Raw genomic sequence first — 55,614 nt, forward strand, 5'->3', positions numbered from 1 at the left:
GGTGTGGCAAGGGCACGCTTCTACTTATGGGTCCACATGGCGGTGTTATTTGCCCATAACCGCTGTTGCGTCTACTGCGGCCGGGAGTCACAGGTAATGGATCATGTGATCCCGCTCGCAGCCGGAGGGGAGGACAACTCGAAGAATCTCGTTCCAGCCTGTGATGAGTGCAACCTCAGCAAAAGCGACAACCCGCTTCCTCAGTGGATCATGCGCAGAGAGTTCCGGCGCCTCTCTGTAAAACTTGGGAGTCCTCTGGGGGAAGTAACCCTCCTCGATCAGTATCAAGATGCCCATCAGGAGTGCGTTCGCACAATCCGCCGCGTCCAGGCTGTCTGCCAGGAGATAGCCAACCCCGCGCGGCGCAGGTGGTTTCGGTGCCGTTTCCCTGAAAAGCGCACCCCTCGTGACAGGGAAGAAGTTGACCACCTGCGCTTCGCGAATATTGGCCAAGTCGACGAGGGTCGCCTATCTGGTTACTCAGAAACCCCGAGAGCGTACGTCTCCGACCCCGACTCAATCGGCAGCATATTGGACGCCTTCTTCGGTAAATAGCGCACAGGGCAAGCGGGGGGCGGTTCACCAACTAAGGCGATTCGCCCCCTGGCGCGTATATCTTGATTGGCAAAACTGGTCCGAGAGAGGCACCCCCGGTGGGTCCATTCTCTTTCTTTCTAGGTATTACCCCCGGGTGTACGCACGTGTCCTGACCTGCGAAAACATGGTTTTCGGAGGAGGCTAGAAGGAGGTTGGGGATTAGGCGCCTATTCGCATATTGTGGTGCAGGTCACGCGTGATCCGGGTTGAATTAATTCGCCGGTGAGGCAGGATGTTGATCAGTTCCGCATGAATGAATGCGGCGGCCGTAGAGCAGCGCTCCGGCCCATTGCTGACTTCTTCGCCTTGTCGAATCAATCAAAGGAATCCGCGCGATGCGTAAGACTGTCCTGGTGCCCGTCGAGAAGCGCCTGTGTGACGCTCACATTGCCCGAGACGGCTCGGAGGTAGAGGCATCGTCGACCTTGGCCCTGGGGCGGCACACATGGGATCTGTGCATGGAACACGACGTGGTGTTCGGCCGCTATCTCTGCGATGCCTTGGGTGTTCCTGCTGAAGCCGACGATGACGCCCTTGATGAGGGCGAGGGCCAGGCCAAGGGTGCGGATAGTGTCCGCACCCTCATCGAGCCGGACGGGGGCGCAACTTTTCACACTATGAAAAGTTCGCAGGTCAATGGGGTAAGCAATGCTTACACCGTTGAGCCTGAGGGTGCCCGGGGCAGGGGTGTGCATCGGATGCACACCCCTGAGCCCGAGGCCGTGCAGACGTCACAGGGCTCGGGGGCTGAAGCAGGTGCAACCCTAGATCCGAACGAGGGTTCACAGGCCAGCGAGCCTGGGCAGCCGACTCTCGGTACCACCGAATGTTCGCAGGTCAGCGCAACCCTCATTACAAATGAGGGTCAGGCAGGCAGCGCCCCCGTGCCGTCGGTCATGCTGGCCGGGGAGGTACCCGGCTACTCGTGGGATGAGGCGCGGCAGGCGCTGCGTAACTGCGGCTATGAGGTGGTGGGCAGGGCTGACGGATCCACGGTGCTTCTCATCCTCGGGGAGGGCGGGGAGCGCAACGCCACGAAGCTTCGTGACGCTCGTGAGGCCCACGTACCGTGCATGGACGTGCGTGCTCCGGGGCGCTTCAAGGCGGCCGTACGCACCGGTGAGTTCGTCGGGAGCGACCCGCTCCCGGAACCGGTCAAGGCCGACCGCTCGGGGATGAGCGAGCGGGAGCGGAACAAGGCTGTGCGGTCGTGGGCCAGGGCCAACGGTTTCACGGTGCCGGACAAGGGGCGTATCCCGATGAACGTCCGGCACGCGTGGAAACTGGCCCACCAGACCGAAGCAGTCGCGGCGTGAGCGCCCCTGACTTCCGCACGATGTGCACCGGCCGCCTCCGGGCGGCCGTCGCCTCCCTCACCCCGCACATGGAGTGGTCCCCGGTCGGTCTGCTCGGTGGCCTGCTGTGCGCCTTCTCCGCGATGCTGCCGGACACCCGCGTACAGCGTGGCTCCGGCTCCATGCCCCTCATGCTCCATGTCCTCCTGTGCGGCGGCACCGGAGAGGGCAAGGGCCAGTCCTGGGGCCTCGCCTCGGCCGTGGCCAGGGACGCGAACGCCACCTTCATGGCCCACCACGTCATCAACGGCGTGGTCGGCGGCGCCGGGCTCATCCAGGCCGTTGCCGACCGCGACGGGCACGCGCTGATCGTGGACACCGAATACGCCCGAGTCCTGCGCGCCGGGCGTCGCCAGGCCAACCTCTCCCAGACCCTCCGTGACCTGTGGGACGGCGCGACAGTCGCCACCTCCAGAGCCAAGGAACCCGTCCAGGTCGACGAACCCCGGGTTTCGGTCATGGGGCACATCACCCCGGAAGAGTTCCGGGCCAGCATGAGCACGACCGAGCGCGATGGCGGCTCGTACAACCGGCTGCTGATTCTCCCCGTGACCCAGGTCCGCTGGCTCAGCGAACGAGACCAGATGCCCGCCTACCTGATCCCCGAGGCCGGAGAGGCCATGGCCCGCGCCGTCCGGTTCGGCACACGGGCCGGGCTGGTCACCCTCGCAGACGACGCCTACGACACCGCCGACATCATCCGCCGCGACCTGCTCACCAAGGCCCGCGAGTCCGAGGGACTGAAGGCGTTCGCCGCCCGCTGCAACGAACAGGTACGGCGTATCGCCGCCCTCTACGCGCTCTTCGACCTGCGGTCGCAGATCACGACAGCGGACCTGGAAGCGGCGGCGGTCCTGGTTACCTACGCCATGGAATCAGTCGAGGACATCACCAGCGGCGCGGATGCCCCGAAGGGGAAGCGCCAGCCGCTCAGCCTTGCGGAGAAGGTCCGGGCCCGGATCGAGATGCACGGCGGCCGGGCGACGTCCTCTCAGATCCTCCCCTTCGTGGGAGCGACCGCCGCTGAGGTCAAGGCCCTGCCGGGAATCGTCGTCACCGTGGAACGGTCGGGGAAGACCGGGCGACCTGCCACTGTCTTCACGCTCCCCAGTGACAGTCCTGTTCACGCAGAGCAGCCGAACGAGGCCTCCAGACCGCAGCCGGCGACTCCGGAGCGCGACATGAAGCGCGCCACGGTCGTCCGCCTGGACGCCTACCGGCCGCCCAAGGCCGCAACCGCCGGTCGGCTGGTCGAGCATAGGGAGCCTCTGGACCACAATCCGTTCCGCACTCTGCTCTGAGCTCCAGAAACAGCGAAGCGTAGCCTCGGGAACTTCCCTGGAGGCTACGCTTCATTGCCATGGTCGAGGCCTTCGTCACCAGCGACGAACACCCCGCTTGCGGCATCTGCCCATCACGCCGCTTCCCGCTCGGAGGCTTCGATGTGGCCGAACGCCTCTCACGCGAGTTTCCATTCGACCCAGTGGATGGTCACAGATACACGGCCGCTGGCGTTCCGGTCTGCGTACACCCGGAGAAGGTCGGCGTGCCGCCCGGCAAGTACGCCACCGATGGTGTGGCGTGGTCCCCCGAGCTCCAGTTGCCCGACAACATCGCCGACCTTGACCTGTACCTGCATGAAGTGATGCACAGCGCGGCACCCGGAGTGCTCGAACAAATCATTGAGCAGGTCACCCAGCAGATTCCTCGGGCATTCCCCGATGTGGATGTCGTCCAGGTGCTGCGCCGCGCACTTGGTTAGCCAGCCGGAGCGATCAGCTAGCTCGCCATGACAAAGCCGGGAGCGAACGAGCGTCCGCCGTCCCTGATGCCCAGGGGCTCGTACTTGGCGATCACGGCTGACCGGCGCTTGGCCGTTTCGTCCTTGCCGAACCAGAACCGTTCGTTCACCGGCCCCCACGCGGCCCGGTAGACCTGGTGCGTGTAGTCGCCGTAGTCCCAGCCGCCGATCTCCTCGCGATCGGTGGCGTGCACGAACTTGATCCCCGTCCGTTCCTGGACACGGCTCAGTACCGTGAACTGAGCCGCGAGAGCGTGGATCATCTCGTCCACAGGGACGGGAACGGGTACCTCGGCCGCGTACTCGTCGCCGTCCGTCATTTCGTAGACGGCGCTCTTGATGGCCATGGCCCGGAGAGCTTCGGGGAAGAGGGGGACGGTGTCCTTCTCCACGTCGAAGCCGTCCACCAGGGCGTAGCCGGTGAAGCACTGCCAGTCCTTGTCGTACTTCGCGCACCCGGTCCGCAGTCGCTCGAACTCGGGGTCGGCCTCAATGGCCGACAAGATCTCGCGGGCCCGCGCCGCCGCCTTTTCAGGGGCGGGGCGAACGAGTGTTGCGATCATCGTTTCGTTCTCCTTGTCGGTTGCTGGTCTCTGCTGACCCGTGACTGGTCCTCGGCCAGCCCGACGGGTGTTGGTGCCTGCCACCTCGCTGGGGAGTCGGAGCAGCATGTCAGCGGGGTGACAGGAGCTCATCTGTGGTACGGGCTGCTGATGATCGCGAGCGGTACCACGAGGACGACGGAAGCAATCACCGTCGCGGCCCACAGGGGCCCGGCCCACCGGAAGATCGCGCGTCGGATCACGGCTACCTCATCCACGCGCGGAACGGGCGCTTGACGATCTGCATGTAGGAGTGGTGCGACGGATTGGCCCTGACGTGCTCCAAGATCCAGAGCGTCCCGACCTCCTGGTCGGTGCTCCGGGTGGAGCCCTCGCCGCACACGTCGCACTCCTGGGTGTAGGTATGCGATCTAGCGTCCGGCTCGTGATCGGGCTGGACGGTCCAGTCAGCGTGTGTGATCACGGCACGTGTGCTCATGCAGGTTCATCCCTTCGGCCGCTGCCCCCGTCAGTGCCATAGGTGTACCGACGCACCCCAAGCTCGCGCGGCGACCGTCAAGGCGTCATTCCGGCGTCATTCATTGGTCAAAAGCACTGACCAACTGACGCCCTGCGCCCTACTGTCGAAGGCGTGGCCGAACCCAACACGATTCTTCGCGCCGTCAGAATCAGCCTGCGCATGTCACAAGACGATCTGGCTCTCGCCATACGCGAGGATGGGAAGGAGCGTGGCGAGCCGAACGACTGTGCCAAGCGCAACGTGCAGCGGTGGGAGTCCGGAAAGGTCGGCATGCCCCGGCCGGTCTACGTCAGGTCCTTGGAGCGTGTCACGGGGTTACCGATCGAGGCTCTAGGGTTCGCCGTCCCGGTGCCGAACGCCCGGACGACGGATGCGGCCGTGGTCAATGGTCACGGCCCGGTGCAAGGAGAGGCGGTAAAGGTGGGAGCCATCACAGCCCCAGGAGGTGCTGTCCCCATGACCAAGCACAGCGATCACGGCACCCTGTCGGGCATCTGGCTGTCCCGGTACGAGTACCACTCGTCAGGGCGGGGGTCCGACTTCACCGGCGAACACTTCGTCGTGATCATCCAGCACGGCAACAAACTCACCGCGCGGTCCCTGCCGGAAGGTTCCTCCAACCCCGACTCGCCGCTCACCCTCGACCTGACGGTGGACGGCAACGTGGTCACGGGAACGTGGCGGGAGGGGACCGCCCAGGACGGCTACTACGCCGGGGCCGTCTATCACGGGGCGATTCAGCTACTGGTCGAACCAACCGGTCGGAAGATGACCGGGAAGTGGGTCGGCTTCGGCAAGGACTTCGACGTGAACACGGGCCCTTGGGAACTGGTGTTCAAGGACGCGTCTACCTCAAAGGCCACGATGGCCGAGTACAACCACCGTCCCTGACCAGGCCGGATGGTGGTTGGTCACGTGACCAACGCATGACCAACAGGGGCCCGAAAGGGACTGAAACAGCAGGAAAGAATAGGAGAAGCGCCCGCCGAATTCGAGCCTATCGACGGGCGTTTCCCCAGGTCAGAGACCGTGCAGGCTGGTGCCCGAGGCGAGAGTTCAAGTCCCCCCTCGGACACCAGCGGGAACACGGGAAGCCCCGGTCGGAAGACCGGGGCTTTTCGCTGTCCTGGCCCGTGCGTATCATCGCCCGATGATCACCAAGAAGGCCGCTCGGCCCGCCTCCGCCGCCCCCTGCCGGATCACGGTCTGCCGCGGCTGCTGCTGCGGCGACCCGGCGAAGGTGCCCGGGGTCGATCACGCCGGGCAGATAGCCCGGCTGCGGGAGTCGCTGGACGGGGCCGGGCAGGTGCGGGCGTCGGAGTGCCTGGACGTGTGCGACCAGGCGAACGTGGTCGTGGTGCAGCCGTCGGCGGCGGGCCGGGCGGCCGGGGGACGGCCCGTGTGGCTGGGGCTGGTCAACGACGACGAGGCGCTGGCGGACATCGCCGCGTGGGTACGGGCCGGCGGGCCGGGGCTCGTGGAGCCGCCGGGGGTGCTGGACCTCTACGAGTTCACGGTCTCCCGTCGGGTGGGGAAGTCGCTCGAGGGCTGATCGCGCCCTCCCCACGCGCGGGCTCAGGCCGGGCGGTGGCCGCCGCCCGTCTCCTCCGGCAGGTCCAGCGCCGGGTTCCGGTCGAAGAAACCGGTGGGCTTGAGGCTGAAACCGGTGATGTCGACGGGCATCACGGGCCATTCCTCCAGCCGTGGCAGATGGGTGGGCCCGAAGGTGTGCCAGACGGTGAGTCCGGTGTTCTCCAGGGACTCGCCGCCCGTCGTCCACTCCGGCAGACCCGCCCCGCCGGGGTGCTGGTTGGGGTGGTCGCCCGCCGGGTAGCGACGGTCGGGGCGATGGCGGGTGACCCACAGGTGCTTGGTGCCGTAGGCCACGCGCCCGGCGAGCGGTGAGCCCGGCCGGGCGAGGAGCACCGGCCCCGGCTGGGGGACGAGGGTGTAGGCGACCGGCTGCCCCATGCGGTTGTACGAGCCGGGGTTGGTGATCCGCCAGCGCCTGCCCACCGTCGTGTCGGCGGTGCGCCCACCCTCCGCACTGTCGGAGAGGACGGTCGTCCGGGCGGTGAAGGCGTTGCCGGCCGGGTTCGCGAGGCCGGCGGGCCCCGGGACGACGTCGACTTCCTCGACCGTGTTGGCGGGGCCGTCCACCGCCACGTCCAGCCGGACGCAGAACAGGTGCTGGTGGTACGGGGCGAGGAGGCCCGGGGCGATCTCGGTGCCGTGGGGCGAGCCGGCGCCCGGCGGGACGGCCGAGGTCTGCACGATGCCCGTGGACCTGACCTCGAAGGCGATCGTGCCGTCCTGGTGGAAGTGCCAGTAGAAGCCGTAGTCGTAGTTGCCGACGGTGGCGATGTACGAGATCACCAGACGGCGGGAGCGGCGGCTCTCGACGGCGTTGTCGTGGAAGACGTCGGTGTGCTTCCAGAGCAGGCCGTGGTCCTCCTCGTGGACGCAGACGGCGTTGGGCAGCGTCCGCGGACGGCCGTGGTCGTCGGCGAGGACGGCGTCGAGGTAGTGGATCTCGCCGAGGCAGTCGCAGCCCAGCCGCAGCGGGTTGGCGTTGTGGCCGAGGGAGTACTCCCCCGCGTCGAGGAAGGCCACCCAGTTGCGGGTCTCCGCCGCCTCGCCGTAGGCCACGGCCATCTCGGCGAGGGAGGCGCGGTGGAGCACGGACCGTTCCCGGTCGCCGTCACGGTGGGTGATCCGGTGGAGGACCAGGCCCTCCCGGGCGTTGAAGTCGACGCGGAGGCTCCAGTTCTGCCAGGTCAGCAGGGGCCCGTCGAGGTGGAAGGAGGGGCCTTCGGGCTGCCGGATCTCCAGCGGGCGCAGGTCGGTACGGGCCGGGCCGGTGAACTCCGGCTCGTAGCGGCCGCATTCGGCGGGTACGGGCACGGGCCCGGTGTCGGTGATCCGGACGACGCGCCGCTCGATGACGTCGACGTCGGCGACCAGTCCGCCCACGGGGTGGGCCCAGGGGCTGTCGCCGTACTCGCAGCGCATCCAGGTCAGGCAGCGCAGCAGCCGGCGGCCCGGCCGGTCGATGATCACGCTGCCGGCGGCGAGCGGGGCGCAGACGGCGAGCGCCGGGTCGTCGACGCCGCGGTCGGCCATCGCCTTGCGCCAGCCGGGGTCGGCCTTCACGATCGCCTCGACGAGGAGGTACTCCTCGGACATCACCCGCGGCTGGCCCTCGGTGGCGACGTCCAGTGCGCGGTGGGCGAGCAGCAGGCCGCCGGTGACGTCGACGAGGGCCTCGGCGGCGGCGCCGGTCTCCTGGTCGAGGAGGGTGACGCGCAGCCTGCGGACGACGGGATCGCCGGGCCGGTGGGCGGCGGCGGTGTGGCGGTCGGGCTCGTCGAGCAGGACGAGCGGGAAGCGGGTGGCGGGGGTGACCTTGCCCGCCTCCGTGAGGACGCGGCGGGCCGTGGTGATCTCGTCGGCGGTCAGCGGGTCGAGCGGGTGCGGGTACGCGGACCTTTGTGGCGTCGGTGGGGACGTCGGCACCGGGGGCTCGGTGGGGTGGCGGCTCATGAGGAAACCTTCCCGGTCATGAGGAACTCCTTCCGGGGCGCGTCGGATCGCCGGGACGCGCCGGGGCGGCGGCCGCGGCCGAGGCGGCCGCCTTCTCCAGCTGGAACGCCTCGTTGCCGAGCCCGATCCGGGCGTGCAGCTCGGGCCGCACCGCCCTCAGCACCAGTCCGTGGATCACGCCGAGGACGACGGCCGCGCCGATGATGCCCGGCAGGATCCAGCCGAGGGCCGAGCCCGCGGTGGCGCCGACGAGGACGTGGAAGTCCTTGACCGCGTAGCCGACGATGCCGAGCAGGGCCGCGCAGGCCGCGCCGGAGGCGACCAGCCGGGGGGCCTGGGCCCGGCCGGCGCCGCGCCGGACGAAGAAGACGATGACGGCGGCGCTGGCGGTGGCCATGAGGAGGATGACGCCGAGCGCCCCGACGTTGCCCATCCAGGTGAAGAGCCGGATGACGGGCGTGGTGGGATCGCCCCGCGGGCGGTCGTCGGTGACGGCGAAGACGGCCACGGCCAGCAGTGATACGCCGCTCTGGAGCAGCGATCCGTAGGCGGGCGCGCCGCTGCCGCCGGAGGTGCGGCCGAGGGAGGCGGGGAGGAGGCCGTCGCGTCCCATGGCGAAGGCGTAGCGGGCGACGACGTTGTGGAAGCTCAGCATCGCGGCGAACATGCCGGTCACGTAGAAGAGGTGCGTCAGGTCGGTGAAGGTGGTGCCGAGGCGGTCCTCGGTGAGGGCGAAGAGGAGGCCGGTTCCTTTCTCGCGGGAGACGGCGACGACGCGCGAGGGGCCGGCGGCGATGCTCAGGGCCCAGGAGCCGAGGGCGAAGAAGAGGGCGACGAAGCCGACGGCGAGGAAGGTCACGCGGGCGACGACGACCTGGGGGCGGTTGGCCTCCTCGGCGTAGACGGCGGCCTGTTCGAAGCCGACGAAGGCGGCGATGGTGAAGCAGAGCGCGGTGCCGAGGCCGGCGCCGGCGAGGGTGGTGGGGTCGAAGGCGCGGAAGGAGATCCCGTCGGGGCCGGGGCGGCCGAGGCAGGCGATGTCGAAGACGACGACCATGGCGCACTCGACGAGCAGCAGGGTGCCGAGGACCTTGACGTTGAGGTCTGTCTTGAGCCAGCCGAGGACGCCGACGACGGTCACGGCGGCGAGGGCGGGGACCCACCAGTCGAGGGTGAGGCCGAGGTGCCGGCGCAGGAGGCCGGAGAACTCGTGGCCGAAGATGCCGTAGATGGCGAACTGCATGGCGCTGTAGGCGACGAGGGCGACGACGGAGGCGGCGGCGCCGGCCGTGCCGCCGAGGCCGCGGGCGATGTAGGCGTAGAAGGCGCCGGCGTTGTGGACGTGGCGGCTCATCTCGGCGTAGCCGACGCTGAAGAGGGTCAGGACGACGCCGAGGAGGACGAAGAGCAGGGGTTGTCCGACGACGCCCATCGTGCCGTAGGTCGTGGGCATGACGCCGGCGGTGACCATCAGCGGGGCGCTGGCGGCGACGACCGACAGCAGCAGGCCCGCGACTCCGATGCGGCCGGCGCGCAGGCGTCTCTCCCGGCCCTTGAAGGTGCTGATCTCGCGCGTGGTGCCGGTCGACATGCGGGGGTGGTCCTTCCGGTGGGGAGCGCGGGGGGACGCGGGGGTGCGGGGGCTGGGTGCGGGACGCGGGGGTACGGGGTCCCTGCGCCCCGGGGTCGGGTCGCGCCGGGGCCGGGTCGCGCCGGGGTCATGTCGCGCCGAGCGCGGTGCGGCGGGCGGCCCGGAAGGCCGCGCCGGGGTCCCGGTCGGGGTAGACCCAGGGGGCCCGGGTGGCGTGGGGGCCGATGCGGGTGAGGAGGGCGGCGGCCTCGGCGAGGCGGCCCTCGTGGAGCTTGGCGTGGGCGAGGTAGTTCAGGTCGACCTTGCGCCGGGGGTGGGCGGTGGCGGCGGTCGTGGTGTCCGTGCCGTCCGCGGTGTCCTCGTCGATGTCCCATTCCAGCCACCAGTCGAAGGCGGCCTTCATCACCTGGCGGGCCCGGCGCGTGGTCCAGTGCGCGGAGCGGGCGGGGTCGGCGGGCTCCAGCCCGGCGCGGGCGAGGGCGCGGTAGCGCTCGGCGTGGGCGACGACGGGCAGGACGGCCAGGGGCGAGTCGGCGGGCGCCTGTTCGGCGGCCCAGGCGGCGAAGTCGTAGACCTCGTGCAGGGGGTCGTCGCGGTCGCCCTCCTGGCGCTCGGCCAGGCAGGCGGCCATGAGGTGGTGGGCGTGGTGGTGGTCGCGGTGGCGGGCGCGGACCTGGTCGAAGGCGCGGACGCGTTCGTCGGCGGTGCCGGTGCGGCGGGCGAGGATGAGGACGGCCAGCCAGGGGGTGGGGTCGCGGGGGGCCATCCGGGCGGCGGTCAGGCAGAGCGCGTGGGCGGTTTCCGGGGTCTCCTTGCCGCCGAGGCAGCGGAAGACGCCGGCGCAGGCGAGGAGGACGGCGGCGTCGGGGCTGTCGGGCTCGGCGAGCAGCCAGTCGCGGGCCCAGGCCGCGCTGGCGGGGCCCTCGGCGAGGACGACGAGGCGGTGGCCGCGACGGTCCCAGTCGTCGCCGGTGCGGGCGAGGAGCTGCCGGGCGTCGGCCCAGCGGCCCCGGGCCAGGGCGTCGCGGACGGTGGTGAGCTCGGTGTCGTCCAGGGCGGGGTCGAAGGTCAGCCCGTCCTTGTTCCGGTGGCGGCCCAAGGGGGGTGGGGGCGTCATCAGCGGGCTTCCTCCACGGCGTACGTCCCCTCCGGGCGCCGGGTCAGGGGCGTCCGCGCACTGTGTCTTGTTCCTTCTTCCCGATCACGCACAGCAAACCGGTAGTCACTGCTCCGCGTCAAGGCCGGTCGACCCGTGCTGACATGACGTCAAATAACGCACCGTCAGCTCCAGTTGCGGTACGGGGTGGGGCGCACGGATGCGCGATGGATCACCGCACGGGTTCCGTGACGCCACCCCCACCACTCCCGCATCGCACACCAGTGCTAGGCATGCCCGTTCGACGCTCGATCTCCTCCCCGGCCCCGACCCGGATGAACGGCCGAAAGGGGGGTACTCGACCGTCGCACCGCCCCCGAGGCGGCTATCGTTTTGCTGTCAAGTCTCCTACGACCGCAAGGTCTTGAGGTGCGCGACGTGATGGTCTTCGCCTTCGCCCTGGGTGCGGCGTGCTGTCTGGGCGTGGGGTTCGTGCTCCAGCAGAACGCCGCGCAGCGGGCACCCATGAGCGACTTCCTCTCCCTCCGGCTGCTGCTGGACCTCGCCCGGATGCCGCGCTGGCTGGCGGGCATCGCGCTGATGGTCTGCGGCATGGCCCTGGGCGCCATCGCGCTCAGCTGGGGCGAGGTGTCGCTGGTCGACCCGCTGATGGCGACGAACCTGCTGTTCGCCATGGCCCTCTCCCGCTGGCAGACCAAACAGCCGCTGGGCCGCAGCGGCTGGTGCGGGCTGTGGCTGCTGGCGGGCGGGGTGGCGGCCTTCGTCGTCGCCGGGCGCCCGCACGGCGGGCGGACGGTCACCGATCCGCTGCGGCACTGGCTGATCGTCGGGGTCATGGTGGGCACCGCGCTGCTGCTGGCGGCGGTCTCCAAGCGGGTGCGGATGAGCACGGAGGCGGCCCTGCTGGCCGTCGCGGCCGGGCTGCTCTACGGCGTACAGGACGCGCTGACGCGGGTGAGCGGCACCCGGTTCGCGCACGGCGGCTGGCGGGAGCTGGTCACCGGCTGGCAGCCCTACGCGGTGCTGGCGCTCGGGGTGACGGCGCTGGTGCTGGTGCAGAGCGCCTTCGAGACGGCCCCGCTGCGGATGTCGCTGCCCGCGCTGACGGCGGCGCAGCCGCTGGCGGGGATCGCGTGCGGGGTGGGTTTCATGGGCGACCAGTTGCGGACGACGCCCGCGGCGCTGGCCGGGCAGGCGGCGGGGCTGGTCGCGATCGTGTGCGGCATCGTGCTGATCGGCCGGCATCCGGCGATGCCGTCGGGCATGGCGGAGCCGGGCCAGGTCCGGGACCTCCAGCCGCACTGACCGCTGCTCATCACCGCCCCGGGCCCCTGTGGGCCACTGCTGGTTGGATGGGCCCATGACCGATCAGCTGCCGCCGCTCGGGGCGGATGAGGTGCTGGACATCGTCGACGAACACGACCGGGTCGTGGGGCGGGCACCGCGCGGCACGGTGTACGCCGACGGACTGCTCCACCGGTGTGTGTTCGTCCAGGCGCGCGACGCGCGGGGGCGGATCTTCGTTCACCGCCGGACCGACCGGAAGCTGGTCTTCCCCTCGCGGTACGACATGTTCGTCGGCGGGGTGGTCGGGGCGGGCGAGTCGTACGACGAGGCCGCGCTGCGGGAGGCGGAGGAGGAGCTGGGGGTCAGCGGCCTCCCGGCGCCCACGCCGCTGTTCCGCTTCCTCTACCGGGGCCCGGGAGGCGGGTGGTGGTCGGCGGTGTACGAGGTCCGCTGCGACCTTCCGGTCTCGCCCCAGGAGGAGGAAGTGGCCTGGTGGGACTTCCTCCCCGAGGAGGAGGTGGCGGCCCGGCTGGGCGAGTGGGACTGGGTGCCGGACGGGCTGGAGGCCTACGTCCGGCTGCGCGAGCGCCGGACGGGCGCGGGCCCGTCCGGCGGCTGACTGCGCGGGGTCCGGTCAGGACACCGTCACCACGATCTTTCCCCGGGTGTGGCCCTCGGCGCTGCGCCGGTGCGCGTCCGCCGTCTTCTCCAGCGGGAAGACCTCGGCCACCTCGACCTTGAGGGCGCCCTCCGCCGCCAGCCGGCCCAGCTCCGCCAGGTCGGCCGTGTCGGGGCGGACCCACAGCACCCGGCCGCCGAGCTCGGTGACGGCCGGGTCGGCGATGGAGACCAGGCGGGCGCCGTGGGCCGTGACGGCGGGCGAGGTCGTGACGGCACCGCCGCCGACGAGGTCGAGCACGACGTCCACGCCCTGGGGCGCCAGGGCCCGGACGCGCTCGACGAGGCCGTCGCCATAGGTGACGGGCTCGGCGCCCAGGGCGCGCAGATAGTCGTGGTTGCGCTCGCCGGCCGTGCCGATGACGCGGGCGCCGATCCGGCGGGCGAGCTGGACTGCCATGGAGCCCACCCCGCCGGAGGCGCCGTGGATCAGCACGGTGTCGCCCTCGCCGGCCCGTACCGCGCGCAGGGACTGGAGGGCGGTGAGGCCGGCCAGCGGGATGGCCGCGGCCTCCTCGAAGGTGAGCCCGGCGGGCTTGGGGGCCAGGGTGCGCACGGGCGCGGCCACGTACTCGGCGAAGGTGCCCCGGGAGAGGAGGTCCTCGCGGACGTAGCCGATGACCTCGTCGCCCTCCTGGTACTCGGGGGTGTCCGCACCCAGCCCGACGACCACGCCCGAGACGTCCCAGCCGGGCACGACCGGGAAGACCGGCTGGAGCATCCCGTCGAGGTAGCCCTCGCGCGCCTTCCAGTCGACGGGGTTGACGGCCGCCGCCCTGACCTTGATCAGGACGGAGTCGGGGCCGACCTTGGGCAGGGGGAGGTCGCCGTACTCGAGGACCTCGGGGCCGCCGTAGGCCCGGTAGCTGACAGCCTTCATGGTGCTGGCTCCTTCGGTGTCGGGGTGTCCGGCGGGATGTTCCGGCGGAGGGTCCGTCGGGGGTCAGCGGGTGACGGGTGCGGTCCCAGCCTCGGCCGCCGGGGCCACCTCCGCCACCGCGGTCTCACCCAGGGTGCGGATCCTCCGCAGACCCAGCGCGGCCACGGCCGCGACCAGGGCGAAGGCGATGCCCGCGATCACGAAGGTGAGGGTGAACTGGCTCTCGGCGGGCAGCTTGGGCGCGCCCGGCGGCAGGTGTTCGATGCTCTTGGAGGCGAGGACCGTGGTGATCATCGCGCTGCCGATGGCGCTGCCGGTGGAACGGGAGATGGAGTTGATGCCGTTGGCTATGCCGGTCTGGCGGTGGGGCACGCTGGCGACGATCACGGCGGGCATGGCCGCGTAACCGAAGCTGATGGCCGCGCCGACGCACATGCCGGCGGCGATCACGGAGTAGGTGTGCTCGTGGTCGAGCGCGATCCACACGAAGCCGACGGTGCCGATGAGCGAGGCCAGCAGCAGGACCAGGCGGGGGCCCTTGTGCCGGACGAGCTGGCCGCCGACGGGCGCGGCGAGCAGCGAGACGACGGTGCTGGGCAGCAGGTACTCGACGGAGGCGCGCAGGACGGTCGCGTCGAAGCCGTAGCCGGTGATCTTCGAGGGCATCTGCACCAGGTAGGAGACGCCGATGAAGAGGGCGAAGGAGCCGAAGCCGACGAGGAGGCCGGCGATGTTGGCGAAGAGCACCGGCGGGTGGGCGAACATCCGCATGTCGACCAGCGGCTCGCGCACCTTGCGCTCGACCAGCGTCCATATCGCGGCCATCACCGCGGCGCCGGCGAAGCAGCCGATCGTCCGGGCGGAGGACCAGCCCCACTCGTGGCCCTGGGTGATGGGCAGCAGGAGCAGCACGAGGGTCGCGGCCAGGGTCAGGGCGCCGAGGGCGTCGGTGCGGCCGCCGGTGGTCTCCCGGGTGGCGGGCACGAGGGTGGCGACGGCGATGAGGGCGAGCGCGGCGAGGCCGGTGGCCAGCCAGAAGGCGCTGCGGTAGTCGGGGTCGTCACCGGAGGTGAGCAGGCCGGTGGCGACGAGCGCCAGGCCGCTGCCGAAGGCGAGGGTGCCGCTGACCATGGCCATCGCGCCGGGCAGCCGGGCCGGGCGGACCTCCTCGCGGAGCACGGAGAGCGCCAGCGGGAAGATCGCGGTGGCGGCGCCCTGGAGCACCCGGCCGACGATCAGCCAGAGCAGGGAGTGGGTGACGGCCGCGAGGACGGAGCCCGCGACCATGACGACCAGAACGGCCACCAGGGTCTTCTTCTTGCCGTGCTGGTCGCCGAAGCGGCCGAGCAGCGGGGTGAAGACGGCGGCGGAGAGGAGGGTCGCGGTGGTGACCCAGCTGACGTTCGCGGACGAGGTGCCGAGGTCCTTCTGGATGAGGCCGAGGATCGGCACCACCAGGGTCTGCATCATCGAGACGACCATGGCGGCCAGGCTCAGGGCGAAGACGATCACCGTCTCGTTCCGCTGCGTGGCGGGGGCGGTGGACGCTGGGGAGGTCATGGGCGGGAGAGGTTCCTTCGGAATGCTGCGCGTTCGGAATGCCGCGCGTTACTTCACGACGTTGATGCTTGAGATCCTCAAGCAACCCGGAGCACGCTAGACCCAATACTTCAGGTAGTCAAGTTAATGATTTAAGACTTCAAGCTGTTTGAGTACACTTGAGCCATGACCGGTACGACCCCCCAGCCCCCGTCCAAGGCCCAGCTCCTGGAGCTGGTGGCGGCACTCGGCACCGCCCAGTGGCAGGACTTCGCGGCCACCGCCGCCCGCCACGGCCTCACCTCCGTCCAGGCCAAGCTGCTCGCCCAGCTCAAGGGCCCGGTCCCGATGCGCGGCCTGGCCACCCTGCTGGTCTGCGACGCCTCCAACGTCACCGGCATCGTCGACCGGCTGGAGGCGCGCGGTCTCGTCCGCCGCGAGCCCGACCCGTCCGACCGCCGGGTGAAGAACGTGGTGGCCACCGACGAGGGCCGCGAGACCATCCGCCGGGTACGGGCCGAGATGCAGGCCACCCACAGCGCGCTCGACGCGCTGGACGAGGCGGAGCGCACCACGCTCTACGGGCTGCTGGACCGGCTGCGGCCGGGACTCGAGCACCGCGCCTGACCGGCGAACGCCGGGCCCACGGCCCCCGCCCGCCCGTATTCTGACGGGTGGTCCGATCCGCCCACCCCCGCGGCGGACGGCGAGGGAGGCCAGCGAATGACCAGCGCGAACACGAGACCGACGACCATCGAGGCGGAGGGCGCCGAGCCGTACACGGTCCCGCTCGCCCCGGGCGTGAGCGCCTACATCCAGCCCGACGGCGGCTGGTGCCTGAACAACGCGGGGTTCGTGACCGACGGCGAGCGGACCCTCCTCGTCGACACGGCCGCCACCGAGCGCCGGGCGAAGCTGCTGCGCGAGGCCGTCGTCGCGAGCGGGGCGCCGCTGCCGACCACCGTCGTCAACACCCACCACCACGGCGACCACACCTACGGCAACTGCGTCTTCACGCCGCAGGCCACGGTCATCGGCCACGCCGACTGCCGCCGCGAGACCCTCGCGGCGGGCCTCCAGCTCCACCTCGCCTGGCCCGAGGTCGACTACGGGCACGTCGAGGTCACCCCGCCCACCGTCACCTACACCGACGAGCTGACCGTCCACATCGGCGACACCGAGGTCCGCCTCCTCCACCCGGGCCCGGCCCACACCATCGGTGACACCATCGTCCATCTCCCCGGCCAGGGCGTCGTCTTCACCGGCGACCTGATCTTCAACGGCGGGACGCCCTTCATCATGATGGGCTCCCTCAGCGGCTCCCTGCGGGCCCTTACGACCCTGCGCGGGCTGGACGCGAGCGTGGTCGTACCGGGCCACGGCCGGGTCACCGACGTTGGCGTCTACGACACCGTCGAGCGCTACCTCCGCTACGTCGAGGACCTCGCCCGCACCTCCCACGCCGCCGGACGCACCCCCCTGGAGGCCGCCCGCGAGGCCGACCTCGGCGAGTTCGCCACCCTGCGCGAGAGCGAGCGCCTGGTCGCCAACCTCCACCGCGCCTACGCCGAACTGGACGGGCTCCCGCTGGGGACGCCGCTGGACCTGCTGACGGTGCTGGGCGACATGATGACGATGAACGGCGGCCGGCCGATCGCCTGCCACGCGTAACCCCGGGCGATGCCCTTGCCCCGGCCCCCGCTCACCGAATGGGGGCCGGGTGCCCTCTGGACGGCATACCGACCGGTCGGCATCATGATCGGCGTCAGCAGGTCGCCGGATGTCCGCCGAGCGCGGCCCGACTCCCTTTGGAGGAGCACGCGATGAGCAAGGCCAGTCCCCCGCCGGGGCTCGATCCACAGCGGTTGCGCGGGTATCTGGAGCGGGAACGCCCGGGGCTGACAGCCGGGCCGTTGGAGGCCGGGCTGATCGAAGGGGGGCGGTCCAACCTCACGTACGTGGTGCGCGACGGCTCCGGCGGGAGCTGGGTGGTGCGCAGGCCGCCGCTGGGGCATGTGCTCGCCACCGCCCACGACATGGCCCGTGAGCACCGGGTGATCAGCGCGCTGCGCGACACGCCCGTGCCGGTGCCGGAGGCGCTGCTGCTGTGCGAGGACGAGGAGGTGCTCGGGGCGCCGTTCTACGTGATGGAGTTCGTCCCCGGCACGCCCTACCGCTCGGTGGAGCAGCTCGCCGCGATCGGGCCGGGCCGGACGCGGGAGGTGGTGCTGGGGCTCGTCGACACGCTCGTGGAGCTCCATGCCGTGGACCCGGCGGCGGTGGGGCTGGGGGACTTCGGGCGCCCGGAGGGGTTCCTGGAGCGGCAGTTGAGAAGGTGGGGCACCCAGCTGGAGGCGTCCCACAGCCGTGAGCTGCCGGGGATCGACGAGCTGCGTGCCACGCTGACGAAGGCCCTGCCCCGCTCCCCCGCGCCCGCCGTGGTGCACGGCGACTACCGGCTCGACAACGTCCTGGTCGGCGCCGACGACACCGTACGGGCCGTCCTGGACTGGGAGATGTCCACGCTCGGCGATCCGCTCACCGACCTCGGGCTGCTGGTGATGTACGGCGAGCAGCGGTCCGTCCCCGGCTCGCCCGTGGCCGCCACCGGAAGCGCCCCGGGGCACCCGGATCCGGCCGAACTCGTGGAGCGCTACGCCGCCCGCTCCGGCCGTGACGTCTCCGCCCTGCCCTGGTACACGGCCTTCGCCTACTTCAAGCTCGCCGTGATCCTGGAGGGCATCCACTACCGCCACACCCTCGGGCGGACGGTCGGCGCGGGCTTCGACCGCATCGGCGAGCTCGTCCCGCTCTTCATCGACAACGGCCTCACCACCCTCCGGAAGGGCTGAGCGGCATGGACTTCGCATTCGACGCCCGCACCGAGGAACTGCGGTCCCGGCTGCTCGCTTTCATGGACGAGCACGTGTACCCGGCGGAGGCCGTCGCCGAGGAGCAGCGTGCCGCGCTCGCCTCGCCGTGGGACGTACCGCCGGTCGTCGGGGAGCTGAAGGCGGAGGCTCGGCGGCGGGGGCTGTGGAATCTATTCTTCGTAGACCAGCACAGCCTGCCCGACGAGGAGTACGGGGCCGGGCTCACCAATCTCCAGTACGCCCCCCTCGCCGAGATCACCGGCCGCAGTCCCCAGCTCGCCCCCACCGCCCTCAACTGCGCCGCCCCCGACACCGGGAACATGGAGCTGCTCGCCCAGTTCGGCACCGAGGAGCAGAAGAAGCGCTGGCTGGAGCCGCTGCTGGCGGGGGAGATCCGCTCGGCGTTCGCGATGACCGAGCCGGACGTGGCCTCCTCCGACGCGACGAACATCGAGACGCGGATCGAGCGGGACGGCGACGCGTACGTCGTCACCGGCCGCAAGTGGTACATCTCCGGCGCGTTGCACCCCGATTGCCGGGTCTTCGTCGTCATGGGCAAGACGGACCCCCAGGGCGCCGACATCCGCCGGCAGCAGTCGATGATCCTGGTCCCCCGTGACACCCCTGGTGTCGAGGTCCGCCGCGCCATGCGGGTCTACGGCTACGAGGACCACTACCACGGCGGCCACGCGGAGGTCCTCTTCGACAGGGTGCGCGTCCCGGCGGACCATCTGGTCGGCGAGGAGGGCGGCGGCTTCGCCATCGCCCAGGCCCGGCTGGGCCCGGGCCGTATCCACCACTGCATGCGGCTGATCGGCATGGCCGAGCGGGCGATCGAGCTGATGTGCCGGCGCGCCCTGGACCGTACGGCCTTCGGCAAGCCGCTCGCGGCGCAGGGCGTGGTCCAGGAGTGGATCGCGGACGCGCGCGTGGCGGTGGAGCAGTTGCGGCTGCTGGTCCTCAAGACGGCCTGGCTGATGGACACGGTGGGCAACCGGGGCGCCCACACCGAGATCCAGGCCATCAAGATCGCGACGCCGCGCACGGTGACGGACATCCTCGACAAGGCGGTCCAGCTCCATGGCGCGGGCGGGGTGGGGCAGGACTTCCCGCTGGCGGAGCTGTGGGCCGCGGCGCGGACGCTGCGGCTGGCCGACGGGCCGGACGAGGTGCATCAGCGGTCACTGGCCCGGCGGGAGCTCAAGCGCTACGCGTAGCGCCCCCCTGCTCGTTCCGCCCGGAGGGGACCCCGGGCGGAACAGTCCGGTCCGGTCCGTAAAGCTACGGCCGCAGGGCCCGTAGCAGCAGGTCCGCGAGGTGGTCGGCGACCGCCCGCGCGCTGAGCGCGCCGTCCGGGCGGTACCAGCTGCCCAGGTGGTGGACGGAGCCGAAGTGGTAGTCCACCACGAGGTCGGCGGGCGTGGCCCGGCTGAAGACGCCCGTGCGCTGTCCCTCCTCCACCAGGGCCCGGAACCGCTCGTGGTAGCGGCGCCGTTCGGCGCGCACCTGCTTGAGCTTGTCGGGCGAGAGGTGGTGCATCGAGCGGAAGAAGATCGTGGTGTCGTCGAGGTTCTCCAGGGTCGTCACCACCACGTCGGCCGCCGCGTCCCTCAGCCGGCGCTCGACGGGCGCGTCGGTGCCGGCGAGGGCGTCCAGCCGTTCCTGCTGGAGCCGCAGGACCCGTCCGTAGACCTCGTGGAGCAGGTCGTCCTTCGAGCCGAAGTAGTGGTACAGCGCGCCCTTGGTGACGCCCGCGGCCACGACGATCTCCTGGACGGACGTGCGGTCGTAGCCCTGCTCGGCGAAGAGCCGGGTGGCGGCGGCGAGCAGGCGCTGCGGTACCGGTCTGGCGCAGCTCTCCGTCGCTCCCGCCGTCGCCGTCCTGATGTGCATGAGCCACCACCCCTTCCGCCGCGGTGCGGTGCCGCGCCGCGTGCGCGGCCCCCCTTTCGAGGATCTTGCCACCAGGCGGCGGGGGCGCGCGGGGAGTTGCCCGGGTTCGCTCACCTGCGCGTGCCGCAAGGGCTCGAATCGTGGCTCACGAACGGGTGAAGAGGCCCTGGGAAGGCTGGACACACTCTCTTGACGGCAGGACGATGCGCGCGAACTGACCTGGCAGGGGGACGCCATGGCGACCATAGGTGTGCAGCCGTACTGGGAGCTGATGTTCGACGCCGAGGGGGACATGGCTCCCGGCGAACGAGAGGCGCTGGTAAGGGGGGTGGCGGAGAAGGAGATCACCGATCTGGTGGTCTTCGCCCACGGCTGGAACAACACCCGCTCGATGGCCACCGGTCTCTACGACCGCTTCTTCGCCCCCTTCCCCACCGTGCTCGCCGACGCCCCCGCCCACTCCGCCACCGGTGGCCCCGTGCGTCTCGGCTACGGGGGCGTGATCTGGCCTTCCATGCGGTTCACGGACGAGCCCATCCCCGACTTCCCCTCCGAGCGGCCCCCGGCGGCGGCCGCCGGGCCGCTGCTGGACCCGGGCACCCTGGCGGGGCTGGCCGTGGTCTTCCCCGGCAGCGAGGCCGTGCTGGACCGGCTGGCCGAGCTGCTGGAGCGGCGGCCGGCGGACCCGGCGCGGCTGGCGGAGTTCGCGGCGCTGACGCGCGGTCTGGTCGCCCGGGGCCGGGGCGGCCGGGCGACGGGGTCCGCCGCCGATCCGTACGTCCACGACCTGGACCCGGGGGCGGGTGAGCCGGAGGAGCCCACGATGTTCTCCGGGAGCCCCGAGCGGGTGTGCGCGCGCTTCGCGGACGCCCTGGCGCTCGCGGGTCTGGCGCGCTCCGAGTTGTCCGGCGCGCTGGAGCGGCTGTGGGGCGGTGCGCTGGAGATGCTGCGCCAGGGGACCTACTGGGAGATGAAGCGACGGGCGGGGACCGTGGGAGAGGCGGGGCTCGGACGGCTCCTCGGGGAGCTCGCCGGCGCCTCCCCCGGCCTGCGAATACATCTGGCGGGGCACAGCTTCGGGGGACGGCTCGTCGCGTTCGCCCTGCGTGGCCTTCCGGAGCGCGCGCGATGTGTGCGCTCCGTCACTCTGCTCCAAGGCGCCTTCTCGCACTACGCGTTCGCGCCCCGGCTGCCGTTCGCCCCCGGTCTCGCGGGGGCGCTCAAGGAGCTCCAGCACCGGGTCGACGGCCCGGTGGTCTGCTGCCATTCGAGCCACGACCAGGCGCTGGGGGTGCTCTATCCGCTGGCCTCCCGGATCACCGGGGACATGGACTCGCTGCTCGGCCTGGACCCGCTGGGCCTTTCCGACCCCCGCTGGGGCGCCATGGGCCACGACGGCGTCCAGGCCGTGCCCGGCACCGCGGCCCTCGTTCTCGACCGGGCCCTGACCGGCCCGTTCCCGGCCGACGGCTGTGTGAACGTCGACGCCTCGGCGGTCGTACGGCGCGGCGGCCCGCCGTCCGGCGCGCACAGTGACATCTGCCACCGGGAGCTGGCCCGGCTGGTCCTGCTGGCCGGGCGCCTGGTGCGCTGAGCACGGCACCGGGTTCCGCCACCTTCGTGATGGCCCACATCTGTCCGCCCGATGGGGGTAGCAGAGCGGAGTCGGCGCCGTGACGCGGGCCGGGATCCGAAAATCCGATGGATCCGATCGGCCGTGCGTTACGTCCCTTCCATGTCGATCCGAGTCCGCGCCGCCGGAGGTGGGATGCAGTGGCAGGTTTCAGAGCACTAGCCCGAGAAGTGCGCAATCCACGGAACACCATCGCGCTCCGCAGGACCTCCCTGCGCAAATGCCTGGAACGCTTCGCCCCCTACGGGCACCGGGCGACATGGCGCCACCTGTGCGCCCGGGCCGGCCTCGTCCCCGACGACCGCGCCCCCGACCCCGCGTTGCTGATCGCCGCGCTGGCCGAGCTGGAGGAGGCCCGCGAGGTCTGGCTGGCGTACGAGGCCCGGTTCGCGGGCCGGCGCCGCCGGGAGAAGCACCACGGGATCCGTCAGCCGAGCGCGATCGACGACTGGTACCGCAACACCTGGGGCGGCTGTGACATCGTGCCCTGCGCGTCCCCCGACGTCACCCCCGACGCCCGGCTCGCGGACGTGCTGCGCCGGGTGATCGCGGCGATGGAGTCCGCCCCCGGCGACGCCTGCCCGGTGTGCGGGCAGGAGCGCGTCGAATGGCGCGCGGACCTGGAGCGCTATCCGCTGGAAGGTCCCGTCTGCGCCGACTGCGGCATCGTGGTGCCCGTTTCGGTGCTCACGCCCGCCGCTCTGACCGCGGCGCGCAGGAGGACCTTCGCCGGGCGGTACGCGGGGGTGTGAGCGCGCTCCCCGGACCCCTCCGGGGAGCATCGGCCGCCCTCGGTCTCGCGGGGGCGCGTGATCAGCCGGCGTCGCGCTGGCCGTAGAGGATCGAGCCGTTGCCGAAGCCGCCGAAGCGGTCGTCGGGGTTGGACAGCGCGCACCGGTCGAGGGAGAGGCAGCCGCAGCCGATGCAGTCCTCGAGGCTGTCGCGCAATTTGCCCAGCTGCGCTATCCGGTTGTCCAGTTCGACCCGCCACGCCTCCGACAGCCGGGCCCAGTCGGCCCGGTTGGGCGTGCGGCCGTCGGGCAGTTCGGCCAGCGCCTCGCGGATCGTGGCGAGCGGGATGCCGACGCGCTGGGCCGCGCGGATGAAGGCGACGCGGCGCAGCGCGTCACGGTCGTAGCGGCGCTGGTTCCCCGAGGTGCGCCTGCTGCTGATCAAGCCCTTGGTCTCGTAGAAGTGAAGGGCGGAGACGGCCGCGCCACTGCGCGCCGAGAGCTGACCAACAGTCAGCTCGCAAACCTTCTTCGTAATCTGCGGCACGGCTCAGACTGTACGTGACGGCAATGTCAGGCCGGTCGTGGCGAGGGCTCCGGGTGGCCGACCATGCGCAGGACCAGGCCGGCGTAGAGGTCGCCGACCTCGGCGGGCGTGCGGCGGCCCGCGGCGTCGAACCAGCGGGCGACGTCGACGCACAGGGAGATCGCGGCGAGGGCGGTGCCGCGGACGTCGGGGACGTCGAAGTCGCCCGAGGCGACGCCGTCCTCGATGATCGCGCGGACGGCGGCGTCGGTGTCCCGGCGCAGCGCGACGATCTCGGCGTAGTGCTCCTCGCCGAGCGCGCCGAGCTCGTACTGGACGACGCGCGCGGTGGTGTGGTGCTCGGCGTGCCAGCGGACGAAGCGGCGGACGGCCTCGGCGAGGCGCTCGGCCGGGGTGCCGGCGCCGTCGCGGGCCCGGCGCAGGATGTCGAGGGCGAGCCGGTGCCCGACGCCGCTGATGCGGTAGAGCAGCTCTTCCTTGGTCCGGTAGTGGATGTAGAGCGCGGCGGGGCTCATTCCGGCGCGGCCGGCGATGTCGCGGGTGGTGGTGGCGTGGTAGCCGCGCTCGGCGAAGGCCTCCACACCGGCGGCCAGCAGGCGGCGCGCCGCGTCGGGCGTGACGTCGGCCCACTCCTCGGTCCGTGGCGTCTGCGCGCCCATCTCGGTGCCCCGCTCTCCGGGCCCGCCCGGGCCCCTCGCCGACAGAAGGACGAACACCATACCCCGGGCCTGAGCAAGCGCTTAGGGCGCATGGTCCGGGGCCTCGGCGCGTAGCGGCCCGGCCGGACGGGCATGCATGACCCATGACCGCCGAGCGCACCCTGCCGGTGGCGGCCACGGCGCTGACCGCCACGATCGCGGTCTACATCACGCTCGTCGCCTTCGGCAATGTCACCGACTTCGGTACCAACCAGGAATTCGTCCGGCACGTCCTGGCCATGGACACCACGTTCCAGGACCGCGATGTGATGTGGCGGGCCATAACCGACGCCACGCTCCAGAACGCCGCCTACGTGACCATCATCGCCTGGGAGACGCTGGCGGCGCTCGTGCTGCTCGCGGCCACAGGGCTGTGGGTGCGGGGGCTGCGGCGCGGCGGTGCCGGCCAGGGCTTCGGGCCCGCCCGGCGGGCCACCACGCTGGGGCTGCTGATGCTCATGCTGCTCTTCGGGCTGGGCTTCATCGCCATCGGCGGGGAGTGGTTCGCGATGTGGCAGTCCACGAAGTGGAACGGGCTCCAGGCCGCGACCCGCATGTTCACGCTGACCGGGATCGTCCTGCTGCTGATCCATCTGCCGTCACCGCAGTGGCGGGCGGACCGGGCCGGCTGATCGCGGCCCGCGCCACGTGATCGCCTGGGGCTCCCGGCGGGCCCGGGCACCGGCGCCCGGCGGCCGGGTTCCCATGCCCACCCGACGACCGGTTCTTCCGTACGCCCGGAACCGGTCCATTGACGCGCCCGGTCCGGGAATCCTACGGTCTTCCATAGGAATCCATCGGCAGTGGGAGCACGCGATGAGCGGTACGGGCAATGAGCGGGCGCGAAAGACCGCGGAGGCGCTGGTCTACTCCCCCGGCTTCGGCAACGAGCACAGCAGCGAGGCCCTCCCCGGCGCCCTGCCCCTGGGGCGCAACGCACCGCAGCGGGCTCCCCTCGGGCTCTACGCGGAGCAGCTCAGCGGCAGCGCCTTCACCGAGCCCCGCGCGCGCAACCGCCGGTCCTGGCTGTACCGGATCCGGCCCTCCGCCGCCCACCCGCCCTTCACGCGCGTCGGGAACGGCGCCCTGCGCACGGCCCCCTTCGCCGAGACCGTCCCCGACCCCAACCGGCTGCGCTGGAACCCGCTGCCCGAGCCCGCCGAGGGCACGGACTTCCTCGCCGGCCTGTGGACCCTGGGCGGCAACGGGGACGTCACCCAGCGCGCCGGCATGGCCGTCCACCTGTACGCGGCGAACGCCTCCATGACGGACCGCGTGTTCAGCGACGCCGACGGGGAGCTGCTGATCGTCCCCGAGCGGGGCGGGCTGCTGCTGCGCACCGAGCTCGGGCTGCTGCGCGCCGAGCCCGGCCACGTGGCGCTGATCCCGCGAGGGGTGCGCTTCCGGGTGGAGCTCCTCGACGCATCCGCGCGCGGCTACGTCTGCGAGAACTACGGGCAGCCCTTCGTCCTCCCCGACCTCGGCCCGATCGGCGCCAACGGGCTCGCGAACGCCCGTGACTTCCTGGCCCCGGTCGCCGCCTACGAGGACGTCGAGGGCCCCGTGGAGGTGATCAACAAGTTCTGCGGCAACCTCTGGTCGGCGACGTACGACCACTCCCCGCTGGACGTCGTCGCCTGGCACGGCAACCATGTGCCGTACGTCTACGACCTGCGCCGATTCAATGTGCTGGGGTCCATAAGCTACGACCACCCGGACCCGTCCGTCTTCACGGTGCTCACCTCGCCGTCCGACACCCCGGGGCTGGCCGGCGTGGACTTCGTCGTCTTCGCGCCGCGCTGGCTGGTCGGTGAGGACACCTTCCGGCCGCCCTACTTCCACCGGAACGTGATGAGCGAGTACATGGGCCTGATCGAGGGCGCCTACGACGCGAAGGCGGAGGGCTTCGTCCCCGGCGGCGGCTCGCTGCACAACATGATGTCCGCGCACGGACCGGACCGGGACACCTTCGAGCGGGCGAGCGCGGCCGAGCTCCGGCCCCAGAAGATCGACGACGGCCTCGCCTTCATGTTCGAGTCCCGCTGGCCGCTGACGCTCACGGCACAGGCGGCGGAGGCCGACCACCTGCAGACGGGATACGACCAGGTGTGGCAGGGTCTGGAACGCCATTTCCGTCGGTGACACCCCCCGTTCGCAGAGCCGGAGCCCCCGTGACCTTCGCCCCCGACTCCCTCGCGCTCAACCGCAAGCTGCCGCTCTGGTACCAGGTGTCGCAGTCGTTGCGCGCCTCGATACTGGGCCGGCGCCCGGACGACCCGCTGCGCCTGCCCACCGAGGACGCCCTCGCGGCGCACTACGGCGTCAGCGTGCTGACCATGCGGCAGGCGCTCAAGGAGCTGGAGACGGAGGGGCTGATCACCCGGCACCGCCGGCGGGGCACGTTCATCGAGCCGAGCGCCCGGCGCGGCTCGCCCGTACGGCTGCTGGGCTCGGTGGACACCATCGTCGCCCAGCAGTCCGGCGAGCACACGGCCGTTCTCGGCCACGGCCCGGCCCCGGTCCCGGCCGAGCTGGCCGAGCACTTCCCCGGCCTGGACGAGGCGGTCGCCTACCGGCGGCTGCGCCATGACGAGGCGTCGGGCGAGCCGACGAACTGGGCGGAGAACCTGGTCCGCCCGGAGCTGGCCGAGCACATCGACGTCACGGACCTCACCCGCTGGCCCATGACCAAGGTGCTGCGCGATGTGGTGGGGGTGCGCATCAGCCGGATCACGGACACCGTCGAGGCACGGCTGGCCGACCCGGAGACGGCCCGGCTGCTCCAGGTGCCGCTGCTCAGCCCGATCCTCCACTACACGGGCATCACCTACGACGAGAACGGACGGGCCGTCGACATCGCCCGCATCCACTACCGGGGGGACCGTTTCTCCTTCACCGTCACCCTCGACGCGCACTGAGCCGGGCGCGGGACGGGCACCGGGGGCGTGCCGGGGACATGCCGCGGGCGTGCCCGGCGGCTCTCCCCCGGATCTCCACGATCTGCGCACGCCCGGGGATTTCCTCCTCGGCGCGCCCCTGACTCACCGCGCACCGGGAGACGGCGCGAACGTCCGGAGACCGAGCGGGGGATTCGGCGGGGGATGGAGAGCCCGGGTGGAGACGGCCGGCCGGAGGGCGCCGGAGGATGCCAGGGTGACCGGGGGCGCGCCGGGGTGTGCCACTGCCCGACCGGCCCCGGGGAAAGGGCAGGCCGTACGGGGACGGGCCGGGGCCGGGGGTCAGGCGTGAGAGGTGGTGCTACGGCTGCCGAAGAGCGAACGGCGCAGCCGCCGCAGCGGGGCGAACAGGGAGACCCGGGCGATACGGCTCCGGCTCTTGCTGCGACCGGCGCGGACGTGGTCGCGCGAGGTGATCTCGCGCATCAGCACCGTCGCACCCTCGACCTCGCGCTGCGGCAGGGCGGGCCCTCCGAGCACCGCGAGGTGACGGTCGAGGCGCGCGCTGGACGCACCGCTTCCGTAGCTGATGGCAGGCACACGCGGCCTGCTCCGCATCGCTATCTGATCCATTCGATACTCCCCACCCGTACGAGGCACCCGGCCCAGGCAGGGTAACCCTATCGCCCCATCGCGTCACCCGCGCATCGGCGGGGCCGATTCACCACCCCGTCAAGGGCGTTGACAAACCTGACGTGAACCTGCCGTTACCGACAGCGAGTTGAACAGGACAATACGGTACCGAACAGGGGGCAATCACGCTCCGTTGCGGTACATTCACCCCGAATTGCTCTCGGGGGAGGGACGGACGCATGGACGTGGGTTCCGGCGCCGGACGGGTGCTGGCGGGCCGTTACCGGCTGCTGGGCGAGCTGGGGCAGGGCGGCATGGGCGTGGTATGGCGCGCCAGGGACGAGGTCCTGGGCCGTGAAGTGGCGGTCAAGGAGGTCCGGGCACCCGCCGGGCTGCCCGCCCCCGACGTACGGCAGCTCTACGCCCGGCTGGAGCGCGAGGGGCGCGCGGCGGCCCGGATCTCCCACCGCAACGTCGTCACCGTCCACGACGTGGTCACCGAGGAGGGCCGGCCCTGGATCGTCATGGAGCTGGTGCGCGGCCTCTCCTTCGCGGAGGTCCTCCTGGCCGAGGGTCCCATCGCCCCGGTACGGGCGGCGCGGATCGGTGTGGAGGTGCTCGCCGCGCTCCGGGGCGCGCACGCCGTGGGCGTACTGCACCGCGACGTGAAACCGGGAAACGTCCTCATCTCCAACGACGGGCGTGTCGTCCTCTCCGACTTCGGCATCGCGATGATCGAGGGGAGCTCCGCGCTGACGGCGACGGGCCAGCTGGTCGGCTCCCCCGAGTACCTCGCCCCGGAACGCGCGCTGGGGCACCCGCCGGGGCCCGAGTCGGACCTCTGGTCGCTCGGGGTGATGCTCTACGCGGCCGTGGAGGGCTACTCCCCCTTCCGGCAGGACACCCCGCTCAGCACGCTGCGCGCCGTCGTCGACGCCGAGCTCCCACCGCCACGCCGGGCCGGCCCGCTCGCGCCCGTCCTGGACGGGCTGCTCCGCAAGGACCCGGCGCGACGGCTCGGCACGGCGGAGGCGGAGCGGCTGCTGCGGACGGTTGCGGCGGGGAGCGTGCCGCGCGTGGAGACGGGGGGTGGGGGTGCGGGGGCGTACGCGCCGACTGTGGCGGCGGGATCCGCGGCGCCCACGGAGCCCGTGGGGGCGGCCGGGGCGGCGACGCAGCCGGTGCCGGTGCCGCCCGAGCGGCGGGCGGGGAAGCGGGTGGCGCTGGCCGGGGGCGCGCTGGTCGCGCTGCTCGCCGTGGGTGGGCTGGTATGGGCGCTCACCTCGAACGGCGACGATGGTGGTAGCGGTGGGTCGGGCGGCGGGGGTGCGTCCGCCGGGAGCGACAAGAACGCGGGGGCGGCACCTACGCCGCAGGGCAGCGGGCCTACGCCGTCGGCGGCCGCGCCGCCGCCCGCGTCACCTTCCGCCGGAAGCACGTCCCCGGTGACCATCACCGTCACCATCGTCGCCCTGCGCGACCACTACTCCGGCCCCTGCCCGCCGCCGGGCGACGCGGCTCCCGCCTTCCAGGCCGCCATCGCGGTGGACCGCTCCCCCGCCGACGTCACCTACCGCTGGGTGACGGGCAGCGGGAACGTCACGGACGGCGGCTGGCGAACGGCGCGCGTCGGCGCCGGGGAGCGGAGCAAGGTCCTCGCGCACACGGACACCGCACACCGGGCGGGGGATCAGGAGAAGGACTGGATCGCGCTGGAGGTGAAGGGGGTGGGGGTGTCGCGGCATGTTCCGTTCACGGTGACGTGTCAGAAGGCACCGTCGCCGGGGCCGTCTTCGGCGAGCGCGTCCCCGTCGGCGTCGGCGTCGGCCAGCCCGTCCGGCTACCCCGGCACGTACGGCGGTACCAGCGGTTGAGGCCCCAGTCCCGCCCTTTCGCCGTTTCCGAAGGGGCTCCGCCCCCCTCGCACCCCCGTTCCGCGCTGACGCGCGTCGTCCTCAAACGCCGGACGGGCTGATTTCAGCCCCTCCGGCCTTTGAGGAGCGGGGGTCCGGGGGCGGAGCCCCGGGGAGTCGTCACGCCGCCGCGGCGAACACCGGCATGTAGCCGCGTGACTGTCCCGACGCCGTCGGGTGGTACGACTCGTTCACAGGGAACGTCACGCTGTTCAGCCACGCGCTCCCCGAGCACAGCTCATGCCCCGTGAACGTGGTCGTGACGTCGCCGAAGGCGAACCCGTGGTCGGCCGCCCGCTTCGCGGTGACGGAGTTGATCAGGTCCGCGGCCCCGTTGATGGCCCTCCTCTTCGTGTCGCTGAGGCCGATGCATGTGCCGCCGAGGTGGTAGAAGCGCGGATAGCCGAGAACGACGACCTGGGCCTGGGGCGCGCGGTCGCTGATGGCGGAGTAGACGTCGTCGAGTTTGGCCGGCAGTTCGTCCTGGATGTAGGCACGGGCCTGGTCGATGCGGCTCAGGCAGGAGGAGTCGGTGCCGAGGACGCAGGTGGTCATGGTGTCGGCGAAGCCCGCGTCGTTGCCGCCGATGGAGATGCTGACGAGCCCGGTGGAGCCGTTCAGCGTGCCGAGCTGGCCGCTGAGGACATCACCCGTACGGGCGCCGGAGCAGGCCTCGAAGTCGAATCTGGACGGTTTGTGGGCGGCGGCCCAGAGGGCCGGGTAGGCCTTGGTGCTGCGTTTGCAGTCACCGCTTGTGGAGTCGTAGCCGCCGGCGCCGAGACCGGAGGAGTAGGAGTCACCGAGGGCCGTGTAGGCGGGGTTTGACGCGCGTTCGGCAGAGTGCGCGGCGCCGGCCCCGCCGAGGGCGAGGGCGGCGGTGAGGGCCAGCGCGGATAGGGCACCCGCGAACCGGGACAGTTTCATGGAACCTCCCTAGCAGGGGTTTCTGCCATCTCCGTGGTAGCAGCGACCCCATGTCGCTGGAAGTGTCCATGCCAAAAATATGGGCCGGTTCGCCAAAGGGTCACCCGGGCACGAGGAGCGGGGGTGGAGCTGTCAACCCGCGTTTGGGAGCCGTCAGTTGACGCACGATCCGACAGTAGGACCACGTCACTCACTGTTCATCTGACGGACAGCCTCCGGTTGTGGCGGTCACGACCGTCCGGGGCTGTTTCGCATGGCCTTCACATCTTGACGGGCCTTTGCCGATTGCGCGACATTGAAGCCCGGCATCCGGCGCTTCGGGGGGCAAAGTCGCCAATGCAGAGCTTTACAGATCTCACCGGACTCGACGACCCGGCGGAACGTAACGGCACCGAGGGCACGGACGGGGGAAGCGGCCGCGACGGGGGTCCGGCCGCCCGGGATTCGCTGCCGGTCATGGCGGGCGTCGCGGCGGCCATCGCGGGGGTGGGCGGCGCGCTGGCGCTCGCCGACGTCACCTCGCCGCTGCGTGCCCCGTTCGCCCTGTTCTTCCTCATCGTGGCGCCCGCGTGCGCGGTGGCCGCCCCGTTGAGGGGGCTCGATCCCCTCAGCCGGGCCGTGGTGGCCATCGGCGGGGCGGTCGCGGTCGACCTGCTGGTGGCCCAGACCATGCTCGCGCTGCACGCCTGGACGGTGCGGGGCGGCGTGGTCGCGGTGGCGGCCGTCAGCGCCGTCCTCCTGCTCCTCGCGTTCCTGCTGGCACACGCGCGGCGCCACCGGGGCCGCGCCACGAGAAGTCGGGCTTCCTGACGTGGACATCAGCGTGTACCGGCCCGGCGAGCTCACGGCGGCCGACCGGGCGGCCTGGTCGGCGATGCAGGCGCGGGCCGTCGAGGACGGCTCACCGCAGCTCGCGAATCCTTTCCTCGCTCCGGAGTTCGCCCTCGCGGTGGGCCGCTGCCGGCGGGGGATCCGGATCGCGGTGGTACGGGAGGAGGGCGAGCCGGTGGCGTTCTTCCCCTTCCAGCGCACCTCGCTGGGTGTGGGACGGGCCATCGGGCTGGGGGTCTCGGACGCCCAGGGGCTGGTGCACCGCCCCGGCTTCCAGTGGGACACCCGGGAGCTGCTGCTCGCCTGCGGCCTCTCCCTGTGGGAGTTCGACCACCTGATCGAGGGCCAGAAACCCTTCGAGGTGGCGGCCTCCGGCTCCTTCGCCTCACCGGTCATCGACGTCGACCAGGGGTACGAACGGTATCTAGCGGCGCTGCGCAAGCAGTCGCCCAAGTTCACCCGCACCACGCTCGCCAAGGAGCGCCGGCTCGGCCGGGACCTGGGCGAGGTGCGCTACGTCCACGACGAGCGCGACCCGGCGGTGCTGCGCGTGCTGACCGGCTGGAAATCGGCGCAGTACCGAAGAACAGGGCGTGCGGACCGCTTCGCGCGCCCGTGGATAGCCCATCTCGTCGAGCAGCTCTTCCATACGCGCACGGAGACCTTCGCCGGGCTGCTGTCGGTGCTCTACGCGGCCGGGCGGCCGGTCGCGGCCCACTTCGGACTGCGCTCGACCACGGTGCTGGCGTGCTGGTTCCCGGCGTACGACCCGGAGTTCTCCCGCTACTCCCCCGGCCTGATACTCCACATGCGGATGGCCGAGGGGGCCGCGGCGCAGGGACTGGCCTATCTGGACCTGGGACGGGGCGGGAAGTCCTACAAGGACTCGCTCAAGACCCGTGAGCTCAGCGTCTCCGAGGGCTGGGTGACCCGCCGCCACCCGGTGGCACTGGGCTACCGGGCCCGGCGCGCGCCCCTGCGGGCGCTGCGCAACACGGTGCTGGCCCGGCCGGAGCTGTTCGAACAGGCGGACAGGCTACTGAAGCGAATGGGGCGGATCCGGGAGGGCGGTTGAGGGAACCGCCCGCCATGGACACGGCGTCAATAGTTAAGTCCCTGCGAATGGTTGCATAGGCGCAAATAACACCAAAGGAGGAGCCTCCGCCCCACCTCTTGCCATACGGACTCAAGCTTCAATACCGTCGTACATCTACCCGCATCGGCCCATCTTCTCTAAGCGGCTCCGGGGAGGGCTTCACAGCGTCGCGATGGTGACCGGCGCGGGGCGCGGCAGGGGGTGCCGCGCTCGGCCGTTCCACCGTGCCGGGGCGCGTGCCGCGCGACACGGTGTACTTGCCAACTCGCCCTCTCCGTACGGCGCTCGCCGCCGTTCGGGGCCAGGTCGAGTACCCCCTTTTCGAACCGGACACACGATCGGACCGCTGGGGCAGGCGGTCCACCGGACGAGAGGGAAAGAAGACACATGAGTGCGTTCCTTCAGCCGGCGGCCAGCGAAGAGGATGGGGAGACTTCCGGCCGCTACCGGCCGGTGACCTCGCATTTCGCGATAGCGCCGCCGGTGAGCGTCGTCATTCCCGCCATGAACGAGGCGGAGAACCTTCCCTATGTCTTCAAGACGCTTCCCGACTGGATTCACGAAGTGGTCCTGGTCGACGGCAATTCCACCGACGACACCGTTCGCGTCGCCCGTGACCTGTATCCGGGCGTCAAGGTCGTCGAGCAGCACGGCAAGGGCAAGGGCGACGCCCTGATCACGGGCTTCGCCGCCTGTACGGGCGAGATCATCGTCATGGTCGACGCGGACGGCTCGGCCGACGGCGGGGAGATCGTCAGCTATGTCTCCGCGCTGGTGGGCGGGGCCGACTTCGCCAAGGGTTCCCGTTTCGCCAACGGCGGCGGCACCGACGACATGACGCTGATCCGCAAGCTGGGCAACCGGGTGCTGACGTCCATGGTCAACCACAAGTTCGGCGCCCGGTACACCGACCTGTGCTACGGGTACAACGCGTTCTGGAAGCGCTGCCTGGGCGAGATCGCCCTGGACTGCGCCGGCTTCGAGGTGGAGACCCTGATGAACATCAGAGTGGTCAAGGCCGGCCTGCGGGTCCAGGAGATTCCCAGCCATGAGTTCGTCCGCATACACGGCACGAGCAATCTGCGCGCCGTGCGCGACGGCATCCGTGTGCTGAAGGTGATCCTCCATGAGCGCGGCACCGGCCGGCGGTCCCGGCGGCGCCGCCCGCTGGCGCTGGCGCCCGCGGCCAACCGCGGGGAAGTGTCTTGAGCGCAGTGCCCGAGTCCTCGCGGCCCGACGGACGGACCGGCGCGCCCGCCGTGTCGGTGGTCATCTGTGTCTACACCGAGGACCGCTGGGGCGACATCCTCGCCGCGGTGGCCTCGGTGCGCGACCAGTCCTACCCCGCGCTGGAGACCCTGCTCGTGGTCGACCACAACCCCGCGCTGCTGCGCCGGCTGGCCAAGACCTACGGCGATGACGGCGCGGGGGCGGGGACGGGCGCCCAGCGGGTGCGCGTGCTCGCCAACGCCGGCCCGCGCGGGCTGTCGGCGGGCCGCAACACCGGGGTGGCGGCCGCCTCCGGCGAGGTGATCGCCTTCCTCGACGACGACGCGGTGGCGGAGCGGGACTGGCTGCTGCACTTCGCCGGGGGCTATGCCGATCCCCGGGTGATGGCGGTGGGCGGCCGGACCCAGCCCGTCTGGGCCTCCCGCCGCCGCCCCGCGTGGTTTCCGGAGGAGTTCGACTGGGTGGTCGGGTGCAGCTACCGGGGGCTGCCGCCGGGCAGGGTGGCCGTCCGCAACGTCCTCGGCGGGAACGCCTCGTTCCGGAAGTCCGGCCTGGAGGCCGTCGGCGGCTTCGCCAGCGGTATCGGGCGGGACGGCCAACGGCTGCCGCTGGGCGGGGAGGAGACGGAGCTGTGCATCCGGCTCACCCGGGCGCTGCCGGAGGCCGTGCTGATCGTCGACGACCGCTCGGTGATCCACCACCGGGTGCCGCCGGCCCGGGAGCGCTTCCGCTACTTCCGCACCCGGGCGTACGCCGAGGGCCTCTCCAAGGCCCTGGTGGCCCGGAGCGTGGGCGCCCGCGAGGGCCTCGCCAGCGAGCGCCGCTACACCACCCGCGTCCTGCCGGCCGGCGTCGCGCGCGGGCTGCGCGACGCGCTGCTGGGCCGGCCGGGCGGCGCGGGACGGGCCGGGGCGATCGTCGCCGGGGTCGCCGCGGCGGCCGGCGGCTACGCCCTGGGCACTCTGCGGGCGCGCCGGGGCGGTGGCGGGAGCTTCGCCGTGGCGGCGCTGGAGACTCCGGCGGACGGCGGATCCTCGCCGGACGGCGGGACGGCGCCGGCGTGCGAGGGGGCGGGCGGATGAGCGGCGGCCCGGTGCCGATCCTGATGTACCACGCGGTGGCCCATGCGCCGGCCCGGGCCGCGTACGGGCTGTCGGTCTCCCCCGAGGCGTTCGCCGAGCAGATGCGGGTGCTGGCCGATCACGGCTTCACCCCGGTGACCACCGAGCGGCTGGCCGCCGCCTGGCGCGGCGGCGGCCCGCTGCCCCCCAGACCCCTGCTGATCACCTTCGACGACGGCTACGAGGGCGTCCACCGCTACGCCCTCCCCGCCCTGTCCGAACACGGCTTCCCCGCCACCCTGTTCGCCTCGACGGGCTGGCTGCGGGGCGAGCACGAGACCGGGGGCGCCCTGGACCTGATGCTGAGCTGGGACCAGCTCCGGGAGCTGGCGGCGGCGGGCATGGAGATCGGCGGGCACAGCCACACCCACCCCCAGCTCGACCAGCTGCGCGACGGGCCCCTGTGGTACGAGGTACGGCACTGCCACGACCTGCTCACCGACGAACTGGGTCACCCGCCCGTGTCGTTCGCCTATCCCTACGGCTACTCCAGCCGCCGGGTGCGCGATACCGTGCGCGCGGCCGGGTTCGGGGTCTCGCTGGCCGTGGGGAACGCCCTGGCCCGGCGCTCCCAGGGCCCGTACGCCCTGGAGCGGGTGACCGTGCGCCGTTCCACCGGCATCGACGAGTTCGAAAGGCTCGTGGAGGGGCAGGGGATCGGCCGGCTGTTCGCCCGGGACCGGGCGCTGACCAAGGGCTACGCCGTGCTCCGCAGAGGCCGCGGCCTCCTCGGCGCCGGCCGCCGCCTCACCGCAGAACGCGCCACCAGGAACAGGAAAGCGACCGAAGCCCGTGTCTGACACGTCCGCCCGGATCGATGAACGAGCCGAGGAACGAGCCGTGGAGCCGACAGCCCGGCGACTGCGGCTGCCCGGGCGGGGCGTCGGCAGTCCGTTGTTCCGCAACGCCTTCGCGCTGATGCTCAACACGGGCATCAGCGCCGTCCTCGGGCTGGGCTTCTGGCTGATCGCCGCCCACTTCTACACCGAGGATTCGGTCGGTCAGGGCTCGGCGGCCATCGCCGCGATGAAGTTCATCGCCGGGCTGACCGCCGTCACCCTGACCGGGGCCCTGGCGCGTTTCATCCCGGTCGCCGGACGGCGGACGGGACGGCTCGTCCTGGCCACCTACGCGGGCAGTTCCGTGTTCGTCGCGGTCGCGGCGGGTGTCTTCCTGCTCACCCTCGGCCTGTGGGGGCCGTCCTACCGCTTCCTGGCCGGCTGGCTGCCCGGCCTGGGGTTCGTCGCCGCCGTCGTGGCCTGGTCGCTCCTCACCCTCCAGGACGGGGTGCTGACCGGGCTGCGCAGCGCGTTCTGGGTGCCGGTGGGCAATACGGTCTTCTCGGCGGTGAAGCTGGCGCTGCTGGTGGCGCTGGCGGTGGCGCTGCCGACTACCGGGGTGTTCGTCTCCTGGGTGGTCTCCATCGCGGTGTCGGTGGTGCCGCTGGGATGGCTGGTGTTCCGGCGGCTGGTGCCCGCCCACATCGGGGCGACCGAGGAGAGCGCCCGGGCGGTCTCCGCCCGGGAGATCGGCCGTTTCCTGGCCGGGGACTACACGGGCTCGCTCTTCTCGCTGGCCGTGGTCTATCTGGTGCCGGTGATCGTCGCGGCGCAGATCGACTCCGCCGACAACGCGTACTTCTACATCACCTCCACCATCGGCGGCACGGTCAACCTGCTGGCCATCAACATGGGCGCGTCGCTGACCGTGGAGGGCTCGCACGACCCGGCCCGGCTGGCGGAGAACTGCCGGGCGGCGCTGCGCCGGATGGCCAAGATCATGGTGCCGGTCTGTGTGCTGCTGTTCCTCCTCGCGCCGTACATCCTGCGGGTCTTCGGCCGGGGGTACGCGGACGCGGCCACTCCGCTGCTGCGCTGGTTCGCGGTGGGGGCGGGCCTGCGCGTGATGATGGAGGTGTACTTCGCGGTGCTGCGGGCCCAGAGCCGTACGGCCGGGCTCGCCTATCTCCAGGGCCTGTTGTGCGTGCTGGTCCTGGGGCTGACGCTGCTGCTGCTCCCCCGGATGGGGCTGACGGGCGCGGGCGTGGCGGAGATCTGCAGCCTCACGGTGATCGTCTCCATCGCGGCGGTGAAGCTGCGCGGCATCCTCAGGGCCACGCCGCCGGAGGAGCGGACGGCGGCCGAGCCCCCGGCGCCCGACGGGGATCTGGCCGACCTGGCGCCGCGCGGCGAGCGGCACGACGAGGAGGGCGAGCCGGCCAAGGGGCGCACCGGTACGCGCTGGGCGCTACGGACGGCGCTCGACCCGGACACGCTGCCGCTGGGGGTCCGCCTCGACATAGACCATCTGGAGCGCCGGCCCGACGTCCGTCCGGCGGAGGGTCTGCCGGTCATGGAGAAGCCCGGCGGCGGGGAGTTCCCGGGCTCCGGTGCCCGCTGGCCGGTCGCCCGGTGGCGTACGCCGGAGGCCGGGATCGTACTGCTGCTCGTCGCGGCGCTGGCGCTGTACTGGGTGCCGCTCGCGGCCATGGGCCGGGTGGATCTGGACGGCATGGGCGGCTTCGGGCTGGTGTCCGTGCTGCCGGTGGCCACGCTGCTGGGGGCCGGGCTGCTGGTGGTGGCGTTCGCGGGCGCGCTGTGGCTGCCGGAGTGCCGCCGGTGGCTGCTGCTGGCGGTGCTGCTGGCGACGGTGGTGTCCCTCCACGCGGTGCCCGCCGTGCTGGAGGGGCCGCCGCGGTTCGCCACGGCCTGGCAGCACCTGGGTTTCCTGGACTACATCGACCGCACCGGTAATGCCGTGCCGGATCTGGACGCCCGCTGGAGCTGGCCGGGGTTCTTCGCCGTGGCCGCGTTCGCCGCCCGCGCCTGCGGGGTGGGCGACCTGACCGAGGTGCTGCGCTGGTGGCCGCTGGCCGTGCAGCTGCTGAGCCTGGCCCCGATGCTGCTGCTGACGCGGGTGGTGCGGGCGGGCTGGCGGGCGACGTGGGTGGCGCTGTGGCTGTTCGCCCTGAGCGGCTGGGTGGGCCAGGACTACTTCTCCCCCCAGTCGCTCAACTACCTCTTCTATCTGCTGTTCGTGGCCGTGCTGCTGCTGTGGTTCCGCTGGCCCGGTCAGCTGCGCGGCCGGCTGCTGCCCGGTGAGCGCGAGGTCCTCCCCGTCGGCCGTGGCGCGGCGGCGGTCCTGCTGGGCCTGGTCGTCGCCCTGTTCGTCGCGTCGGTCGCCAGTCACCAGCTCACCCCGTTCGTGATGCTCGGCGTCCTCACCGCGCTGGTGCTGGCCCGCAGGCTCACGCCGACCGGGCTGCCCCTGCTGTGCGGGGTGATGCTGGCGGTGTGGGTGGGGTTCCTGGCGGAGCCGTACTGGTCGGGCCACTTCGACGAGCTCTTCGGCGGGCTGGGCTCCCTGGGCGGCAATCTCTCCTCGTCCGTGTCCGGCCGGATCGAGGGCGGCAGCGCCACCCACAAGATGGTGCTCTACGTACGGGTCGCGCTGGCGGCCGGGGTGCTGGGGCTCGCCGCGCTCGGCTGGTGGCGGCGGCGCCGGGCGGGCATCGGCGATCTGTCGCTGCTGCTCCTGACCTGTGTGCCGTTCCTCGCCTTCGGCATGCAGTCCTACGGCGGCGAGGTCGCCCTGCGCGTCTTCCTGTTCGCGCTGCCGGGCGCCTGCGTCCTGGCCGCGCTCGCGCTCTTCCCACGCCCGGCGGCCGGGCCGCGCCGGGCGCACCGGGGTGCGCTGGCCGCGCTGCTGGCGGGGCTGGTGCTCGTCCTGGGGTTCCTGGTGGCCCGCTGGGGCAACGAGTCCTTCGAGCGGGTGCGCCCCGGCGAGGTCGCCGCCATGGACTACGTCTACGCCCACGACCGGCCGACCGTACGGCTGCTGTGGACCAGCAGCGACACCGTCAACAACGTCACCCCCGCCCTGCCGTGGGGCGCGCGCGACATGGAGCGCGTCCGGTACGAGCCCACGCTCGCCCCGCGCGACCCGGGCCGGGTGTCCGATCTGGTGGAGGCGTTGCGCAAGGCGGGGCCGGGCTCCCTGCTCGTGGTGAACCGGGGCCAGTCCGACTATCTGGAGCTCAGCGCGGGCTACGCGCCCGACTGGGACTCCCGGGTGCGCCGGACGCTGGACGGGCGGCCGGAGCTGCGGCGGGTGTTCGACAACGACGACGCGGTGCTCTACGAGCTCAAGGACCGCCCGGCGGGCGCGGTGCCGGAGCCCGCGCCCGGGCCGGTGGGGCCCCGGGTGACGTGGACGCCGGTCACCGTGGCGGGGGCGCTCGCGGCCGCGGGGCTGCTGGTGCTACTGACGGTGCGCGAGCTGGTGCGGGTGGCGGCGGGGCCGGGGGTGCGGCAGTTGCGGTGGCTTCAGGGCTCCTTCTGGTTCGCGCTGCCTCTGCTGCTGGTGGTGCTGGGGTCCCTGGTGTGGCGGATGGCTACGTTGTCCTGAGCGTGTTCGTCCTGACGGTGTGGTCCTGACGGTCCTCCCGGGTCGGACGAGGGATCAGAAGAGGGAGCGGTAGCACAGGGCGGCCACCGCGTGGAGTCCCGGGCGGGGGCGGCCCGGGCGGTGGTGGGGCAGGACGTGGCCGTTCAGCGCGGTCGCGCCCGTGCCGGGGTAGCCGACACGGATGCCGCCGGCGCGGTCCCAGGAGGGGTCGCTCTCCAGCTCGCCGAGCCGCTCCATGGTGCTGCCGATCAGGCCGGGGTGGACGTGAAGGGGGCCGACGTCCCCGAAGGCCGTGGTCAGCAGGGTCAGGTCGCACTGTTCGGTGTCGACGTGGAGGAAGACCTCGTCGTCGTCCTCGTAGTAGCCGTAGGCGGCGAAGGTCGGGACGAGGAGCCGGCCCGTGAGCGCCCGGGCCGCCGGTGTCAGCGCCAGGTGCACCCGGGCCAGCAGCGGGCCGCTCGCGGCGGGCGTGCCCCGACGGGTGATCCGGCGCGCGGTGACGGGGGTGCGGGGGCCGTGCCGGGGGATCTCGGCGTGCGGCCACCGCTCCCGGCCCTCCCGGGCCATCCCGTCGGCCAGCGCGCGGTCCCACAGTCCGGGGAGGTGGACGAAGCCGTGGTCGGCGAAGGACCGTCGCGCGGCGGGGGTGACGGGGGCGGGCTGCGGAAGGACCGGGGCGTGCGTCACGAGTGCCTCTTCCGTGCGGGAGGGCCGGAACCGGTCGGGGCTAGAACGGTGAGCGGTAGTGCAGGGCGGCGACCGCTCCCGGCCGGGCCAGGGGCCGCCCGGGCCGGTGGTGCGGCACGGCCCGGCCCAGCTGGGCCAGTACCCCGCGACGGGGGTAGCGGACGGCGGTACCGCTGTGGCGGTCCCAGTCCGGGGCGCGTTGGAGGGCGTCGAGCTGTTCCTGGGTGCGCCCGCGCAGCGCGGGGTGGAGGTGGAGGGGGCCGACCTCGCCCAGCACCGTGGTGAGCAGGGCGAGTTCCGAGGCGTCGATGTCGATGTGGAGCCAGATGCCGTCGTCCTGTTCGTAGTAGTTGTACCAGGCGCAGGTGGGCACGAGGAGGCGTCCGGCGAGGGCCCTCGCCAGGGGGACGAGGGCGCGGTGGAGCCGGGCCAGCAGCGGGGCGTCGGCGGCGACCGCCTGCCGGCTGGGCCGGTCCGGCCCTCCGGGGCCCGCACGGCGGCCGCGGGGCAGCAGCCGCCCTGCCTCGTGCGCCAGCGCGGCGGCGCACCGGTCGTCCCAGAGTCCTTCGACGGCCAGGCAGCCGCGCGCGGTGAAGTCCCGCCGCTCGGCGGGGCCCGGTAATCGGGCGGCGATCCAGGTGTCGTCGCTCCGGGGGACGCCGGCCATCACGAGGTGGTGGTGGCGACCGGCCAGGAGGCCTCGGGGGTGTAGTGGGCCATCTCGTTCTCGTCGGTCAGGCGCAGTACCCCGGCGAAGGAGTAGCCGTCGGCGAGGGGGACGTGGGCGGCGTCCCGCAGGTGCTCGCGGATGGTCTCCCTGGCCTCGGGGGCGGCCCTGGCGGTCTCGACGACCTCCCTGGGCAGCACGTAGTAGTTGCCCTCCGCGTCGACGATGACCAGCGCCTGAGCCGTGTTTTCAGGCATGAGGTCTCCCTTTCGCTCGGTTGACGCCGCTTCAGTGTTGCCGTTGGGCCCGGTGCGGGGCAACGGGTCAGAGCCAGCGGACTTCGTACGGGCCCAAGTCGACGCTCTGGCCGTCGACCTGAGCCGTGATCTTCCGGTCGAGGGTATTGACGGCGAGGACGGTCCTGCCCGCGCCGATCACCTGGACGGCCGGGGCGTCCGGGCCGCCGACGTCGATGCGGCGCAGCCCGGTGCCCGGCGGGAACACCTTGGCGAAGCGGGTCAGCAGGTCCAGCATGGGCAGCGGCCCGCCGCCGTCCGGGAGTTGGGTGCCGCGCCACAGGCAGCCGGGGCAGTCGGCGCTCGCCTCCTCGGGGTTCCAGTAGAACGCCCCGGCCGCGTTCGCCTCGGCGATCCGCATCATCGCGGTGGCCTGGACGGCGACGCGGTGCGGCTCGGTCCAGGTCTTGCGCCCGTCGTGCTCGTCGGCGGGCTCGACGTACCACTCGGCCCACCAGACCGGCAGCCCGGTGGTCTTCCGCACCCACTCGGTGACGTCGGTGAACTTCCGCGTGGCCCGGAACTCGTCGGGGACGGGCCTGCTGCCCGTGCGGGTGTAGCTGGCGCCGTCGACGACGACGAAGTCCGCCCCCTCCTTGTGCTCGGTCCAGTACTCCAGGGCGTCGACGGCTCGCTGGTCCACCGCCCCCCAGTCGCCACTCACCCTGGAGGCGTAGGAACCGGTGCCGGGGGCCTCGCTGTCCATGACCACGTACGGCCCGCCCACGAGGGCCTTGCTGTTCTGTTTCTTCACCGCCTTGTAGACGAGGTTGTAGAGCTCGGTGTACCCCTCGTAGTCCCAGCGGTTCCTTGATTCGTCGTAGAAGCCCTTGAACTCGTTCCAGACGATGAAGTGGCGTACGTCCGGGTAGCGTTTGGCGATCCTCCCGGCGAGCGCGGCGAAGTCCTTGTAGTGGTCGCGGCCGGGGGCCTTCTCCAAGGACTTCTGGGACCAGTCGGTGCGGTCGCCGCCGCCCTTCATCCAGTCGGGGGCGCAGCACAGGGTGAGGACGGGCGTGGTGCCCGTCTTCCGCATGAGTTCGACGCGCCGGTCGAGGTCGGTGAAGTTGTACACGCCGGGTCTGGGTTCGGGGTTGTCGACGCCCCAGCCCATGATGTGCTGGTTCTGTGCCAGGGGGGCGCGGGCGATGGTCTTCTCGGCGGCCGCCTTCGCGGCGTCCTGGCCGAGGTCGGCGCTGTTCTGGGTGTGGGTGAAGCCCCAGCCCACCCAGGCCGCGGAGCCGGCGGGCGCGGCCGGGGAGCCGTCCCCGGACCGCCAGGCCTCGACGCTCGCGGTGACCAGGGCGGCCAGGGTGAGAAGCGCGCCCGCGAGCAGTGCGGCGATCCGCCGCCGTCGCGACGGCCCACCGGACCGCCACCCCCTCGCCCGCCGTAACGCCCGACCTTCACCATGACGTCGCATCACGGAAAGGGTAACGGGGGCGGAATCGGTCCGCTGCGCGTTCGGCGCAGGCGGGGGCGGAACCGGCGAAAACCCGGGTGCGCCGGGGCGATCGGTGCCGGATCATGGGGCGCATGTGTGCCGACCGCAGCGCCGAGCGCCCCCTTCTCCCTTCGGCCGGTTCCCCGGCCATCGGGATCCACGTCGACAGCGACTCCCCGGCCGATGTCATGGACGCACTCTTCCTCACCCCGTTCGGCCGGGGTGAACAGCCTTACGCGCGTGGGCACTCGATGGAGCGGATCCGGTCGGGGGCGACGCTGCTGCCGCCCGGGGCCCGGGTGGTGCGCTCCGCGCGGGACGACGACCGCGGCGCGGTCCTCGCCGAGGGCGAGGGCTGGTCGTTGCTGGTGTCGCGCTGGCAGCGCAGCGCCGACGTGACGGTGACGGCCGTCAGCGACGAGCTGGCCCAGGAGGTGCTGCGGCAGGCGGTGGCGGGCGCCGAGGACGATCCCGAGCCCACGCCCGAGCACGTCTCCATGGGCTTCTGGTACCTCTCGCCCCGGCGCGGTCCGCACCGTACGACCCGGTCGATCTCGGCCGGTACGTGGGAGGAGGTCCGCGCCAACTACACCGCCCCGGTGGCCGACGCGATGGACCGTCTGATGAAGGTCACCCCGGACGACGTCGCGGGCCGCCTCCTCCTGCTGCACGGCCCGCCGGGCACGGGCAAGACGTCGGCGCTGCGCACGCTGGCCCGCTCGTGGCGGGACTGGTGCCAGGTGGACTGCGTCCTGGACCCGGAGCGGCTGCTCAACGACGTCGGGTATCTGATGGACATCGCGATCGGCGAGGACGACGGCTCGGAGGGGGGCCGCTGGCGGCTGCTGCTCCTGGAGGACTGCGACGAGCTGATCCGCGGCGAGGCCCGGCACGCGGCGGGCCAAGCGCTGTCGCGGCTGCTGAATCTGACGGATGGTCTGCTGGGGCAGGGCCGGAACGTCCTGGTGGCCGTCACCACCAACGAGGATCTGGAGCGGCTGCATCCGGCGGTGGTCCGGCCGGGCCGCTGCCTGGCCCGGATCGAGGTGGGCCCGCTGACACGGACGGAGTCCGTCCGCTGGCTGGGCCGCGAGGAGGGCGTGGGCCGGCACGGCGCCACGCTGGCGGAGCTCTTCGCGCTGCGGCGCGGGACGGTTCCGGCGTCGGTTCCGGGTCAGCCGGACGGGGCGGCGGACGCGGGGCTGTATTTGTAGCGACGGGGCGGTGCCCCGAGCCGTGGCGCGGTTCCCCGCGCCCAGGCGGTGCGCCCGTCGAGCGGCGGGCTGCCCAGCTGGCCCCTGCCGGGCCAGCGCAGGGCGGCGTAGTCGGAGAAGCGGCGCACGCCGCAGCGACCGCAGGTCGCGGACCCGGCGTGCCGGTCCGTCACCCACTCCTCCGCCGGGTGCGCGCAGCGGGGCCTCACGAGTGGGCCGCCCGCTGATGGAGGCCCATCTCGGTGGCCCAGAACGCGGCGGCCTCGCGATCGCCGTGCCGGGACGCGACGTAGTAGGCGGCCTTGATGTGGTCGCACTCCTCACAACGGGAGCCGGGCGCTTCGCCAATTCGTTCGGGGGTATGACGCATGTGGGCAAACCTTTGTTAGACGGTCGCTCACCCACGCGAGCGACGTTCACTGCTTCCGCTCCTAGCGTTACGGTCCGCGCCTACGCTCACCAGGTCTGGAGCCACGCCAACGGGTTTGGGGTGAAGGGGAGATGGCGCAAGAGCCGGAAAACGGAGCGGAGTACTTCGGCACGGAGGTGCGCGCGTGGCGCACCAAGAAGGGGATGAGCCAGCGGGAGCTGGGGAAGGCGGCTCAGTACGGTCAGCAGTACGTCGCCAAGGTGGAGGCGGGCGAACGGCTCGCCAGCCCGCAGTTCGCGAGGGCGTGTGACGCAGTGTTCGGCACGCCGGAGACGTTCACGCGGTTGCGGCGGCGGATCGTCCAGGGGGCGTTCTCCGATTGGTTCGAACCGTTCAAGAAGCTGGAACGGCGGGCCACGGTGATCCTCGCCTATGCCTCGACCTTCATCGTGGGCCTGCTGCAAACAGAGGATTACGCACACGCGATCTTCCGCAAGGCTCACCCCTGCGACTCCCCGCAGGTGACCGCCGAGAAGGTCGAGCGACGGATCGTTCGCCGACAAGTCCTGCAGGCCGACAACCCTCCGTTGCTATGGGTCATCCTCGACGAGTCGTGCCTACGGCGCCCGACCGGGGGCCCACGCGTTATGGCGGAGCAGCTGGCGTACCTTCTCGAACAGTGCAGGCCGACGTCCACCCTCACTCTCCAGGTTCTTCCCTTCGCGTCGGGAACGCCGGCCTGGCACAGTGCCTTCACGATCATGGAGTTCGGCACCGACGAGCCCGCCGTTCTGAACCAGGAGGACATGGGCACCGGCCAGATCGTCGACGACGTCGAAATGCTGACCCAGGCAAATCTGTTCTTCGACCGGCTGCGCGCCGACGCGCTGTCTCCAGACGCATCGCAAGCTCTGATCCGCAAGGTGATGGAGGAATGGACGCATGAGCAAGGCACATGACCTGTCGGGCGCGGAATGGACCGTGTCCAGCCACTGCGGGGGGAACGGAGGCGAGTGCGTCGAAGTCGCCCGGAACCTCGCGGGCAGCGGCATCGTCCCGGTCCGCGACAGCAAGAATCCCGACCACCCGGCGCTGATATTCGAGACCACCGCTTGGTCGACGTTCACGGCCGCGCTCCGCGCGTAATCGGACGTTCCCCTTCCGGTATTGACGGCCCAACCCCCACACCGGCCGTAAATATGCTGTAAAAGATCGCGCACCCCCAACCGCCCCCGACGGCGCGTCAACGCCCGCCCGGGGGCGTTTTTCGCGCCCCCGAGACCCCCTTCAAATGATCCGGAATTCCGGTTTCCGCCCATACGATCACGCCGATGCGGCGGCTCCTGCCGCTTCATGACGGGTTGTTAACCGAACCCGGCGGATTTTTGAGGGGATATGACCAGCAAGAGACCGATAGCACGTCTGCCGCTCACGCGGCACGGGCGCAAGAGACTTCTCGCCCTCACCTCCCTGACCCTGGCCGCGACGGTGTTCGGCACCACCGTGGCCCAGGCCGTTCCGGCTTCGCCGGACGGCCCCGCGCTTCCGGTGGACGCGCGGGCGCAGGTGGTCGACGCGTATCGCCTGGGGGGCATCGCGGCCAAGGACGCGGCGGCCAAGGCCCTGGTGGGGTCGGATGACGACGTGCGGGCCTTCCTCCAGAAGGGGCTCGACCGGGCGACGGCCGAGGACGAGCGGTTCGCCGTCCTCAAGATGATGAGCTCCTCGGGGCAGGGCGTGCGCGACGCCGCGTCCAAGGCGCTGAGCGGGACCGACGCGGACGTCCACGAGTTCGTCAAGAACGGCTACAAGAACCCGCTGGACGACGACCGCCGCGTCGCCGTGCTGACGGCGATGAACAACAGCGAGAAGGCCGTGCGCGACGCGGGCCAGAAGGCCCTGAACGACGGCTCCGCCACGGCGCTGGACGCCTTCCTCAACAAGGGCCGCTTCGCGGCTCAGGAGGAGGACGACCGGGTCCAGGTCCTGAAGATCGTGCAGGCCGGCGGCACCGAGGTGAAGAAGCTCGGCGACCGCGCCATGAACGGCACCACGCAGGACCGCCGGGAGTTCCTGGAGACGGGGCAGTACCTGGCCCGCAGCCGGGACCAGGAAAGCGCGACGGTCGCCTCGCTGGCCCAGGTGGCCGAGCAGGCCGGCAAGCGGGCCAAGGCGGAGACCGACGCGGCCAAGGAGGCCGGTGCCCGCGCCGAGCAGGCCGCGGCGAAGGCCAAGGAGGCCGCGCTCAAGGCCGCCAAGGAGGCCGCCGCCGCCAAGGACAGCCTTGAGGACGCCGGGAACGCCGCCAACCGCGCCTCCCAGGCCGCCGAGGGCGCCGCCGAAGCGGCCCGGACCGCCATCCAGGCGTCCAACACGGCCATCTCCGCCGCCCGTACCGCCGCCAACGCCGCCCAGGCGGCGGCCGCCGCCGCTGCCGCCGCCGGCCAGGCCGCCTCGCGTGCCTACAACGCCGCCGCCGCTGCAGCGGGCAACGCCGCCGAGGCCGGCAACGCGCGCCGGGCCGCCGAGGCCGCCCGGGACGCCGCCAAGGGCGCCCGTACGGCCGCGTCGGCCGCCGAGTACGCCGCCAACGCCAGTGCCGAGGCGGGCCGCTCCGGTTCCGCCGCCGCCCGTGCCGCGCAGAACGCCGCCGACGCGGCCGCCGCCTCCGCGGACGCCAGCGCCTCCGCCGGCGTGGCCCAGGAGCAGGCCGCCCGTGCCCGCCGGGCCGCCAACGTCGCCCGGAACGCGGCGAACACCGCGACCGCCGCGGCCGGCCGCGCCCAGTCGCTCGCCGGGCAGGCCGCCTCCGCCGCACACGACGCGCACGACGCGGCCAACCGTGCCGCCGACCACGCGGAGAAGGCCGCCGAGGCGGCCGAGAAAGCCGCCGACGAGGCCGGCAAGGCGCAGGACTGGGCCAACAAGGCCACCCAGCACGCCAACAACGCCATCGAGGCGGCCAAGACGGCCGCCGACGCGGTCGACCAGGCCAACAAGGTCGAGAAGCTCGCCCGCGACACGGAGGCCGCCAAGCTGGAGGCCGACAAGCAGCAGGGCATCATCGAGGCCCAGGCCATCAAGGCCGCCGACGACGAGGACCACCAGCAGGCCGAGACCCTGCGCACGCAGGCCTCCGCCACCGACGCGGCCACCAAGGACCTGCTGACGAAGGCCGCCGCCACGAAGGACACCAAGGCCGCCGCCCAGCTGGGACGCAAGGCCGCCGTCACGCTGCTGAAGAGCACCGGCTCCTGGACCCGCGCCTCCGCCGAGTCCGCCCTGGGCGGCTCCGACGAGTCCGTGGTCGGCTGGGTCAAGTCGGACTACGAGAAGTCCACCCAGCTCGACGACCGCGAGAAGGTCGTCTACCTGGCGAGGATGGGCGGCCCCGCCCTCGCGGGCGCGGCCCAGAAGACCCTGGAGGGCCGGGACCCGGCCCAGGTGCAGAAGTTCCTCACCGAGGACGCCTACAACGTCCAGGCCGAGGACTACCGCGTCCAGACCCTCAAGCTCATGAACGGCGCGGGCAAGGCCGTCAAGACCGCCGGTGACAAGGCGCTGAGCGACGGCAGCGTGAAGGCGCTGAGCACGTTCATCGTCAGCGGCTACCGCGACGCGGTCATGGAGGACGACCGGGTCGAGACGTTCCGGATCCTGAGCTCGGGCGGCCCCAACGTCAAGGCGACCGCCGAGGTCGCCCTGTCCGGCCCGTCCTGGATGCAGCGCGACTTCGTCGCCAAGGAGCAGTACAAGGCGGCGCAGCTCGACGCGGACACCGCCGGCCATGTGTCCTACGTCCGGTCGCTGATCGCCACCGCCGCGCGGAACTCCGCCGACGCCAGCCAGAACGCGGCACTGGCGTCCGAGATCGCCAACAACGCCCAGCACAAGGCCAAGGAGGCCGCCGAGTGGGCCGACAAGGCCAAGAACTCGGCCAACCAGGCCCAGGGCTACGCCGACGAGGCGCGGAACAAGGCCAATGAGGCCGACGACTCGGCTGCCTCGGCCGCTGAGTCCGCGAAGAAGGCCGCCGCTGCCGCGGCGACCGCCCGCCAGGCCAGCCGTCAGGCCAACTACTCGGCCAACCAGGCCTCCGCCTCCGCCATGCAGGCCGTGAACTCCGCGGCGAGCGCCCAGGCGTCGGCGGACCGTGCCAGCGCGTCGGCCACGGCGGCCGGCAGGGACGCCGCGGCGGCCCGTGCCGCGTCGGACGAGGCCAAGGCCATCTCGGTGGAGAAGGCCCGGCAGGAGCAGGCCGCGGAGGCGGCCCGGGCGGCCGAGCAGGCCCGGCAGAACGCGCAGAACAAGGTCAACCCGGCCGACAGCCCGGACAACGACTCCATCAAGACCCCGGCCAAGGACTCCGGCTCGGGCGGCAAGGACGACAACCCTTGCAAGAACCAGATGGCGTGCGACTACTCCAAGTACCTGAGCTGGGCCAGCACGGGGGCGGCCGCCCTCGCGGTGGGTTCCCTGTTCTTCGGTGTCACCGCCCCGGCCGCGCCCTTCCTGGGCCTGGCCTCGGTGACATTCGGCCTCGCCAGCTCCCTCTACGCGGGCGTGGGCTACGGCTGGACCAGTGACCAGTTCATGTCCAGCGTCGCCGGTACCGCCGTCGGCCTGATCTCCAGCGGCGTGGGATCGGCGGCCAAGGCGGGGATATCCCTGGCCACGAAGGGTGGCCGGGTGCTGTCGAAGGGCGTGGAGGTGGCCCACGAGGCCGTCTCGCCCATCATCGGTATCTTTACCAACGACTGGAGCTGGTGAGCTCCGCGGGAAAACCGGTGAGCGAGAGCTGACCGGTCGGTGACAAGTGACTGTGGGGCCCTCTGCGAGGGCCCCACAGGGCTAGGAAGTGACGTGCAGGCTCCCCATGTATCCCTGTCCGCCTGGTGGGGGATAGCCATCGGCGCGACGGTGCTCTTTCTGGTGATCTTCGTTCCGCTGATGCCGACCACGGGCACGCGGATCCGGATGTCCCTCACGCCTGTGGCGATGGCGGCGATCGGCGTGATGTCCGCCAAGGCGAAGGACATCCCGCTGGAAGTGCTGCTTCCGATTTATACCGCTCTGGTCCTGGTGTTCGTGCTGGGCTTCGTCGGGCGCTGGTCGGAGCTGCGGACGAAGACCCTCGATCTGTCCATCCACGGACAACGCCCGGAGAACGCGCTGTCCGGCGGCGCGTGGCTCCAGCTGGCGGCGTCGCTGGTCGTCCTGGTATCGCTCGCGATCTGGTTCGCGGCGGGCGCGTAGGCGCTCCGACTAGGCAGTCACGGTGAATACGGTGGTCGGAGAGGGTGACCGCGTGCTCCTTGCGCTTGGCCCGCACCGGCGCTCCCGGTAGCAAGTGGATTTACCAGCCGCCGAGGGTCAGGACCACACAGTGAAGAGCATCAGTCGCACGAGGATGGCGATCGCGGGCCTGTTCGGCCTGCTTCTGGCCGGAGGCGGGGCATCGCCCGCCATGGCCTGGGGCGGCGACGGGCCGTTCGACGCGAGCGGCGACACGTTCGTCCGTTTCCATGCCGGATTCAGCTGCGAGGGCCGGGCTGCCCGGTCCTGTGTCAACGGCCCTGTGAACAGCGGCAACAGCAGCAACTCGCAGAACGTCCGGATCAGCGGGAACCCCAGTGACAGCGGCAGCCCCGTGGACAACAGCGGTTCCGTCAACTCCGGCTCTTCCGGTACGGGTGCCGCGGCGGGCAGCTCCAACCACCAGAGGCAGCTCGGCAGGGGCGGTGAGCTCCACCTCTGAGTCTGCGGCGACAGCGCCCGCCAACGCGTCAGGCCCCGGGAGACCGGGGCCTGAGGCGTTTTCCGGCCCGGATCCCCCTAGGGGAGGATGATCGGGTGGGCGGTGGAGATGTCGTTGCTGCTGTTGTGCTCCGAGCCCGTGACGGAGTTGAGGCTGTTGGTGGAGCCTGCGGCCGTCTCGATGTTCCCGCTGTCCACGGGGTTTCCGTGGTTGATGAAGTTGTTGCTGTTCTCGCTGTTTCCGCTGTGGACCGGACCGTTGACACAAGGGTGCGGCGACCGGGACACCGGCGAGTTGTAGTGGAAGTCGGCAAGCCGGTTGTTGCAGACCACACCGGACACCGTCTCGGCCACGGTGCCGAGATCGGCCCCCGCCACGGCGGACAGCAGGGAGCCCGGAGCCGTCTGCGTCTGTGCCTCCGCGCTGCCGGTCCCGGTGCCGGTCAGCACCAGACCGCAGGTCCCGGCGAGGGTCACCACCCGCACGAGTCTTCTCACGACGCTCCTTGCCTGGTCCGTCCGTTGTTCCCGGACGTATCGTGCTGCGGTTGTCCCTCATGGTCCCGGCGAACCACAGAAGGCCGATGGCTCACGGGCCATATTCAGCCGGATGGCCCACAGCCCCGGGGCGCGGCCCCACAGCCCCGGGGCGCGGCCCGGGCTCAGTCCCCGTACACCGCGCGGAGCGCGTCGCCCGCCGCCGCCAGCGCCGCGTCGTGGTCCAGCCCCAGCCGGTGGGCCCGCTGGGCGAAGGCGACCGCCGCCGCGGCCGCCTCGCGGGCGGCCGTGTCCCCGGGGGCGGCGATGAACGTGCCGTTCCGCCCCCGGGTCTCGATGACCCCGTCCGCCTCCAGCGCCCGGTACGCCTTGGCGACCGTGTTCGCGGCCAGGCCCAGCTCCTCGGCGAAGCCGCGGACGGTCGGCAGCTTGTAGCCGACCGGGAGCTCCCCCGCGCGGGCGCGCTCGGCGATGCCGGCCCGGATCTGCTCGTACGGAGGCTCGGCGGCTTCCTGGTCGACGGTCATCTGCAAGGCCACGGTGGGACTCCTGGTGAGAACTACGGTGGGTCCATTGTGCGTCAGGCGGGCCCGCCGTGGCCGCAGGCCCGTCAGAGACGCAGTTCGGTGCCGTACTCGGTGAGCCAGGTGTTGAGGTTGAGGACCACTTCGGTGGCGGTCCTGAACGATTCCCCCGCGCGCTCGTCCAGCGCCTCGGCGACGGTGGGGGCGTCGAGCAGCGGGCGTACGGGCGCGTCCTTGTCGGCCAGGAGGTCGCCGAGCGCGTTGCGCAGGGCTTCGGCGTAGCGGGGGTCCTGGGTGCTGGGGTAGGGGCTCTTGACGCGGTCGGCGACGGCGTCCGGCAGCAGGTCGCGGGTGGCAGCGCGCAGCAGGGACTTCTCACGGCCGTCGAAGGTCTTCATGGCCCAGGGGGCGTTGAAGACGTACTCGACGAGCCGGTGGTCGCAGAAGGGGACGCGCACCTCCAGGCCGACGGCCATGCTGGCCCGGTCCTTGCGGTCGAGCAGGAGCTGGACGAAGCGGGTGAGGTGGAGGTAGCTGATCTCGCGCATCCGGCGCTGGAGTCCGCTCTCGCCGGGCAGGCGGGGCACTTCGGCGAGGGCCTCGTGGTAGCTCTGCCGTTCGTGGCCGGGCAGGTCGACCTTGGCGAGGAGGCCCTTGTCGAGGAGCGCGGTGCGGCCGCCGCTGGCGGGGCCGGAGAACTGGTCGGCGATGCCCGCGGCGAGCCAGGGGAAGGTGTCGGCCCGTACGCACTCGGGGTCGTGGAACCAGCGGTAGCCGCCGAAGACCTCGTCCGCGGACTCCCCGGACAGCGCGACCGTGGACTGTTCGCGGATGGCCTTGAAGAGAAGGTAGAGCGAGACGTCCCCGTCGCCGAAGCCGGCGGTGGGCAGGTCGCGGGCCTTCAGTATGGCGTCGCGGTTGGCGCGGTCCATCAGGGCGGCCGTGTCGAGGACGATGTCGCTGTGGTCGGAGCCGACGTGCTCGGCGAGGGCGTGGGCGTAGGGGCCGTCGGGGGTGGGGCGCAGCAGGTCGGCCTTGAAGTTCTCGGTCTGGCCGAGGAAGTCCACGGAGAAGGAGCGCACCGGGCCGCGCCCGTCTTCCGCCAGGCCTCCGGCCGCGAGGGCGGTGATGGCGGAGGAGTCGAGTCCGCCGGAGAGCAGGGTGCACAGCGGCACGTCGGCGATGAGCTGGCGGGCGACGATGTCGTCGAGCAGCTCGCGTACGCGCCGGACGGTGGTGGGGGTGTCGTCGGGGTGCTCCTCGGCCTCCAGCCCCCAGTAGCGGCGGACGGTCAGGCCCTGGCGGCGGATCCGCGCGGTGTGGCCGGGGCGCAGTTCGTACATGTCGTGGTAGCCGGCGTGGCCGGGGGTCTTGGTGAAGGCCAGCATCTCGGCGAGGTCGTCGGCGTCGACGACGGGCCGGACGGCGGGGTGGGCGAGGATGGCCTTGGGCTCGGAGCCGAAGAGCACCCCGTCGGGGGTGGGGTGGTAGTAGAGCGGCTTGATGCCCATGCGGTCGCGGACCAGGAGGAGTTCCTCGGTGCGGGGGTCCCACAGGGCGAAGGCGTACATGCCGTTGAGGCGCTCGGTGAAGGCCTCGCCCCATTCGAGGTAGGCGTGGAGCACGACCTCGGTGTCGCTGCTGGTGCGGAATATGTGGCCGTGGCTCTCCAACTGGGCCCGTAATTCGCGGTAGTTGTACACCTCGCCGCTGTAGGTGAGGGCGAGCAGGGCGCGGCCGCCCTCCTGGACGAGCATGGGCTGCTTGCCGCCCTCGATGTCGATGACGGCGAGGCGGCGGTGGCCCAGGGCGGCGTGGGTGTCCAGCCAGACGCCTCCGGCGTCGGGGCCGCGGCAGGCCATGGTCCGGGTCATGGCGTCGAGGGTGGCGGAGGCGTGGGGGGTGGTGAGGCTCTGGTCGTAGGAGATCCATCCGGTGATGCCGCACATGTACGGGTACCCCTTTCGCTGGATGCGAGTGTTGTTGTATCCAGCAACTATGCGCGTCAAACGTTGGGTTGCCCCGGTCCCGCCCTTTCTCCCCCAGCTACCGCTGGGAGGTGCCCCCAGTTTCCCGGGGGCTCCGCCCCCGGACCCCCGGAAGCGGGGGGCTCAGGGGGCGGCAGCCCCCTGAGAGACGGTGAAAGGGCGGGACCGGGGCTCAGCCCCCCGCAGGCGCACCCAGGACGTGGAACGTCGGCCGTGGGTGCATCAGGAAGTCGTGGTGCGAGATGTTCCACGCGTACGCGCCCGCCATCGCGAACGCCACCCGGTCGCCCGCTCTCAGCTCGGCCACGGGGATCCGCGTCGCCAGGGTGTCCTTGGGGGTGCAGAGCTGGCCGGTGAGGGTGACCGGTTCGTTCCGGGCGGCCGGGCGGGGCCAGGGGCGGGGCCACTCCTCGACGGGCAGGACGGTGAAGGGGTGGTCGTGGCCCTTGGCGGCGGGGGTGCGCATGTGGTGGGTACCCCCGCGCAGTACGGCGAAGGCCTCGCCGTGGCTGTGCTTGACGTCGAGGACGTCGGTCACGTACCAGCCCGCGTACGCCGTCACCGACCGGCCCGGCTCTATGCGCAGGGTCACGCCGGGGTGGCGCGCGGCCAGTTCGCCCAGGCCCTGCCCGTAGGCGGCCCAGTCGAAGCGGGTGTGCGGCCCGGCGTAGTCGACGGCCATGCCGCCGCCCACGTCGACCTCCATCGGGCCGAGGCCGTGCCGGTCGCCGAACTCCCGCGCCCAGGAGGTGACCCCGGCGGCCACGGCCAGCTGGGCGGCGGCGTCCAGGCCGCTGGCCAGGTGGGCGTGGACGCCGAGCAGCCGCAGCGGGCCGCCGCGCAGCAGGGGCGGGCACGCCTCGGCCCGGCGCGGGTCGAGGCCGAAGGGGCTGGGGCGGCCGCCCATGGCCAGCGCCGCCCCGCCCAGGCCCCCGTCGGCCACGGGAAGGTTGACCCGCAGCAGGACGCCGACGGGCGCCCGCCCGGGGCGCTCGTCCGCGAGGGCGGCGAGCAGCCGCAGCTCCTGCTCGCTCTCCACGTGGAAGCGCTCGACGCCCAGGCCGAGGGCGAGCCGCAGCTCGGCCTCGGTCTTGCCGGGGCCGCCGAAGGCGAGCGACCGGCCGGGTACGGCGGCGCGGACGTGGGCGAGTTCGCCGCCGGAGGAGACCTCGTAGCCGTTCACGTGCGGGGCGAGGGCGCGGAGGATCGCGGGGTCGGGGTTGGCCTTGGCCGCGTAGTACAGCTCGACGGCGGGCGGCAGGGCTTCGCGTACGGCGTGGGCGTGCTCGTCGAGGGCGGTCAGGTCGTATACGTAGGCGGGCAGTGCGTCCGTCGGCAGGGCGCGGACGTGGTCGGCGACGCGGGGGGTGATCACAGCGGGCCGCCCCAGGGCCCGGGCTCGGACACGGCGGCGAGGACGTCCGACACCAGGGGCGAGCCGATGCGGACGTATCCGGCGTACCGGTCGGCCTTGCGTTCCCAGCGGGTCAGCAGGTTGGCCTTGGCGGGCAGCGCCGCCCCGCCGACCAGGGCGCGCAGCTCCGGCGGGTCGCCGTGGGCGGCGGCCCGCCGGGCCAGGACCCGGCGCACGGCGGACCACAGGGCGGGTTCCAGATGGGGGTGACGGTCGGCGAGGGCGGCCAGGATCTCGGCGAGGTGGTTGACGAGCAGGCAGTAGACGACGCGGTCCCAGCCGCGTTCGCGGTCGTACGTCATGGGCCGGGCGACCGTCGGGTCGAGCGCGGCGAGGGCCGCCGCGTGGTGCTCGGGGAGGAGTTTGGTGCCCTCCAGGTCGCGCAGCAGGACCTGCCGGGGCGTGCCGTCGTCGTCGACGCCGACGACGACGTTCTGGAGGTGCGGTTCCAGGACGACGCCGTGGTCGAAGTAGGCGGCCAGCACCGGGGGGACGAGCAGGCCGAGGTAGGCGTCCCACCAGGCCAGGGCGGCTTCGGGGCCGCCGTCGGCCAGCAGCCGGGAGACCTGGGCGCCGCTGGTGGGGTACTCGTCGGCGACGGCGGCGGCCAGCAGGGCGGTCAGGCCGGGCGCGAGCCGGGCGGCCAGGCCCTCGCGGACGATGACGCCGAAGCCCTCGGCGAGCTCGCGGCTGCCCAGGTCGAGGGTGCGGTAGGCGGGTTCGCGCAGCAGCGCGGCGCCGGGGAAGCGGGCGGCGAGGGCGGTGGCGACGGGCTCCAGGACCCGGGTCAGGGCGACGGCTCCGGTCAGCTCGTACTCGGCGTTCTTGCGCAGGCAGTTGGTGATGCGGATGTTCAAGCTGAACTTCAGGAAGTCCGTGCCGTCGTAGAGGGTGCGCACCGAGGCGGTGGGGGCGAAGTCGGGGCCGCGCGGGCCGAGGTCGAGGACGTCGCCGCGGGCGAGGGCCGCGCGCAGAACGGGGTGGCCGGCGAGCATGCCGTACTGCCAGGGGTGCGCGGGCAGCAGCGCGTACCCGTCGGGGACGGCGCCCTGCCGGTCGAGGGCGGTGAGGGCGCCGTCGCCCAGGCAGTCCTCGCGGACGTACTCCCGGCGCACGGCCAGATGGCGCAGGGGGAAGCGGGCTCGGGCCTCGGGGGCGTAGCGGGCCCAGTCCTCGGGGGTGCCGGTGCGGGCCTTGGGGGTGGGGTGGAAGCGGTGACCGAAGAGGAGTGACTGCTCGGAGTCCAGATAGCGGTCGGCGGGAGCGTCGGGGGCGGCCCGCCAGGCGGCCAGGGCGGCGGTGACGCCGGCGTGACCGGCGGCGACCTGGTCGAGGAACTCGTCGTTGCGGACGCCGGTGCGCAGGGAGAGCTCGCGGTGGACGCGCTCGGCGAGGGTCCGCCAGGGCAGTTCGGCCCAGCCGTCGGCGCGCTGCTCCGCGACCGGTCCGGTGAAGCGGTGGGCGCCGATCAGGGAGGCGCGGCGGAGCCTGACCCGGAGCAGGGTGCCGGTGCGGGGCAGTCGCAGCAGCAGGTGTCCGTCGGTGACGGCGGTCCGGTGCTCGGGGCCGGATACCTCGCGGAGCAGGCAGTTCAGGAGGGTGTGGGCGACGACGTCGTCGGGGGTGGGCACTCCGTTCCGCGCTGAAGGACGGGAGGAGAGGGGGGAGGCAGAGGGGGCTGAGGACATGTCAGCGACTCCAGCGGAGGAGGGAGGCATGCTTGGCGACGCGGTCATCCGGCGGCTCCGCGCAGGTAGTTGGGGCCGTCGACGTAGTGTTTGTTGATGTCGGCGGCTCCGGAGCGCTCCTTGGTGAGCAGTGTCCCGGCGGTGATCATGGCCTTGACGGGCAGCCGGT

General features: G+C 72.1%; 53 protein-coding genes (1 of these 53 running past the window's edge). 30 read left to right on the forward strand and 23 right to left on the reverse strand.

The features are described from left to right. Positions 1–96 precede the first annotated feature (96 nt). From AB0E98_RS29870 to AB0E98_RS29885, 4 genes are all read left to right on the forward strand, one after another. Positions 97–555, forward strand: coding sequence for an HNH endonuclease signature motif containing protein (locus tag AB0E98_RS29870; protein ID WP_361708609.1), 459 nt, complete (start codon positions 97–99; stop codon positions 553–555). 377 nt (positions 556–932) lie between these two features. Then, complete coding sequence (locus tag AB0E98_RS29875) at positions 933–1,913, forward strand: histone-like nucleoid-structuring protein Lsr2 (protein ID WP_361708612.1); 981 nt, start codon at positions 933–935, stop codon at positions 1,911–1,913. Further along, entirely contained in the window at positions 1,910–3,253 is a 1,344-nt protein-coding gene (locus tag AB0E98_RS29880; protein ID WP_361708614.1) for a DUF3987 domain-containing protein, read from the forward strand. The genes AB0E98_RS29875 and AB0E98_RS29880 overlap by 4 nt, the downstream gene beginning before the upstream one ends. 59 nt (positions 3,254–3,312) lie before the next feature. Beyond that, the gene (locus AB0E98_RS29885; RefSeq protein ID WP_361708617.1) at positions 3,313–3,714 is read left to right on the forward strand and encodes a hypothetical protein; all 402 of its coding nucleotides are present in this window, start codon (positions 3,313–3,315) and stop codon (positions 3,712–3,714) included. 17 nt (positions 3,715–3,731) lie between these two features. On the opposite strand, the gene AB0E98_RS29890 is transcribed toward AB0E98_RS29885, so the two are convergent. Continuing rightward, positions 3,732–4,316: a hypothetical protein gene (locus AB0E98_RS29890; protein ID WP_361708620.1), complete on the reverse strand. Its 585-nt coding sequence runs from the start codon at positions 4,314–4,316 to the stop codon at positions 3,732–3,734. Positions 4,317–4,995: 679 nt separating this feature from the next. Between AB0E98_RS29890 and AB0E98_RS29895 the strand changes: the two genes are divergently transcribed. Further along, positions 4,996–5,727, forward strand: coding sequence for an XRE family transcriptional regulator (locus AB0E98_RS29895; RefSeq protein ID WP_361708740.1), 732 nt, complete (start codon positions 4,996–4,998; stop codon positions 5,725–5,727). Positions 5,728–5,986: 259 nt separating this feature from the next. Further along, complete coding sequence (locus tag AB0E98_RS29900; protein ID WP_361708622.1) at positions 5,987–6,388, forward strand: (2Fe-2S) ferredoxin domain-containing protein; 402 nt, start codon at positions 5,987–5,989, stop codon at positions 6,386–6,388. Between the two features lie 23 nt (positions 6,389–6,411). On the opposite strand, the gene AB0E98_RS29905 is transcribed toward AB0E98_RS29900, so the two are convergent. The 3 genes from AB0E98_RS29905 to AB0E98_RS29915 form a co-directional block, all read right to left on the reverse strand. After that, complete coding sequence (locus AB0E98_RS29905) at positions 6,412–8,379, reverse strand: primary-amine oxidase (RefSeq protein ID WP_361708624.1); 1,968 nt, start codon at positions 8,377–8,379, stop codon at positions 6,412–6,414. Positions 8,380–8,395: 16 nt separating this feature from the next. Next, a complete protein-coding gene (locus AB0E98_RS29910) occupies positions 8,396–9,970 on the reverse strand; it encodes an APC family permease (protein ID WP_361708626.1) in 1,575 nt (524 codons plus the stop codon). A gap of 127 nt (positions 9,971–10,097) precedes the next feature. Beyond that, positions 10,098–11,087 (reverse strand): hypothetical protein, encoded by a 990-nt coding sequence (locus AB0E98_RS29915; protein ID WP_361708628.1) that lies wholly within the window; start codon positions 11,085–11,087, stop codon positions 10,098–10,100. Between the two features lie 420 nt (positions 11,088–11,507). On the opposite strand from AB0E98_RS29915, the gene AB0E98_RS29920 reads away from it, so the two are divergent. Both AB0E98_RS29920 and AB0E98_RS29925 read left to right on the forward strand, forming a co-directional pair. Continuing rightward, positions 11,508–12,392, forward strand: coding sequence for a DMT family transporter (locus AB0E98_RS29920; protein WP_361708743.1), 885 nt, complete (start codon positions 11,508–11,510; stop codon positions 12,390–12,392). 55 nt (positions 12,393–12,447) lie between these two features. Then, positions 12,448–12,993: an NUDIX domain-containing protein gene (locus AB0E98_RS29925; RefSeq protein ID WP_361708631.1), complete on the forward strand. Its 546-nt coding sequence runs from the start codon at positions 12,448–12,450 to the stop codon at positions 12,991–12,993. Positions 12,994–13,008: 15 nt separating this feature from the next. Here AB0E98_RS29925 and AB0E98_RS29930 read toward each other — a convergent pair whose 3' ends face one another. Together AB0E98_RS29930 and AB0E98_RS29935 are read right to left on the reverse strand one after the other, a co-directional pair. After that, on the reverse strand, positions 13,009–13,932 hold the full coding sequence (locus tag AB0E98_RS29930; RefSeq protein ID WP_361708633.1) for an NADP-dependent oxidoreductase: 924 nt from the start codon (positions 13,930–13,932) through the stop codon (positions 13,009–13,011). A gap of 63 nt (positions 13,933–13,995) precedes the next feature. Continuing rightward, complete coding sequence (locus AB0E98_RS29935; RefSeq protein ID WP_361708636.1) at positions 13,996–15,492, reverse strand: MFS transporter; 1,497 nt, start codon at positions 15,490–15,492, stop codon at positions 13,996–13,998. A 165-nt stretch (positions 15,493–15,657) separates the two neighbouring features. Here AB0E98_RS29935 and AB0E98_RS29940 point away from each other — a divergent pair, with 165 nt between their 5' ends. The 4 genes from AB0E98_RS29940 to AB0E98_RS29955 all read left to right on the forward strand — a co-directional run bounded on the left by AB0E98_RS29940 (position 15,658) and on the right by AB0E98_RS29955 (position 19,561). After that, positions 15,658–16,098 carry a MarR family transcriptional regulator gene (locus AB0E98_RS29940; RefSeq protein WP_311612567.1) on the forward strand — a complete coding sequence of 147 codons (441 nt, stop codon included), beginning with the start codon at positions 15,658–15,660 and terminating at the stop codon, positions 16,096–16,098. 96 nt (positions 16,099–16,194) lie between these two features. Beyond that, complete coding sequence (locus tag AB0E98_RS29945) at positions 16,195–17,142, forward strand: MBL fold metallo-hydrolase (RefSeq protein ID WP_361708638.1); 948 nt, start codon at positions 16,195–16,197, stop codon at positions 17,140–17,142. Between the two features lie 152 nt (positions 17,143–17,294). Then, positions 17,295–18,323 carry a phosphotransferase family protein gene (locus AB0E98_RS29950; protein ID WP_361708641.1) on the forward strand — a complete coding sequence of 343 codons (1,029 nt, stop codon included), beginning with the start codon at positions 17,295–17,297 and terminating at the stop codon, positions 18,321–18,323. A gap of 5 nt (positions 18,324–18,328) precedes the next feature. Next, positions 18,329–19,561, forward strand: coding sequence for an acyl-CoA dehydrogenase family protein (locus tag AB0E98_RS29955; RefSeq protein WP_361708644.1), 1,233 nt, complete (start codon positions 18,329–18,331; stop codon positions 19,559–19,561). Between the two features lie 64 nt (positions 19,562–19,625). Here AB0E98_RS29955 and AB0E98_RS29960 read toward each other — a convergent pair whose 3' ends face one another. After that, positions 19,626–20,237 carry a TetR/AcrR family transcriptional regulator gene (locus AB0E98_RS29960; RefSeq protein ID WP_361708647.1) on the reverse strand — a complete coding sequence of 204 codons (612 nt, stop codon included), beginning with the start codon at positions 20,235–20,237 and terminating at the stop codon, positions 19,626–19,628. Positions 20,238–20,472: 235 nt separating this feature from the next. Between AB0E98_RS29960 and AB0E98_RS29965 the strand changes: the two genes are divergently transcribed. Both AB0E98_RS29965 and AB0E98_RS29970 read left to right on the forward strand, forming a co-directional pair. After that, positions 20,473–21,831: a serine-threonine protein kinase gene (locus AB0E98_RS29965; protein ID WP_361708649.1), complete on the forward strand. Its 1,359-nt coding sequence runs from the start codon at positions 20,473–20,475 to the stop codon at positions 21,829–21,831. 179 nt (positions 21,832–22,010) lie between these two features. Beyond that, entirely contained in the window at positions 22,011–22,622 is a 612-nt protein-coding gene (locus AB0E98_RS29970; protein WP_361708652.1) for a hypothetical protein, read from the forward strand. A 61-nt stretch (positions 22,623–22,683) separates the two neighbouring features. Here the strand turns inward: AB0E98_RS29970 and soxR are convergent, their stop codons facing one another. Further along, the gene (soxR, locus tag AB0E98_RS29975; RefSeq protein WP_311612558.1) at positions 22,684–23,148 is read right to left on the reverse strand and encodes a redox-sensitive transcriptional activator SoxR; all 465 of its coding nucleotides are present in this window, start codon (positions 23,146–23,148) and stop codon (positions 22,684–22,686) included. Positions 23,149–23,174: 26 nt separating this feature from the next. Beyond that, on the reverse strand, positions 23,175–23,807 hold the full coding sequence (locus AB0E98_RS29980) for a TetR/AcrR family transcriptional regulator (RefSeq protein WP_361708746.1): 633 nt from the start codon (positions 23,805–23,807) through the stop codon (positions 23,175–23,177). Positions 23,808–23,950: 143 nt separating this feature from the next. On the opposite strand from AB0E98_RS29980, the gene AB0E98_RS29985 reads away from it, so the two are divergent. From AB0E98_RS29985 to AB0E98_RS29995, 3 genes are all read left to right on the forward strand, one after another. Further along, a complete protein-coding gene (locus tag AB0E98_RS29985) occupies positions 23,951–24,478 on the forward strand; it encodes a DUF2165 domain-containing protein (RefSeq protein WP_361708655.1) in 528 nt (175 codons plus the stop codon). Positions 24,479–24,662: 184 nt separating this feature from the next. Then, the gene (hmgA, locus tag AB0E98_RS29990) at positions 24,663–25,988 is read left to right on the forward strand and encodes a homogentisate 1,2-dioxygenase (RefSeq protein ID WP_361708657.1); all 1,326 of its coding nucleotides are present in this window, start codon (positions 24,663–24,665) and stop codon (positions 25,986–25,988) included. A gap of 29 nt (positions 25,989–26,017) precedes the next feature. Next, a complete protein-coding gene (locus AB0E98_RS29995) occupies positions 26,018–26,764 on the forward strand; it encodes a GntR family transcriptional regulator (protein ID WP_361708660.1) in 747 nt (248 codons plus the stop codon). Between the two features lie 321 nt (positions 26,765–27,085). On the opposite strand, the gene AB0E98_RS30000 is transcribed toward AB0E98_RS29995, so the two are convergent. Beyond that, positions 27,086–27,376 (reverse strand): hypothetical protein, encoded by a 291-nt coding sequence (locus tag AB0E98_RS30000; protein ID WP_311612552.1) that lies wholly within the window; start codon positions 27,374–27,376, stop codon positions 27,086–27,088. A 239-nt stretch (positions 27,377–27,615) separates the two neighbouring features. On the opposite strand from AB0E98_RS30000, the gene AB0E98_RS30005 reads away from it, so the two are divergent. Beyond that, positions 27,616–29,250, forward strand: a complete 1,635-nt coding sequence (locus AB0E98_RS30005; protein WP_361708663.1) for a protein kinase — start codon at positions 27,616–27,618, stop codon at positions 29,248–29,250. A gap of 159 nt (positions 29,251–29,409) precedes the next feature. Here the strand turns inward: AB0E98_RS30005 and AB0E98_RS30010 are convergent, their stop codons facing one another. Then, positions 29,410–30,213 (reverse strand): SGNH/GDSL hydrolase family protein, encoded by an 804-nt coding sequence (locus AB0E98_RS30010; protein WP_361708666.1) that lies wholly within the window; start codon positions 30,211–30,213, stop codon positions 29,410–29,412. Between the two features lie 336 nt (positions 30,214–30,549). Here AB0E98_RS30010 and AB0E98_RS30015 point away from each other — a divergent pair, with 336 nt between their 5' ends. The 6 genes from AB0E98_RS30015 (at position 30,550) to AB0E98_RS30040 (ending at position 38,898) form a co-directional block, all read left to right on the forward strand. Continuing rightward, on the forward strand, positions 30,550–31,023 hold the full coding sequence (locus AB0E98_RS30015) for a hypothetical protein (RefSeq protein ID WP_361708669.1): 474 nt from the start codon (positions 30,550–30,552) through the stop codon (positions 31,021–31,023). A gap of 1 nt (position 31,024) precedes the next feature. Then, positions 31,025–32,119: a GNAT family N-acetyltransferase gene (locus AB0E98_RS30020; protein WP_361708672.1), complete on the forward strand. Its 1,095-nt coding sequence runs from the start codon at positions 31,025–31,027 to the stop codon at positions 32,117–32,119. A 408-nt stretch (positions 32,120–32,527) separates the two neighbouring features. Beyond that, positions 32,528–33,349 carry a glycosyltransferase family 2 protein gene (locus tag AB0E98_RS30025; RefSeq protein WP_361708674.1) on the forward strand — a complete coding sequence of 274 codons (822 nt, stop codon included), beginning with the start codon at positions 32,528–32,530 and terminating at the stop codon, positions 33,347–33,349. Positions 33,350–33,354: 5 nt separating this feature from the next. Next, on the forward strand, positions 33,355–34,452 hold the full coding sequence (locus AB0E98_RS30030; protein ID WP_361708748.1) for a glycosyltransferase family 2 protein: 1,098 nt from the start codon (positions 33,355–33,357) through the stop codon (positions 34,450–34,452). Next, on the forward strand, positions 34,449–35,291 hold the full coding sequence (locus AB0E98_RS30035) for a polysaccharide deacetylase family protein (RefSeq protein WP_361708677.1): 843 nt from the start codon (positions 34,449–34,451) through the stop codon (positions 35,289–35,291). The genes AB0E98_RS30030 and AB0E98_RS30035 overlap by 4 nt, the downstream gene beginning before the upstream one ends. A gap of 118 nt (positions 35,292–35,409) precedes the next feature. Then, positions 35,410–38,898, forward strand: a complete 3,489-nt coding sequence (locus AB0E98_RS30040; RefSeq protein WP_361708751.1) for a lipopolysaccharide biosynthesis protein — start codon at positions 35,410–35,412, stop codon at positions 38,896–38,898. A gap of 54 nt (positions 38,899–38,952) precedes the next feature. Here AB0E98_RS30040 and AB0E98_RS30045 read toward each other — a convergent pair whose 3' ends face one another. From AB0E98_RS30045 to AB0E98_RS30060, 4 genes are all read right to left on the reverse strand, one after another. Next, positions 38,953–39,585, reverse strand: a complete 633-nt coding sequence (locus AB0E98_RS30045; RefSeq protein WP_361708679.1) for a hypothetical protein — start codon at positions 39,583–39,585, stop codon at positions 38,953–38,955. A 40-nt stretch (positions 39,586–39,625) separates the two neighbouring features. Beyond that, a complete protein-coding gene (locus AB0E98_RS30050; RefSeq protein WP_361708682.1) occupies positions 39,626–40,252 on the reverse strand; it encodes a hypothetical protein in 627 nt (208 codons plus the stop codon). Continuing rightward, positions 40,252–40,509, reverse strand: coding sequence for a hypothetical protein (locus AB0E98_RS30055; protein ID WP_361708685.1), 258 nt, complete (start codon positions 40,507–40,509; stop codon positions 40,252–40,254). The genes AB0E98_RS30050 and AB0E98_RS30055 overlap by 1 nt, the downstream gene beginning before the upstream one ends. Before the next feature lie 67 nt (positions 40,510–40,576). Beyond that, the gene (locus tag AB0E98_RS30060) at positions 40,577–41,971 is read right to left on the reverse strand and encodes a xylan 1,4-beta-xylosidase (RefSeq protein ID WP_361708688.1); all 1,395 of its coding nucleotides are present in this window, start codon (positions 41,969–41,971) and stop codon (positions 40,577–40,579) included. 113 nt (positions 41,972–42,084) lie between these two features. Between AB0E98_RS30060 and AB0E98_RS30065 the strand changes: the two genes are divergently transcribed. Then, positions 42,085–43,206: a DUF5925 domain-containing protein gene (locus AB0E98_RS30065; RefSeq protein WP_361708691.1), complete on the forward strand. Its 1,122-nt coding sequence runs from the start codon at positions 42,085–42,087 to the stop codon at positions 43,204–43,206. Here AB0E98_RS30065 and AB0E98_RS30070 read toward each other — a convergent pair. Then, the gene (locus tag AB0E98_RS30070; RefSeq protein WP_361708693.1) at positions 43,167–43,415 is read right to left on the reverse strand and encodes a DUF6255 family natural product biosynthesis protein; all 249 of its coding nucleotides are present in this window, start codon (positions 43,413–43,415) and stop codon (positions 43,167–43,169) included. The two genes, AB0E98_RS30065 and AB0E98_RS30070, sit on opposite strands and share 40 nt — an antisense overlap. Beyond that, positions 43,412–43,576, reverse strand: coding sequence for a hypothetical protein (locus tag AB0E98_RS30075; protein ID WP_311612534.1), 165 nt, complete (start codon positions 43,574–43,576; stop codon positions 43,412–43,414). Before AB0E98_RS30075 ends, AB0E98_RS30070 begins: the two co-directional genes overlap by 4 nt. Positions 43,577–43,707: 131 nt before the next feature. On the opposite strand from AB0E98_RS30075, the gene AB0E98_RS30080 reads away from it, so the two are divergent. From AB0E98_RS30080 to AB0E98_RS30100, 5 genes are all read left to right on the forward strand, one after another. Next, on the forward strand, positions 43,708–44,535 hold the full coding sequence (locus AB0E98_RS30080) for a helix-turn-helix transcriptional regulator (protein WP_361708696.1): 828 nt from the start codon (positions 43,708–43,710) through the stop codon (positions 44,533–44,535). Then, the gene (locus AB0E98_RS30085; protein ID WP_361708698.1) at positions 44,519–44,722 is read left to right on the forward strand and encodes a DUF397 domain-containing protein; all 204 of its coding nucleotides are present in this window, start codon (positions 44,519–44,521) and stop codon (positions 44,720–44,722) included. The genes AB0E98_RS30080 and AB0E98_RS30085 overlap by 17 nt, the downstream gene beginning before the upstream one ends. A 249-nt stretch (positions 44,723–44,971) precedes the next feature. Continuing rightward, on the forward strand, positions 44,972–48,346 hold the full coding sequence (locus AB0E98_RS30090; protein WP_361708700.1) for an ALF repeat-containing protein: 3,375 nt from the start codon (positions 44,972–44,974) through the stop codon (positions 48,344–48,346). A gap of 93 nt (positions 48,347–48,439) precedes the next feature. Then, positions 48,440–48,832, forward strand: a complete 393-nt coding sequence (locus AB0E98_RS30095; RefSeq protein ID WP_361708702.1) for a hypothetical protein — start codon at positions 48,440–48,442, stop codon at positions 48,830–48,832. 130 nt (positions 48,833–48,962) lie between these two features. Beyond that, the gene (locus AB0E98_RS30100; RefSeq protein WP_361708705.1) at positions 48,963–49,334 is read left to right on the forward strand and encodes a hypothetical protein; all 372 of its coding nucleotides are present in this window, start codon (positions 48,963–48,965) and stop codon (positions 49,332–49,334) included. A 77-nt stretch (positions 49,335–49,411) separates the two neighbouring features. On the opposite strand, the gene AB0E98_RS30105 is transcribed toward AB0E98_RS30100, so the two are convergent. The 6 genes from AB0E98_RS30105 to AB0E98_RS30130 all read right to left on the reverse strand — a co-directional run. Next, complete coding sequence (locus AB0E98_RS30105) at positions 49,412–49,831, reverse strand: hypothetical protein (protein ID WP_361708708.1); 420 nt, start codon at positions 49,829–49,831, stop codon at positions 49,412–49,414. Positions 49,832–49,995: 164 nt separating this feature from the next. After that, complete coding sequence (locus AB0E98_RS30110; protein WP_361708711.1) at positions 49,996–50,370, reverse strand: GntR family transcriptional regulator; 375 nt, start codon at positions 50,368–50,370, stop codon at positions 49,996–49,998. A 71-nt stretch (positions 50,371–50,441) separates the two neighbouring features. Beyond that, the gene (asnB, locus tag AB0E98_RS30115) at positions 50,442–52,304 is read right to left on the reverse strand and encodes an asparagine synthase (glutamine-hydrolyzing) (protein ID WP_361708713.1); all 1,863 of its coding nucleotides are present in this window, start codon (positions 52,302–52,304) and stop codon (positions 50,442–50,444) included. A 211-nt stretch (positions 52,305–52,515) separates the two neighbouring features. Continuing rightward, positions 52,516–53,718: a type III PLP-dependent enzyme gene (locus AB0E98_RS30120; RefSeq protein WP_361708716.1), complete on the reverse strand. Its 1,203-nt coding sequence runs from the start codon at positions 53,716–53,718 to the stop codon at positions 52,516–52,518. Then, the gene (locus tag AB0E98_RS30125) at positions 53,715–55,445 is read right to left on the reverse strand and encodes an IucA/IucC family protein (RefSeq protein ID WP_361708719.1); all 1,731 of its coding nucleotides are present in this window, start codon (positions 55,443–55,445) and stop codon (positions 53,715–53,717) included. The genes AB0E98_RS30120 and AB0E98_RS30125 overlap by 4 nt, the downstream gene beginning before the upstream one ends. A gap of 44 nt (positions 55,446–55,489) precedes the next feature. Next, positions 55,490–55,614, reverse strand: partial view of an IucA/IucC family protein gene (locus tag AB0E98_RS30130; RefSeq protein ID WP_361708722.1) — the 3' end only. 1,657 nt of this gene lie beyond the right edge of the window; 125 of the gene's 1,782 nt are visible here — the last part of the coding sequence; its start codon lies off the right edge, out of view — the gene reads right to left on this strand; the stop codon is at positions 55,490–55,492.

The sequence above is a fragment of the Streptomyces sp. NPDC037389 genome (assembly GCF_040636475.1).
Taxonomy (GTDB): Bacteria; Actinomycetota; Actinomycetes; order Streptomycetales; family Streptomycetaceae; genus Streptomyces; species Streptomyces hesseae.

Excerpts from the sequence above, each read along its gene's own strand:
- AB0E98_RS30055 (WP_361708685.1), bottom strand. The coding sequence starts at position 40,509 with ATGCCTGAAAACACGGCTCAGGCGCTGGTCATCGTCGACGCGGAGGGC.
- AB0E98_RS29910 (WP_361708626.1), bottom strand. The coding sequence starts at position 9,970 with ATGTCGACCGGCACCACGCGCGAGATCAGCACCTTCAAGGGCCGGGAG.
- AB0E98_RS29895 (WP_361708740.1), top strand. The coding sequence starts at position 4,996 with ATGTCACAAGACGATCTGGCTCTCGCCATACGCGAGGATGGGAAGGAG.
- AB0E98_RS30065 (WP_361708691.1), top strand. The coding sequence starts at position 42,085 with ATGTGTGCCGACCGCAGCGCCGAGCGCCCCCTTCTCCCTTCGGCCGGT.
- AB0E98_RS29870 (WP_361708609.1), top strand. The coding sequence starts at position 97 with ATGGATCATGTGATCCCGCTCGCAGCCGGAGGGGAGGACAACTCGAAG.
- AB0E98_RS30010 (WP_361708666.1), bottom strand. The coding sequence starts at position 30,213 with ATGAAACTGTCCCGGTTCGCGGGTGCCCTATCCGCGCTGGCCCTCACC.
- AB0E98_RS29955 (WP_361708644.1), top strand. The coding sequence starts at position 18,329 with ATGGACTTCGCATTCGACGCCCGCACCGAGGAACTGCGGTCCCGGCTG.
- AB0E98_RS29950 (WP_361708641.1), top strand. The coding sequence starts at position 17,295 with ATGAGCAAGGCCAGTCCCCCGCCGGGGCTCGATCCACAGCGGTTGCGC.
- AB0E98_RS30085 (WP_361708698.1), top strand. The coding sequence starts at position 44,519 with ATGAGCAAGGCACATGACCTGTCGGGCGCGGAATGGACCGTGTCCAGC.
- AB0E98_RS29875 (WP_361708612.1), top strand. The coding sequence starts at position 933 with ATGCGTAAGACTGTCCTGGTGCCCGTCGAGAAGCGCCTGTGTGACGCT.
- AB0E98_RS29965 (WP_361708649.1), top strand. The coding sequence starts at position 20,473 with ATGGCGACCATAGGTGTGCAGCCGTACTGGGAGCTGATGTTCGACGCC.
- AB0E98_RS29925 (WP_361708631.1), top strand. The coding sequence starts at position 12,448 with ATGACCGATCAGCTGCCGCCGCTCGGGGCGGATGAGGTGCTGGACATC.
- AB0E98_RS30060 (WP_361708688.1), bottom strand. The coding sequence starts at position 41,971 with ATGCGACGTCATGGTGAAGGTCGGGCGTTACGGCGGGCGAGGGGGTGG.
- AB0E98_RS29940 (WP_311612567.1), top strand. The coding sequence starts at position 15,658 with ATGACCGGTACGACCCCCCAGCCCCCGTCCAAGGCCCAGCTCCTGGAG.
- AB0E98_RS29905 (WP_361708624.1), bottom strand. The coding sequence starts at position 8,379 with ATGAGCCGCCACCCCACCGAGCCCCCGGTGCCGACGTCCCCACCGACG.
- AB0E98_RS29890 (WP_361708620.1), bottom strand. The coding sequence starts at position 4,316 with ATGATCGCAACACTCGTTCGCCCCGCCCCTGAAAAGGCGGCGGCGCGG.
- AB0E98_RS29945 (WP_361708638.1), top strand. The coding sequence starts at position 16,195 with ATGACCAGCGCGAACACGAGACCGACGACCATCGAGGCGGAGGGCGCC.
- AB0E98_RS30125 (WP_361708719.1), bottom strand. The coding sequence starts at position 55,445 with ATGTCCTCAGCCCCCTCTGCCTCCCCCCTCTCCTCCCGTCCTTCAGCG.
- hmgA (WP_361708657.1), top strand. The coding sequence starts at position 24,663 with ATGAGCGGTACGGGCAATGAGCGGGCGCGAAAGACCGCGGAGGCGCTG.
- AB0E98_RS29930 (WP_361708633.1), bottom strand. The coding sequence starts at position 13,932 with ATGAAGGCTGTCAGCTACCGGGCCTACGGCGGCCCCGAGGTCCTCGAG.
- AB0E98_RS29960 (WP_361708647.1), bottom strand. The coding sequence starts at position 20,237 with ATGCACATCAGGACGGCGACGGCGGGAGCGACGGAGAGCTGCGCCAGA.
- AB0E98_RS29985 (WP_361708655.1), top strand. The coding sequence starts at position 23,951 with ATGACCGCCGAGCGCACCCTGCCGGTGGCGGCCACGGCGCTGACCGCC.
- AB0E98_RS30000 (WP_311612552.1), bottom strand. The coding sequence starts at position 27,376 with ATGGATCAGATAGCGATGCGGAGCAGGCCGCGTGTGCCTGCCATCAGC.
- AB0E98_RS30080 (WP_361708696.1), top strand. The coding sequence starts at position 43,708 with ATGGCGCAAGAGCCGGAAAACGGAGCGGAGTACTTCGGCACGGAGGTG.
- AB0E98_RS29885 (WP_361708617.1), top strand. The coding sequence starts at position 3,313 with ATGGTCGAGGCCTTCGTCACCAGCGACGAACACCCCGCTTGCGGCATC.
- AB0E98_RS30075 (WP_311612534.1), bottom strand. The coding sequence starts at position 43,576 with ATGCGTCATACCCCCGAACGAATTGGCGAAGCGCCCGGCTCCCGTTGT.
- AB0E98_RS29980 (WP_361708746.1), bottom strand. The coding sequence starts at position 23,807 with ATGGGCGCGCAGACGCCACGGACCGAGGAGTGGGCCGACGTCACGCCC.
- AB0E98_RS29935 (WP_361708636.1), bottom strand. The coding sequence starts at position 15,492 with ATGACCTCCCCAGCGTCCACCGCCCCCGCCACGCAGCGGAACGAGACG.
- AB0E98_RS30090 (WP_361708700.1), top strand. The coding sequence starts at position 44,972 with ATGACCAGCAAGAGACCGATAGCACGTCTGCCGCTCACGCGGCACGGG.
- AB0E98_RS30005 (WP_361708663.1), top strand. The coding sequence starts at position 27,616 with ATGGACGTGGGTTCCGGCGCCGGACGGGTGCTGGCGGGCCGTTACCGG.
- asnB (WP_361708713.1), bottom strand. The coding sequence starts at position 52,304 with ATGTGCGGCATCACCGGATGGATCTCCTACGACCAGAGCCTCACCACC.
- AB0E98_RS30040 (WP_361708751.1), top strand. The coding sequence starts at position 35,410 with ATGCTCAACACGGGCATCAGCGCCGTCCTCGGGCTGGGCTTCTGGCTG.
- AB0E98_RS30025 (WP_361708674.1), top strand. The coding sequence starts at position 32,528 with ATGAGTGCGTTCCTTCAGCCGGCGGCCAGCGAAGAGGATGGGGAGACT.
- AB0E98_RS30035 (WP_361708677.1), top strand. The coding sequence starts at position 34,449 with ATGAGCGGCGGCCCGGTGCCGATCCTGATGTACCACGCGGTGGCCCAT.
- AB0E98_RS30015 (WP_361708669.1), top strand. The coding sequence starts at position 30,550 with ATGCAGAGCTTTACAGATCTCACCGGACTCGACGACCCGGCGGAACGT.
- AB0E98_RS29920 (WP_361708743.1), top strand. The coding sequence starts at position 11,508 with ATGGTCTTCGCCTTCGCCCTGGGTGCGGCGTGCTGTCTGGGCGTGGGG.
- AB0E98_RS29915 (WP_361708628.1), bottom strand. The coding sequence starts at position 11,087 with ATGACGCCCCCACCCCCCTTGGGCCGCCACCGGAACAAGGACGGGCTG.
- AB0E98_RS29900 (WP_361708622.1), top strand. The coding sequence starts at position 5,987 with ATGATCACCAAGAAGGCCGCTCGGCCCGCCTCCGCCGCCCCCTGCCGG.
- AB0E98_RS30050 (WP_361708682.1), bottom strand. The coding sequence starts at position 40,252 with ATGGCCGGCGTCCCCCGGAGCGACGACACCTGGATCGCCGCCCGATTA.